Origin of the sequence: Falsiroseomonas algicola, from assembly GCF_011040385.1 — a bacterium.
Lineage (GTDB): Bacteria > Pseudomonadota > Alphaproteobacteria > Acetobacterales > Acetobacteraceae > Falsiroseomonas > Falsiroseomonas algicola.
In genome coordinates this window covers 563,953-621,623 of sequence record NZ_JAAIKB010000002.1, presented here as the reverse complement: position 1 = coordinate 621,623, position 57,671 = coordinate 563,953, and the positions used below count along the sequence as shown (strand labels likewise).

General features: G+C 70.9%; 38 protein-coding genes and 1 tRNA gene (2 of these 39 only partly in view). 12 read left to right on the top strand and 27 right to left on the bottom strand.

Features of this window, described 5'->3' with window-relative positions; all coding sequences use genetic code 11:
• Both G3576_RS07990 and G3576_RS07985 read right to left on the bottom strand, forming a co-directional pair.
• Positions 1 to 255 carry the beginning of an N-acyl homoserine lactonase family protein gene (locus G3576_RS07990; RefSeq protein ID WP_164693824.1) on the bottom strand. The gene continues 534 nt to the left of window position 1, outside the view, so the window shows 255 of its 789 coding nt (coding positions 1-255); the start codon lies at positions 253 to 255; its stop codon lies beyond the left edge, outside the window.
• Between the two features lie 4 nt (positions 256 to 259).
• The gene (locus G3576_RS07985) at positions 260 to 1,204 is read right to left on the bottom strand and encodes an NAD(P)-dependent oxidoreductase (RefSeq protein WP_268888502.1); all 945 of its coding nucleotides are present in this window, start codon (positions 1,202 to 1,204) and stop codon (positions 260 to 262) included.
• A 78-nt stretch (positions 1,205 to 1,282) separates the two neighbouring features.
• Between G3576_RS07985 and G3576_RS07980 the strand changes: the two genes are divergently transcribed.
• On the top strand, positions 1,283 to 2,173 hold the full coding sequence (locus G3576_RS07980; protein WP_164693822.1) for an alpha/beta fold hydrolase: 891 nt from the start codon (positions 1,283 to 1,285) through the stop codon (positions 2,171 to 2,173).
• On the opposite strand, the gene G3576_RS07975 is transcribed toward G3576_RS07980, so the two are convergent.
• The 10 genes from G3576_RS07975 to G3576_RS07930 all read right to left on the bottom strand — a co-directional run bounded on the left by G3576_RS07975 (position 2,154) and on the right by G3576_RS07930 (position 10,985).
• Entirely contained in the window at positions 2,154 to 2,660 is a 507-nt protein-coding gene (locus tag G3576_RS07975; RefSeq protein ID WP_164693821.1) for a DinB family protein, read from the bottom strand. The genes G3576_RS07980 and G3576_RS07975 overlap by 20 nt on opposite strands.
• On the bottom strand, positions 2,657 to 3,655 hold the full coding sequence (locus G3576_RS07970; RefSeq protein WP_164693820.1) for a GNAT family N-acetyltransferase: 999 nt from the start codon (positions 3,653 to 3,655) through the stop codon (positions 2,657 to 2,659). The genes G3576_RS07975 and G3576_RS07970 overlap by 4 nt, the downstream gene beginning before the upstream one ends.
• Entirely contained in the window at positions 3,652 to 4,854 is a 1,203-nt protein-coding gene (locus G3576_RS07965) for a pyridoxal phosphate-dependent aminotransferase (protein WP_164693819.1), read from the bottom strand. Before G3576_RS07965 ends, G3576_RS07970 begins: the two co-directional genes overlap by 4 nt.
• A 54-nt stretch (positions 4,855 to 4,908) precedes the next feature.
• A complete protein-coding gene (locus G3576_RS07960; protein ID WP_164693818.1) occupies positions 4,909 to 5,346 on the bottom strand; it encodes a GNAT family N-acetyltransferase in 438 nt (145 codons plus the stop codon).
• Entirely contained in the window at positions 5,343 to 6,542 is a 1,200-nt protein-coding gene (locus tag G3576_RS07955; RefSeq protein ID WP_164693817.1) for a pyridoxal phosphate-dependent aminotransferase, read from the bottom strand. The genes G3576_RS07960 and G3576_RS07955 overlap by 4 nt, the downstream gene beginning before the upstream one ends.
• Before the next feature lie 85 nt (positions 6,543 to 6,627).
• Complete coding sequence (locus G3576_RS07950) at positions 6,628 to 6,990, bottom strand: hypothetical protein (RefSeq protein ID WP_164693816.1); 363 nt, start codon at positions 6,988 to 6,990, stop codon at positions 6,628 to 6,630.
• A 44-nt stretch (positions 6,991 to 7,034) separates the two neighbouring features.
• A complete protein-coding gene (locus G3576_RS07945) occupies positions 7,035 to 7,832 on the bottom strand; it encodes an ABC transporter permease subunit (protein WP_164693815.1) in 798 nt (265 codons plus the stop codon).
• Between the two features lie 2 nt (positions 7,833 to 7,834).
• A complete protein-coding gene (locus G3576_RS07940) occupies positions 7,835 to 8,716 on the bottom strand; it encodes an ABC transporter permease subunit (RefSeq protein WP_164693814.1) in 882 nt (293 codons plus the stop codon).
• Entirely contained in the window at positions 8,713 to 9,888 is a 1,176-nt protein-coding gene (locus G3576_RS07935; protein ID WP_164693813.1) for an ABC transporter ATP-binding protein, read from the bottom strand. The genes G3576_RS07940 and G3576_RS07935 overlap by 4 nt, the downstream gene beginning before the upstream one ends.
• The gene (locus G3576_RS07930; RefSeq protein WP_164693812.1) at positions 9,885 to 10,985 is read right to left on the bottom strand and encodes an extracellular solute-binding protein; all 1,101 of its coding nucleotides are present in this window, start codon (positions 10,983 to 10,985) and stop codon (positions 9,885 to 9,887) included. Before G3576_RS07930 ends, G3576_RS07935 begins: the two co-directional genes overlap by 4 nt.
• A gap of 353 nt (positions 10,986 to 11,338) precedes the next feature.
• Between G3576_RS07930 and G3576_RS07925 the strand changes: the two genes are divergently transcribed.
• The 6 genes from G3576_RS07925 (at position 11,339) to G3576_RS07900 (ending at position 16,665) form a co-directional block, all read left to right on the top strand.
• Complete coding sequence (locus G3576_RS07925; protein ID WP_164693811.1) at positions 11,339 to 11,992, top strand: hypothetical protein; 654 nt, start codon at positions 11,339 to 11,341, stop codon at positions 11,990 to 11,992.
• A gap of 45 nt (positions 11,993 to 12,037) precedes the next feature.
• Positions 12,038 to 14,395, top strand: coding sequence for a glycosyl hydrolase family 28-related protein (locus G3576_RS31230; RefSeq protein ID WP_207622702.1), 2,358 nt, complete (start codon positions 12,038 to 12,040; stop codon positions 14,393 to 14,395).
• A 22-nt stretch (positions 14,396 to 14,417) separates the two neighbouring features.
• A complete protein-coding gene (locus G3576_RS07915; protein ID WP_164693810.1) occupies positions 14,418 to 14,687 on the top strand; it encodes a hypothetical protein in 270 nt (89 codons plus the stop codon).
• Between the two features lie 27 nt (positions 14,688 to 14,714).
• Positions 14,715 to 15,089 (top strand): phage tail fiber protein, encoded by a 375-nt coding sequence (locus tag G3576_RS07910; protein WP_164693809.1) that lies wholly within the window; start codon positions 14,715 to 14,717, stop codon positions 15,087 to 15,089.
• Between the two features lie 91 nt (positions 15,090 to 15,180).
• Positions 15,181 to 15,924 carry a Crp/Fnr family transcriptional regulator gene (locus tag G3576_RS07905; RefSeq protein ID WP_164693808.1) on the top strand — a complete coding sequence of 248 codons (744 nt, stop codon included), beginning with the start codon at positions 15,181 to 15,183 and terminating at the stop codon, positions 15,922 to 15,924.
• 216 nt (positions 15,925 to 16,140) lie between these two features.
• The gene (locus G3576_RS07900) at positions 16,141 to 16,665 is read left to right on the top strand and encodes a hypothetical protein (protein ID WP_164693807.1); all 525 of its coding nucleotides are present in this window, start codon (positions 16,141 to 16,143) and stop codon (positions 16,663 to 16,665) included.
• A gap of 401 nt (positions 16,666 to 17,066) precedes the next feature.
• Here the strand turns inward: G3576_RS07900 and G3576_RS07895 are convergent, their stop codons facing one another.
• The 15 genes from G3576_RS07895 to G3576_RS07825 all read right to left on the bottom strand — a co-directional run bounded on the left by G3576_RS07895 (position 17,067) and on the right by G3576_RS07825 (position 33,393).
• Complete coding sequence (locus G3576_RS07895) at positions 17,067 to 17,507, bottom strand: histidinol dehydrogenase (protein ID WP_164693806.1); 441 nt, start codon at positions 17,505 to 17,507, stop codon at positions 17,067 to 17,069.
• 479 nt (positions 17,508 to 17,986) lie between these two features.
• The gene (locus G3576_RS07890) at positions 17,987 to 18,706 is read right to left on the bottom strand and encodes a recombinase family protein (RefSeq protein WP_164693805.1); all 720 of its coding nucleotides are present in this window, start codon (positions 18,704 to 18,706) and stop codon (positions 17,987 to 17,989) included.
• A 700-nt stretch (positions 18,707 to 19,406) separates the two neighbouring features.
• Positions 19,407 to 20,111 (bottom strand): ParB/RepB/Spo0J family partition protein, encoded by a 705-nt coding sequence (locus tag G3576_RS07885; RefSeq protein ID WP_164693804.1) that lies wholly within the window; start codon positions 20,109 to 20,111, stop codon positions 19,407 to 19,409.
• A gap of 26 nt (positions 20,112 to 20,137) precedes the next feature.
• Positions 20,138 to 20,536: a hypothetical protein gene (locus G3576_RS07880; protein ID WP_164693803.1), complete on the bottom strand. Its 399-nt coding sequence runs from the start codon at positions 20,534 to 20,536 to the stop codon at positions 20,138 to 20,140.
• A 397-nt stretch (positions 20,537 to 20,933) separates the two neighbouring features.
• On the bottom strand, positions 20,934 to 22,481 hold the full coding sequence (locus tag G3576_RS07875; RefSeq protein ID WP_164693802.1) for a DUF6538 domain-containing protein: 1,548 nt from the start codon (positions 22,479 to 22,481) through the stop codon (positions 20,934 to 20,936).
• A gap of 79 nt (positions 22,482 to 22,560) precedes the next feature.
• Positions 22,561 to 22,635, bottom strand: a tRNA-Thr gene (locus G3576_RS07870).
• Between the two features lie 109 nt (positions 22,636 to 22,744).
• Complete coding sequence (locus tag G3576_RS07865) at positions 22,745 to 23,755, bottom strand: hypothetical protein (RefSeq protein WP_164693801.1); 1,011 nt, start codon at positions 23,753 to 23,755, stop codon at positions 22,745 to 22,747.
• A 53-nt stretch (positions 23,756 to 23,808) separates the two neighbouring features.
• A complete protein-coding gene (locus tag G3576_RS07860; protein WP_164693800.1) occupies positions 23,809 to 24,822 on the bottom strand; it encodes a hypothetical protein in 1,014 nt (337 codons plus the stop codon).
• Positions 24,819 to 25,211 (bottom strand): hypothetical protein, encoded by a 393-nt coding sequence (locus tag G3576_RS07855; protein WP_164693799.1) that lies wholly within the window; start codon positions 25,209 to 25,211, stop codon positions 24,819 to 24,821. Before G3576_RS07855 ends, G3576_RS07860 begins: the two co-directional genes overlap by 4 nt.
• A 49-nt stretch (positions 25,212 to 25,260) precedes the next feature.
• The gene (locus tag G3576_RS07850; protein ID WP_164693798.1) at positions 25,261 to 26,331 is read right to left on the bottom strand and encodes a hypothetical protein; all 1,071 of its coding nucleotides are present in this window, start codon (positions 26,329 to 26,331) and stop codon (positions 25,261 to 25,263) included.
• Between the two features lie 116 nt (positions 26,332 to 26,447).
• Positions 26,448 to 29,519 (bottom strand): efflux RND transporter permease subunit, encoded by a 3,072-nt coding sequence (locus tag G3576_RS07845; protein ID WP_164693797.1) that lies wholly within the window; start codon positions 29,517 to 29,519, stop codon positions 26,448 to 26,450.
• A complete protein-coding gene (locus G3576_RS07840) occupies positions 29,519 to 30,610 on the bottom strand; it encodes an efflux RND transporter periplasmic adaptor subunit (protein ID WP_164693796.1) in 1,092 nt (363 codons plus the stop codon). Before G3576_RS07840 ends, G3576_RS07845 begins: the two co-directional genes overlap by 1 nt.
• 102 nt (positions 30,611 to 30,712) lie before the next feature.
• A complete protein-coding gene (locus G3576_RS07835) occupies positions 30,713 to 32,386 on the bottom strand; it encodes an ABC1 kinase family protein (RefSeq protein WP_164693795.1) in 1,674 nt (557 codons plus the stop codon).
• A 320-nt stretch (positions 32,387 to 32,706) separates the two neighbouring features.
• Positions 32,707 to 32,964 (bottom strand): DUF6200 domain-containing protein, encoded by a 258-nt coding sequence (locus tag G3576_RS07830; RefSeq protein WP_164693794.1) that lies wholly within the window; start codon positions 32,962 to 32,964, stop codon positions 32,707 to 32,709.
• A 66-nt stretch (positions 32,965 to 33,030) separates the two neighbouring features.
• Positions 33,031 to 33,393, bottom strand: a complete 363-nt coding sequence (locus G3576_RS07825; protein ID WP_164693793.1) for a DUF6312 domain-containing protein — start codon at positions 33,391 to 33,393, stop codon at positions 33,031 to 33,033.
• 71 nt (positions 33,394 to 33,464) lie between these two features.
• Here G3576_RS07825 and G3576_RS07820 point away from each other — a divergent pair, with 71 nt between their 5' ends.
• The 5 genes in view from G3576_RS07820 to G3576_RS32235 are tightly spaced (at most 37 nt apart) and all read left to right on the top strand, a layout consistent with a single transcriptional unit that may run on beyond the window.
• Positions 33,465 to 34,415, top strand: coding sequence for a thioesterase II family protein (locus tag G3576_RS07820; RefSeq protein WP_328728653.1), 951 nt, complete (start codon positions 33,465 to 33,467; stop codon positions 34,413 to 34,415).
• A gap of 37 nt (positions 34,416 to 34,452) precedes the next feature.
• A complete protein-coding gene (locus G3576_RS07815) occupies positions 34,453 to 44,448 on the top strand; it encodes a type I polyketide synthase (protein WP_164693791.1) in 9,996 nt (3,331 codons plus the stop codon).
• Entirely contained in the window at positions 44,445 to 49,916 is a 5,472-nt protein-coding gene (locus G3576_RS07810; RefSeq protein WP_164693790.1) for an SDR family NAD(P)-dependent oxidoreductase, read from the top strand. The genes G3576_RS07815 and G3576_RS07810 overlap by 4 nt, the downstream gene beginning before the upstream one ends.
• Complete coding sequence (locus G3576_RS07805; RefSeq protein WP_164693789.1) at positions 49,913 to 55,987, top strand: type I polyketide synthase; 6,075 nt, start codon at positions 49,913 to 49,915, stop codon at positions 55,985 to 55,987. Before G3576_RS07810 ends, G3576_RS07805 begins: the two co-directional genes overlap by 4 nt.
• Positions 55,984 to 57,671, top strand: the 5' portion of a protein-coding gene (locus G3576_RS32235) for an SDR family NAD(P)-dependent oxidoreductase (protein ID WP_164693788.1). 1,828 nt of this gene lie beyond the right edge of the window; 1,688 of the gene's 3,516 nt are visible here — the first part of the coding sequence; it begins with the start codon at positions 55,984 to 55,986; its stop codon lies off the right edge, out of view. Before G3576_RS07805 ends, G3576_RS32235 begins: the two co-directional genes overlap by 4 nt.

Sequence of the window (57,671 nt, the reverse complement as noted above, 5' to 3'; positions counted from 1 at the left end):
CTGGATCGCGGCGGGATCGACGCCGACATCGCGCAGGCAATCGCCGACCGGACGCAGGATGGTGCGGCCGCGCTTCGCCGCCGTCTCCTCGCTGAAGCCGGTATCGACCAGCACGAGGCGACCCTCCGGCCCGCGCAGCAGCCAGACGAAGTAGTCCATCGGCATGGCGTCATGCGCATCCGCCACCGGCATCATGAAGTTGGACTGCGCGGTGCGTTCATGCCGCGCATAGCGCAGCGCCAGGACTTCCCACATGGCGCTACGCCTTCTTCGCGATCTGGGGCGATTCGAGTTCGGCGGCCGCCAGCGCCTCACTGAACCGCGCCGCCGCGGTGTGGTCCTGCCCCGGGCCGAGCAGCGACGCCGCGGCCGCCCACAATTCCCGCGTCTGCGCGGCCAGTGGCGCGGGCGTCCCCGTCTCCCGCCCCACCTGCAATGCGATCGACAGGTCTTTCACCATCAGGTCCAGGCCGAAGCCGGAATTGAATTTCCGGGAGAGCACGAACTGGTTCAGCTTGCGCTGGGTGCTGTTGTTCATGCCGGTGGAGTTGTTCAGCACCTCCACCATCACGGCGGGGTCGAGCCCGAAGCGACTGCCGATCAGCAGCGCCTCCACGCTGATCAGGAAGCCGGCCGCGCTGACGAGGTTGTTCAGAGCCTTCATCGCCTGGCCAGCACCGATATCGCCGCAGCGCGTGATGCTGCCGCCCATGGCGCGCAGAAGCGGATCCACGCGGTCCAGCGGCACCGCATCGCCGCCCGTCATGATGGCGAGGGTGCCCGTTTCCGCCCGTGCGACGCCGCCGGAGACCGGGGCATCGACCATGGCGATGCTTTGCGTCGCCAGGTCATGCGCGATGGCACGGGTGGCGGAGGGTTCGCCGGAGGACATCTCGATGATGATGGCGCCGGGGGCGAGGCGCGGGCGGATGGCGGTGACGACCTCCGCCACCTCGCGGCTCGTCGGCAGCATGGTGATGACGGCGCCGGCCCCCGCGGCGGCCTCCGCCGCGCTGGTCGCGGCAATCCCGCCATGCTTCACGGCGAAGTCGGCGGCACGGCCGGGCACGGCATCATGCACGGCGACGGTGAAGCCGGCCTGCAGCAGCCTGATGGCCATGGGCCAGCCCATGCGGCCGATGCCGATGAAGGCGACCCGGCTGATCCCGCTTTCCATCCCGTCTCTCTCCCGTTCCTGTCGCAAGGCTGGCCGCAGCCGCGGCGGGGGTCAACGCCCCGCGCCGACGGTCTAGGCTGGCGCCACCAGGAAGGAGCGGCCGGCATGTTCGAGGGCTTCATCGAGGAAACGCGGGACGCGGATGGCCAGGCGCTGCGGCTGCGCCGGGGCGGCAAGGGCCCTCCCCTGCTGCTGCTGCACGGCAATCCGCAGACGCATGCCATGTGGCACAAGGTGGCCCCGGTGCTGGCGCGGGACTTCAGCGTGGTCTGCCCGGACCTGCGGGGCTACGGGCTGTCCGGCAAGCATCCCGTCTCCGCGGACCATGCGGCCTATGCGAAGCGGGCCATGGCGGCGGACATGGTGGCCCTGATGCGCGGCCTCGGCTTCGATCGCTTCCAGGTGGTGGCGCATGACCGCGGCGCGCGGGTCGCGCATCGGATGGCGCTGGATTGGCCGGCGGCGGTGGAGCGGCTCTGCACCATGGATATCGTGCCGACGCTGCACCACTTCGAGACCACCGACATGGCCTTCGCCATGGGCTACTATCACTGGTTCTGGCTGGCCCAGCCGCATCCGAAGCCGGAACGGCTGATCCTGCGGGATGTCGAGGAGTGGTTCGACATGCACACCTCCCGCGAGCCCAAGGACAAGGGCTTCTTCCATCCGGAGGCCCGTGCCGACTACCTGGCCGCCTTGCGCACGCCCGGCACGGTGGAGGCGATCTGCGAGGAATATCGCGCCGCCACCACCATCGACCTGGACCATGACCGCGCCAGCCGGGAGGCCGGCCAGAAGGTGCAATGCCCGCTGCTGGCGCTCTGGGGCGCCAAGGGGAAGGTCGGCGTCTGGTACCAGCCGCTGGAGGTCTGGGGGCGCTACGCCAGCGGGCCGGTCAGCGGCGGCCCCGTCAATTCAGGCCACTACCTCGCGGAGGAAGCGCCGGAGGAAGTGCTGGCCGCGCTGGAGGGCTTCCTCAATCGAAGGGGAGGATGAAGGGGATATCGGTATCCCCGGTCTTCTCGCCGAAGCCGGTGATGAGGGCGTGGGCTTGGCCGCGGTGATGGGTCTGGTGGTTGAAGAAATGCGTCACCAGCACCCAGGTCGGGCGAGTCACGTCGCGCTGCATGGCGCCGCTGAACCAGGACAGCGTGCCGGCGAGCCAGGCGGGATCGACCGTCGCGGCCCAGGACTCGATCCGACTGTCCGTCTCGGCGCGGATGGCCTTCAGCGCGGTCCAGTCCTCATGCAGCGCCACGCTGGCGGGGATGCCGCCCTTCGGCGCCTCCCATCCCGCGAAGCGCGACATCCAGGTCGTGTCGCCCCAGACGAGGTGGTTGAGCGTGGCGTGGATGGAGCCGAAAAAGGCGCCACGATCCTCCCTTCGCTGCGCGTCGCTGAGGCGGTCCGCGGCGGCGTAGAGGCGCCGGTTCATCTCGGCATTGTAGGCGGCCATCAGGCGGACATGGTCGGGCGAGATCACGGCACGGCCTTCCAGAAATAGAGGATGTCCCGGGGCTGCATGGCCTCGTCCAGCTCGCCGCCGGGGATGCAGCCGCCCTCGGTCCAGCCGGTGGCACGATACAGCGCCTCCGCCGCCGTGCCACGGCGCGTGTCCAGCACCATCAGGCGCCGCGCGACCCCGCGCGCCGTCTGGTCCACGCGCCGCATCAGCGCCCGGCCCACGCCCTGGCGGCGATGGGCGGGATCGACCATCAGCTTCTCGACATCCACGCGATGCGGCTGGTTCGGCTCCGTGGCCAGGCCGAGTTGCACGGTGCCGACCAGCACGCCGTCCAGCCAGGCCACCAGCAGGATCCGCCGGCCCAGCGCGACCTCCGACGACACGCGCCGCCACGCATCCCGCGCCACGGCGGCCGAGAGCGGACGCAGGTAGGACAGGCTCGCGCCCTCCGCCACGCAGTCGACCAGCAGGGTCGCCAGGCGCCGCTCCGCGCTGGCGGCCGCGGCGGCGTCCAGCGCTTCCACCACCAGGCCGCGGATGGGCTTGGTGTAGCGGAACTCCAGGCTGTTGGAGATGTCGTCCAGGATGCGGATGGAGCCCTGGCGGACGAAGCCGCGCTTCTCATAGAAGCGATGCGCGGCCTCGAACCGTGTATCGGTCCAGAGCACAAGGCGATGCGCGCCGGCCTCCCGCACATGCTGCTCCGCCGCTTCGAGGAGACGGTGCGCGAGGCCGGTGCCACGCGCCTCCGCGCTCACATAGACCTTGCAGATCTCCCAGGCCTGGTCCTGGTTGAGCGGCCGCGTCGCCGCCATGCCGATCAGGCGGCCATCCTGCTCCGCGGCCCAGAGCGCGCCGCCGGCCTCCGCGAAATAGGTCGCCAGCGCCCGAAGCTCCGGAACCTCCGCATCCACGTCCAGGATGCAGTTCGGGTATTCCGACCAGCAGGCATCGATCAGCGCGATGAAGCCCGCTTCGTCGTCATCCCGCCCGGGGCGAAGCGTCGCGGTCACGACAGGCCTTTGCAGAACTCCTGGATGCGGGTGCAGGCCTCCCGCAGGCTTTCCGTATCCGTGGCGTAGGAGATGCGCACATAGGGGCTCATGCCATAGGCGCTGCCATGCACCGTGGCGACATAGGCTTCCTCCAGCACCGCCAGGGCGAAGTCGAGGTCGGTCTCGATCCTGCGCCCACCCTTGCTGGTCTTGCCGAGGCAGCCCGCGACATTCGGGAAGACGTAGAAGGCACCTTCCGGCTTGTGGCACTGGATGCCCGGCGCCTGGTTCAGCATGTCCACCACCATGTTGCGGCGCTGGCGGTAGATCTCGGCGCGTTCCTTCACGCCGTCCTGCGGCCCGTCCAGCGCGGCGATGGCGGCGGCCTGGCCGACGCTGCTGGTGCCGGCGCTGATCTGGCTCTGCATGTTCACCATCGCGGCGATCAGGTTCTTCGGACCGCCGCAGAAGCCGATGCGCCAGCCCGTCATCGCATAGGTCTTGGACACGCCGTTGACCGTCAACACACGGTCCTTCAGCCGCGGCTCCACATCCGCGATGGTGCAGAACTCGAACCCGTCATAGACGAGGTGCTCATACATGTCGTCGGTCAGCACCCAGACATGCGGGTGCTTCAGCAGCACCTCCGCCAGCGCCTTCATCTCCGCGCGAGAACAGGCGGCGCCCGTCGGGTTATTCGGGAAGTTGAGGAACAGCCACTTGGTCTTCGGCGTGATGGCAGCGTCCAGATCCTCCGGCCGCAGCTTGAAGCCGTTGTTCTGCGGGCAGGCGATGGTCACCGGCGTGGCCGTCGCGAGCTTCGCCATCTCCGCGTAGCTGGTCCAGTAGGGGGCGGGGATCAGCACCTCGTCACCCGGATCGCAGGTGCCGAACAGCGCGTTCATGATCACCTGCTTGCCGCCGTTGGAGATCATGATCTCGTTCAGCGCGTAGTCGAGGTTGTTGTCGCGCTTGAACTTGCGCTGCACGGCTTCCTTCAGCGCGCGCGTGCCGTCCTGCGGCGGGTACTTGGTCTCGCCCCGCAGCGCGGCCTGGTAGCCGGCCTCGATGGCGTGGCGGGGGCTGTCGAAATTGGGCTCCCCGATCGCCAGGCTGATGACCTTCTGGCCGGAGGCCGCGATCTCCCGCGCGCGGTTGGTCATGACCGCGGTGGCGGCCAGCTTGATGTCGTTCAACCGTGTGGCGAGAGCGGGCATGGTGAGTGCTTTCCCGTGCGAAGGCCGGTGGTGTAGCCAAGCCAGCGCGGCGGCTCAATCCGCCGGGCGGCGCATGACCCAGTCGAAGGGCTTCTCATCGATGACGGCGAAGCCGAGCCGTTCCCAGAAGCGCCGCGCGGGGCTTTCCTTCAGCACCTCGATCCAGAAGGATCGGCCGGGATGGGCGGCCTGGATGGCGCGGAAAACGGCCTCGCCCAGCCCCTGCCCTTGATAGGCGCGGTCGAGGAAGAGGCTGTGGATCTCCACATCCGGCCCGTCCGGCTCGATGCCGACGCAGCCCAGCGTATCCCCGCCCGCCTCGATCACCCGCAGGATGCCCGCGTCGAACTGCTTGCGCATGCGCGACCGGCGTCGATCCGGGTCGAAGCGGTTCATCCGTTCCAGATGCTCCCGCATCACCCGGATGGACAGCGCCAGCATCGGCTCGAAATCCGCCTCCGCCGCGCGGCGGAGGCGGAAATCGGTCGTCACTTCAGGCCGGCGCAGAAGGCCTGGATGCGGGTGCAGGCATCCGTCAGCGACGCATCGTCGGTCGCGTAGCTGATGCGGAAATGGCCGGGGAACATGAAGGCGGCGCCGTGCACGGTGGCCACACCCTGTTCCTCCAGCAGGCCGAGGCAGAAATCCTCGCAGGTCTCGATCTTCTTGCCCGAGGCGCTGGTCTTGCCGAGGCAGCCGCGGATGTCGGGGAAGACGTAGAAGGCGCCTTCCGGCGTCGGGCAGCGCACGCCCTGCGCCTTGTTCAGCATGCCCACGACCAGGTCGCGGCGGCGCTGATAGACGACGCGCATCGCCTCCACACTCTCCTGCGGCCCGGTCAGGGCCTCGATCGCCGCGGCCTGGCTGATGGAGGAGGTGTTGGAGGTGGACTGGCTCTGCAGCTTGTCCATCGCCTTGATGAGCTGGACGGGCGCGCCGGCGAAGCCGATGCGCCAGCCGGTCATGGCATAGGCCTTGGAGCAGCCATTCATCGTGACCGTGCGGTCCTTGAGGCGCGGCTCCACCTCGACCAGCGTCGCGAACTTGATGCCGTAGGTCAGCTTCTCATAGATGTCGTCGGAGAAGATCCAGACATTCGGGTGGCGCAGCAGCACCTCGGCCAGGCCCTTCAGCTCCTCCGCCGTGTAGCCGGCGCCGGTCGGGTTGGACGGGTTGTTGAGGATCAGCCACTTGGTCTTGGGCGTGATCGCCGCTTCCAGCTGCTCCGGCGTCATTTTGAAGCCCTGGTTCGGGCCGCAGGCGACGATCACGGGCTTGCCCTCGGCCAGCGCCACGATGTCCGGGTAGCTCACCCAGCAGGGCGCCGGGATGATGGCCTCGTCGCCCGGATTGATGGTGGCGACCAGCGCGTCGAAGATCACCTGCTTGCCGCCGGTGGCGACCAGGATCTCCTCCGGCTTGTAGTCGATGTTGTTGTCGCGCTTGAATTTCTCGCAGACCGCCTTGCGCAGCGCCATGGTGCCGGCGACGTCCGTATACTTCGTCTCGCCGCGCTCGATGGCCGCGATCGCCGCGTCCTTCACGTTGCGGGGCGTATCGAAATCGGGCTCCCCGGCGGCGAGGGAAATCACATCCTTCCCCGCGGCCTTCAGCGCGCGCGCCTTCGCCGTCATGGCGATGGTCAGCGAGGGCGAAATGCGGTCGAGGCGATCGGCAATGAGGTTCATGGCTTGTCCGGCGTCCCTGCCCAGCCCATGCCGGGCGGCAGGCTTTTCCTAGACCCGCCTGCACGGATCGTCCACCGGGTTGCCTCTATTCCAGGCGAAGCGGACGATATCCCTGGAAGGTGAAGCCGCGCTCCGTCATGCAGGTCCGGCGCCAGCCCTCCCGTGGCCCGCTGTTCATATCGACCTGGGAGTACTGGGCGGGCCGGTAGCGTTCGGTGACCCGGCAGCGCTCCTGCGACCCCTCCCGCCAGCAATTCCGGTCCCGTTCGATCCGCGCCGGTGAGGTCATCTGCCAGACGTAGTGCGGGGGAACCGCCAGCGCGGCCTCGTTCCGGCAGGCCTCGACCATCGCGTCGGCCTCCGCCTCGCTCGTGCCCGGGCGGGACCAACGCTCCGCGCAGGCGCCGAGGAGCAGACAGGCAGCGAGGATCAGGCCGGCGTTGCGCATGCGGGCAGTGTGGAACAGGCTTGTGGAGAAAGCATGGCGCCTTCTCAGCCGCGGCGGCGAGGCCAGGCGATCCAGGACGCGATGACGAGGCCGACCGCGACAAGCCCGACCAGAAGGGTCGCCAGCGCATAGAGGTCCGGCGTCAGCCCCAGCCGCACGGCGGAGAAGATGACCATCGGCAGGGTGGAGGCACCGGGGCCGGAGACGAAGCTGGCGATGACCAGGTCATCGAGCGAGAGGGTGAAGGCCAGCAGCCATCCCGCGGCGATGGCGGGGGCGGTCAGCGGCAGGGTGATCAGGAAGAAGACCTTCCACGGCCTGGCGCCCAGGTCCATCGCCGCCTCCTCCAGGCTGGTGTCGAAATCGGCCAGCCGGGCCTGCACCACCACCGCCACATAGGCCGCGCCGAAGGTCGCATGGGCGATCGCCACCGTGTCCGCCCCCCGCCCTGCCGGAAAGCCGAAGGCCTGTTCCATGGCGACGAACATCAGCAGCAGCGACAGGCCGGTGATCACCTCCGGCATCACCAGCGGCGCGGCCATGGCGCCGGCGAAGGCGGTGCGGCCGCGGAAACGGCCCATTCGCGCCAGGGCGAAGCCCGCGATCACGCCGAGCACCGTCGCCATGGTGGCCGAGACGGCGGCGATGCGGAGCGACAGGCCCGCCGCCTGCATCAGCGCCTCGTTCTCCCATAGCGCGACATACCAGCGCGTGGAGAAGCCGGTGAAGGTGGTCACCAGCCGGCTGTCGTTGAAGGAGAACAGCACCATCAACAGGATGGGCAGGTAGAGGAAGGCGAAGCCGATGCCGAGCGGCACGGCCAGGCGGGCAGCGCGCCGCATGGTCACGCCGCTTCCCGCGCAGCGCGCGCCTGGAAGATCGCGATGGGGGCCACCAGCAGCAGCAGCAGCACGACCGCCAGGGCGGAGGCCAGCGGCCAGTCCCGGTTCTGGAAGAACTCCATCCAGAGCACGCGGCCGACCAGCTGCGCATCAGGCCCGCCCAGCAGCTCGGGAATCACGAATTCCCCGACGGCCGGAATGAAGACCAGCAGGAACCCCGCGACCACCCCGGGCATGGAGAGCGGCAGCGTCACCTGGAGGAAGGCCCGGGACGGCCTGGCGCCCAGATCCTCCGCCGCCTCCAGCAGCGCCGGGTCCAGCTTGGAGAGCGTGGCGTAGAGCGGCAGCACCATGAAGGGCAGGTAGCAGTAGGTGACGCCGAGATAGAGCGCGATGTCGGTGTAGAGCAGCTGCAGCGGTTCCTGGATGACGCCGAGCGCCAGCAGGGCCCCGTTCAGCCAGCCCTGGTCCTGCAGGATGCCGATCCAGGCGGTGATGCGCAGCAGGAAGGAGGTCCAGAAGGGCAGGATCACCAGCATCAGCAGCAGGGTCCGCCAGCGTTCCGGCGCCCGGGCGATGGCCAGCGCCATGGGGTAGCCGACCAGCAGGCAGAGCGTGGCGGAAACGGCGGCGACGCGAAGGCTCCGCAGGCCCGCCTCCAGGTAGAAGGGATCCTCCAGGAACAGGCGGAAATTCGCCAGGTTCAGCTGGATGATCGGCCCCCCTTCCTCCGTCCAGCGCCACAGCGGCGTGTAGGGCGGCAGGCCCTCGCTGGGTTCGGCGAAGGCGATCGTCAGCACGATCACGAAGGGCACCACGAAGAACAGCGCCATCCAGCTCCAGGGAAGCGCCAGCACCAGGGCGCGGCCGAGCCGCCCCTTCATTCAGGCAGCACCATGCTCGCCTCGGCATCCCAGGTCACCGCGACGCGGTCCTCCCAATCCACCGGCCGCGCCGTCATGCGCCGAAGGTTGGGCTGGCTGACGCGGATCTCCTTCCCGTTGTCGAGGACGACGTAATACATGAAGAAGTCCCCGAAATAGGCGATGTCCCGGACGCGCCCGACCAGGCGGTTGTCGCCGAGCGGCGTCGCTGCGTCGGTCCGCTCGATCCGCATGCGCTCCGGCCGGATGGCGACATAGGCGCGGCTGCCGACGGGCTTCAGCGCCCCGGGCTCCGCCAGGATGTCGAAATCGAGTTCGGAACTGCCGATGCGTGTCGCCTGGTCGTCCGCCGCCTCGACGACGCCTTCCAGGATGTTGGCGGTGCCGAGGAATTCGGCGGTGAAGCGGCTGTTCGGGAATTCATAGACCTCGCCGGGCGTGCCGACCTGCGCCAGCGTGCCCCGGTCCATGACCGCAAGGCGGGTCGCCATCGTCATCGCCTCCTCCTGGTCATGGGTGACGATGACGAAGGTGGTGCCGGTGCGTTCCTGGATGTTCACGAGCTCAAACTGCGTCGCCTCCCGCAGATTCTTGTCGAGCGCAGAGAGCGGTTCATCCAGCAGCAGCAGCTTCGGGCGCTTGGCGAGCGCCCGCGCCAGGGCGACGCGCGCCTTCTGGCCGCCGGACAGCGCCGCGGGCTTGCGGCCGCCGAAGCCTTCCATCCGGACCAGCGCCAGCATCTCCGCCACCCGGTCGGCGATGACGGATTTCGACGCGCCTTCCTGACGCAGCCCGAAGCCGATGTTCTGCGCCACCGTCATGTGCGGGAACAGCGCGTAGGACTGGAACATCATGTTGATCGGGCGCTCATAGGGCGGCACGCCCGCCAGATCCTGGCCGTCCAGTACGATCCGGCCGGCATCCGGTTCGATGAAGCCGGCAAGACAGCGCAGCAGCGTCGACTTCCCCGACCCGGAGGCGCCGAGCAGGGCGAAGAGCTCGCCGCGGTAGATGGGCAGGGTGACAGCATCGAGGGCCACGTAGCCCTCGAATCGCTTCGTCACCCCCTCGATCCGCAGGAACGGATCAGCGGCCGGGTCGCGCCAGGGCTCGGCCGCGCCGGGCCGTGCCGCGACAGGGCTCTTGGGCTGCTCCGCAGCGGTGCTGCTCACCGCCCCGCCTTGAAGCGCGCCCAGACGCGGTTGCGGGCGCGTTCGGCCGCCTGCGGCACCGCCCCGATGGTGAAGAAGCGGGCGCGCATCTCATCGGTCGGGAAGACGGAGGGATCGTTCGCCACTTCCGCCGCCACCAGCGGCCGGCTGGCCGGCACGCCGTTGGGATAGCGGACATGGTTGGTGATGTTGGCCATCACGTCGGGCTGGAGAAGGAAGTTGATGAAGGCGTGCGCCGCTTCCGGGTTGGGCGCATCGGCCGGGATCGCCAGCAGGTCGAACCACAGCTGCGCGCCTTCCTTCGGCGCGACGTACTGGATCGTCACGCCGCGATTCGCTTCCTCCGCCCGCGCCGCCGCCTGGATGACGTCGCCGGAATAGGCGAAGGCCATGCAGAACTGGCCGCCGGCCAGCGCCTCGATCACGCCGCCGGAGGAGAAGGCGCGGATGAAGGGCCGGATCGTCATCAGCGTGCGTTCCACGTCACGCAGGTCCTCGGGCGCCGTGCTGTTCGGATCCTTGCCCAGATAACGCAGCACCATCGGGATCACGTCGGCGGCGCTATCCATCATGACGATGCCGCAGGCGCGGAGCCGCCGCGCATTCGCGGGGTCCAGCAGCAGCCGCAGGCTGTCCATGGGGGCGTCGGGGGCCAGGGCGCGCACCCGGTCCACATTGATGCCAAGGCCGATAGTGCCATAGAGGTAGAGAGCCCCGAAGCGGTTCTCCGGATCGGCGCTTGCGACCTGCTGCTGAAGCGCGGGGTCGATGTTGGCGAGGTTCGGGATCAGGCTGCGGTCGAGCGGCCGGAAAGCGCCGGCGCGGGCGAGGCGGGAGAAGGTCGGCTCGCTAGTCGGCACGACGATGTCGTAGCCCGTGCGGCCGGCGGACATGCGGCCCTCCAGCGTCTCCAGGCTGTCGTAGATGTCGTAGCGGACCCGGATGCCGGTTTCCCGCACGAAGCGCTGCACCATGTAGGGGTCGATGTAGTCGTTCCAGTTGAAGACGTTCACGACCTGCTGCGGCTGGGCCTGCGCATTCGGCGACAGGCAGATCGAGACCAGCAGGGCAGCCATCACGGCCACACGACGCATCATCCGAGGCACTCCCGCGATTGAATGACGGCGGAGCCTAACACGCTGCCGCGATGACGCATCGGGGTAGGTGCGGCGAAGATTTGTAGGTCTTTTTTCCTTGACCATTGCAAAAAGTCGCGGTAGCAATGGCGGCATCAAGGGGCGATCTGCGTCCACGCCGCGAGGCAGCGGTCGTCGCCAGGCCGCCATATGCCCAGGCCCTGCCAGCAGGGCGGCCCCTCCTCCAGTCGCTTGAAGCCGATCCTGTCCGCACCGGGGCTCTGCCTTGGGACAGGATGATTTCCCTTCAACCCCCGCATCGCCTGGGGCGCGCTCCTGCGCGCCTCCTGCGTACGCCTGCCCGAACGGAGACAATGATGGCCTTCGACAATGCCTCGCTCATCCCCCTGCTCACGGGCAGCGGGTTCACGCTCTGGCTGTATCGGACCACCGATACGCGGGCGACGGCGCTGGGCGCCACCTACTTCGCCCCCGCCGCGGCGCGCCTGGATACCGGCGACCTGATCCTGCTCCAGGCCTCCGACGCCGTGGCGCTGCTGCCGGTGCGGACGGGTGATGTCGTGGCCGCCGGCGTGGTGCTGGACACCGCCGCGGCGCCCTTCCGCGTGAACCGCACGGCGGCGCAGCGCTTCTCCGTCCGCCAGGCGGCGACGGCGGTGGCGATGACGGCGGTTCTGGCGCCGCTGGCCGCGGGCATCGTCTCCAACGGGACCGTCAATGCGCAGGCCACGATCGTGGGCCCGGTCCCCGAAGTCGCCTTCAGCATCAGCGACGCCACGGGTGCCACCGTCCGTGGCCCGCAGACCGCGACCGTGTCGGCCGGCACCGCCACTGCGACGCTGCCCGCGCCGCCGGCCGGCACGGGCTATCGCATGCGGGTGCAGGCGACCATCGATCCCGCCGTCGCCGACAGCTCGGCGCCCTTCTCCGTCACGGCTCCCTTCGGGCTGCTGCTGCAGAGCGGCGTCTCCCTGCTGCTGGAGGATGGCGGGCGGATCCTGATCTGACCTCCCCCGCCCCTCCCCCGCCCCAGACCAGGACAGGACCCCCCGATGCCTGATGCCAGGATTTCAGAACTGCCGGTCGCATCCGCGCTGGCGGCCGCGGATATCGCGCCCTTCGTGCAGGGCAGCGGTACCGCGGCGCAGACCCGGCGCGCCACCTTCGCGCAGATCACCGCCGGCGTGCACGCCGAACGCATGTTCCATGTGCGGGACTATGGCGCCGTCGGTAACGGCACGACCGACGATGCCGCCGCGATCCAGGCCGCCATCAATGCGGCCTCGGCCGCGGGGGGCGGTACCGTGCGCCTCGGCCCGCGCCGCTATCGCGTCGTCGCCTCCGACATCACGGTGCTCGAGAAAGTCTGCCTGGAGGGTCCGACGACCTTCCCGGGCGGACAGCGCGCCTCCGCCGATTACCGCGGCATTCCCGGCACGCTGGTGATCGACCCCGCGCGGACCGTGCGTGTCATGCGGGCGGCGACGCTGCGCGCCATGACGCTGTTCCGGGATGGGCTTGGCGCGCCGCCAACCAACATGCGCGCGGGCATCACGCTGCGATCGTCAATGGCGGGAACCGCCATCACGATCGGCGACGGGTCCGGCACCCACCACGACGTCCTGGTTGAAGACCTGCTGATCCTCGGCTTCAACCTGGCTATCCGGTCCGACAACAGCCAACGTCTCAGCGTCCGCCGCGTACGGGGCGACAACCAGAATGGCATATACCTCACGCGGACCTACGACATCACCCGCATCCACGAGGTGCATTTCTGGCCCTTCCTGACGGGCAATGTCTCCAACGTCTCCCTGGCGCAGACGGGTGTCGGCGGCGTCGCCAACAACGGCGCAGGCCTCGTCAGGCTGACCGGGACTGGCGCCCATGGGCTGGTGACCGGCGACCTCGTCAACACCTATGGCATCGGTGGCGTCCCCGGTGCCAACGGCCTCTTCGTCGTCACGGTCGTTGATGCGACGCGCATCGATCTCCAGGGCAGCAGCTTCTCCGGCACCTGGTCCGGCGGCGGCAACATCGCGATCTGGAACAACCGCCGGTCGGGCACCGCCTTCCGTGTGGAGGACAGCGACGTTGCGGAGTTCGTCAGTTGCTTCTCCTACGGCTACCGGACCGGCTTCGACATCGGCAACGGCGCGCAGTCGATCCAGCTGCATAACTGCAGCGTCGATGACCTGCTCTCGCTGCGGGATCCGGCGACGGTCGGTGCGCTGATCCAGGGCACCGCCTTCCGCACCAAGTGGGTCGGCGGCTTCATCAGCAGCATGGCGACAGCCATCCGCATCAATTCCTCCTCACCCAACCAGGGCGACAACCAGTTCGTCGGCGTGATGGTCGGCGGTGGTGGTGCCGGTCGCGCCGTGGGGGTCTTCGATGGCGGCTTGACACTCGTCGCCTGCGACCTGCCGGCCGCCCGCGTCTTCCTGGCCACGGCCGGCGACAGCCTCTCCGTCGTCGCGTCCGACACGCGTTCGGCGACCTTCGAAGGCCAGACCGGTGCCGACCTGTCGCGCATCGTGCTGGTCGGCAACCGGCTGCAGGCGCTCGGCTCCTCCCCCGACCAGGAACGGGCCCTGCTCCGCCGACGGTCGGCGTCGCTCGGCGGCGAGCTCGACGTCGAGAACCAGGATGCCGCCGTCACCTACTCCCTCAGCATCGGCAGCGGCGCGCTGGCGCCTCTCGAGATCGCTGGCGACACCGTCAACAACCCGAATGGCGGCGTCGTCTTCGGCGCCGATTCGGGCATGACCGCGCCCATGACGGTGACGCTGCGCCGCCGGTCGACGGCACCGGCCGCCAATGATGCCGTCGGCCGCGTGGTGTTCAACGGGAACAACACCACCGGCACCGAAACCTCCTTCGCCCGGGCGGGCGGCGTCAGCGACGTCGTCACCGCCGGATCGGAAGCCGGGTCCTTCGTGGTGGAGACCCGCAGCGGCGGCACTCTGGCGGAACGCCTGCGCGTCGGCCCGACGGGGACGGTGACGCTGACCGGCCCGCTGCTCCTTCCGGCCGATCCGACGGCCAACAACCAGGCGGCGAACAAGGGGTATGTGGACGCCCAGTTCACCAGCCGGCGGCTGCCGGTGGTCGCGACCTCCGCCGCCACCGCGCTGACCCTCGCCTCCCACCACGCCCGCATCGTCTCCGCCAATGCGGGCACGACGCTGTCGATCGACTGGGCGGCGACCGGCGATGGCTTCACCTGCCTCGTCATCAATCGCACCAGCGCCGACCTGTCCATCTCGATGACCGGCTTCACCGGCAGCGCGCCGATCAACGCCGATGGGCTGACCAGGATCAGGCCGGACGGGCTGGCGACGCTGCTGGCCTTCAGCCCGGATGGCGGCACCACGCGCCTGCTCATCCTCTCCGGTGCTGCGGCGCCATGACCTGCCGCGAAGGACGCGATCGATGACCGAATGGACCATGATCTACTGGAAGGGTCCCGCCGAGGCAGCGCTGGACGGGCTTCGCCAGTTCGGCTGGCGCGCGCCCGGCGAGGATCCGGCTGACGCATCGGACCCCCGTATCGGCGGCTTCATCCCGCCGGTCGGCCAGCCCCTCGTCACCATGGAGGGGACCGCCTTCGTGGCCGTCGTCGCGAACGGGCCCATCGAGACGCCTGCCGGACTGACAGCCGCCGACCCGGGCGAGGCCCGCGACATCATCGGCAGCTTCTGACAACGACCCCATCGCAAGGAGATCGGCATGACCGACCTGACCGACCACGCGAAGAACCTGCTGGCCCGCGCCCTGTGTGGCCGCCTGCCGACACTGCCGACGGCCGCCTGGGCCGCCATCGGCACGGGTGGCACGGATGCCGCCGGCATTTCCGGCGAACCGGCCGGCACGGGCTATGCACGGCAACGCGTGACCTTCACCGGCACGGGGCAGCAGCGCAACGTGGAAGCGATCCGCTTCACCTTCACGGCCGCCGCCGGGACGATGAGCCATATCGGGCTTTTCGATGCCGCGACTGGCGGAAACCCCCTGACATGGTCCGCCCTGGCGTCGCCCGTGACCGTGGCCGGGCCGGGAACGGTGACGATCGCGGTCGATGCGCTGACCGTCACACCGGAGTAACCCGGGCCTGACAGACGCGACTGTCCAGCCCCCTTGAAGCCGAGCGAAACAGTCGGATAACCTCTCCCCAACAAGCTGGGGGAGGTTGGACGTGAATCCGCTCGACGCTGCCGGGCGCCTTGTTCGTGACGCGCTGGGCGAGGGTGAGATCTGCGGGACCTGCGGGTCCCGCGTCGCCGGCCTCTGCCGACCACTGGACGCCGCCACGCTTGATGACGTTCTGGCGGAGGCGGAGCACGTCACCTTCGCGGCGCGGGACCACCTGTTCCAGGAAGGCGACAAGGCCGGCCATGTCTTCACCCTGGTCACCGGCACGGCGAAGCTCGTTCGCCTCCTCCCCGACGGACGGGAACAGGTGGTCGGCTTCCGGTTCGCTGGCGATGTGGTCGGCTACACGCCGTCCGGCACCTACCCCTTCGCCGCCCAACTCCTGACCGCCGCCACCGTCTGCCGGCTGGACCGCCGGAGGCTCGACTCACTCATGCGAAGCTACCCGGCCCTGGAACGCCGGTTCCTGGACCTCTGCATCCAGGAATTAACGGCGACGCAGGATCAGCTGGTGACGGTGGGACGGCGCACGGCGGAGGCCAGGCTTGCGGCGTTCCTTCTTTCCTTGGCGGAAAGCGGCCGGCAGCGCCACCTCCCGGGTCCTGTGCTCGACATGCCGATGACCCGGGCCGACATCGCCGATTTCCTGGGCCTGACGCTTGAGACCGTGAGCCGGAGTTTCACAGCCTTCCGCCGTCGGGGATGGATCAGGGAACCATCCCATGGCCGCGTGGAACTCCTGCAACGCCAAGCCCTGACCGAACTGATCGACGGCGACGCTGATTAGGCAAGGGAGCGGCGCAGGCCAACGCGAGCGGGAGAATGGTGCTGCTGGAGAGGATTGAACTCGGGCTTTAGCGGGCGAAACCTAGGTTTTTTGCGGGTTTCCGGCGGGTTTCGATGGCCCGTGTGTATCACTTCGGTGGATCACGGGATAGCTCAACATGATGGCTATCGCCCTTAAAGGGATGGCTTCACGCTGGCGGTTTGCTATCTTCGTCGCATGAACGCAACGGAATGGGTTGGCTTGGCGGCGCTGGTCGCAAGCTTCGTCGCGGCGATCTATGCCGGCCTCACCTTCCATCATCCACGGGCGCCAAAGCGGCCATCACCGCCGCGCTTCCACGGCCAACTCCCTGGCGATGGCGCTTCTCTCTCTGAGTTTCTCTGGAAGCATGATGGCCAAGTCGTTGACCTAGACGTGGGATTTACATGGGTCATGGATGGTGAAGCGGACCCTGACGTTGACTTCATACAAGCCACGCGGGGTGAGGCCAACGACTGGTCACACGCGCTCGTCTTGAGCACTGGCCCGCGCGAAGAAGGAGAGGTGACGCAGATATTGCGATACAACATCCTTGAGCTACCAAGGCAGCACATGAGCGCTTTCGCCGCTGATCCGGCTGGTGGCCGCTATGCTTCGCTTCGTGGCGCTTTCATCCCGCGCAGCAAAGGGGCCGCGAAGCTCTACAGCTACGGCCTGTTAGTCCAGGTTGATGAATGGAACCGAGCGCTTTGGGATAGGTAAATGCGGCGGAGGCCTGCCGACAATCTGGGCCTGCATTCCGTGTCGCGTCGTCATACATAGTCACGCCGTTCTGCGCTCATGGGCCTCGCTCAGGGCCCCTTGCGGGACCCGTGAGACCGTTAGCCGGAAGCGCCCGGCTGCCACCTCTACCGCCCCCGGCTCCCGGAAGACCGCCCACGTTGCGGACCCGCTGCGGTCGATCCGCGCATAGGCTTCCCGCTGGCGGGCGCTTCGGCATGGGGCGGGGCTGCTACTTCTGGCGGGCAATGGCGGTAGCGAATGCGAGGTGTCCCCGCTCTCATGCCGCCCCCGGCACGATAGGCGCAGGCCGTCCTTGTCGCAAATGAAAGGGGGCAGTCCCTTGGCGCCGGCCCGCCCCCAGAGGCCCCTCTACAGAGTTCCTAGGGGTTTCCTTTGGCTGTCTTGCGCCGGCCCGCGCCAGCCTTTCGCGGGGTAGTCCGGGGCTTGCTGCGGTCCTTGGCGGTCCCCCGGGCGGCCGGGGCAGGATCAAGGGGGATGGGGTCGGGACGTTCGCTGGCCAAGAACGCTTCCCTCATCAGCTTCGGCATGGCGGCCTCTGCCCGCTCCGCCTCTGTCATCCGGGCCACCCTATGCGCGGCCTCCCGGATCGCAGCATCAACCGCCGGGTCCGCTTCCGCCGCAAGATTAGCGATGGCTTCAAGGTCGCGGATGCGGGCCTTGTCCCGCTGCGACGCCTCAAAAAAGCCTGCCAACGCCGCTTTGATCTGCGCGTCGCCGTCGTCGCGGATCGCGTCGAAGAACTTCGCAGCCTTCGCGGCTGCCCGCTTGGCATCCTTGGCGGTCCGGTCTTCCGGGCTCATGCCGCCGCCCCTTCCCGGTCATCGTGGCGGGCCCCCTGCGGGACCCGAGAGACCGTCGCCCGAAGGCGACCGGCGTCCACCTCCACCGCCCCCGGTTCCCGGAAGATGCCCCAGGACGAGGCCCCAATGCGGTCTATCCGCCCATAGGTCTCCCATGGCCCGACGCGAAGGAATGTGCCGAACCCGTCGATAGTGAGTTGAAGGCTCATGTTCGCTTCCCAGCGAGTGTTACCGGCGGTCCATGCCGGCAACAACGGAAGTAGGATCGCGCGGCCGATCAGTAAAGATATTCTCAAGTCGAAATAAAATCCCTGTGGCGGGACAAAATAGATGTCTGCCTCTTCTGCAATCGGCAAAACAACATGACACAAGAGGGGGTGTTGCATGTTTACAACACAAGGTCCTGGCGCTGTCCCTTGTGGGTATTTCGGGGACCCCTTCCGGTGCAGCGGACTGCACCGCTAGCCCGGCCGCTTCATCTAAGCCGGCGCTGTCACCCGCTCCACCCGGGCCAAGACGCGGCGGACGGCGGTGGCGGTCCATGCACCTTCCCCGGAGGGGGTCGGGACGCCCCGCGCCGTCAATGCGTCCGCGATCTGGCGAAGCGACGCAGCCCCCTCCGCCTTCACCGCCTCGATAGTCGTGGCGACGCGGAACGCCGCATGATCCGCCGAGAGAGACCGGGCAGCGCCAGATGCCGCACCGCCTGCCTTGGCGTCGGGAGGGGATGACGGGCGATAGCCCCGGTCTCCCCCCAGCTTGGTCCCCCGGGCCTTCGCAGCGGCAAGCGCGGCTTTCGTGCGGACCGATATGGCCCGCGCCTCCTCCTCCGCGACCATCGCCATGATACCGACCGTGAGCCTGTTAGCGTTCGGCATGTCGGCCGCGACGAACTCCACCCCCGCCTTCTGCAAACCCAGAAGGAAGTGAGCATCCCGAGAGAGGCGGTCTAGCTTCGCGATCAGCAAGGTCGCTCCGGTGCGGCGGCAGCGATCCATGGCGGCGCGAAGCTGGGGCCGCTCCACGTTCCGGCCGCTCTCCACCTCCACGAAGGGTGGCGCGAGTAGCCGATCACCGGGCCTCAGAAAGGCCGTTATGGCGGCTTGCTGGGCCTCTAGACCAAGCCCGCTCTTGCCTTGCTTGTCCGTGCTGACACGAAGATAGGCGACGAAGGTCCGTGCCTGCGTGGTCGCGTCCATGGTCCCGGCCTCACCCGTTGCGGTCCCGCCAGGATGGGAAGCCCCCGCCACCGTGTCAACAGCCGATCAACGTTCGTTGCACTGTTCCCGTCACGGCAGGCGGCTTGGCAGGATCGGAACGGTCCCGCACTATCCAGCGTCACCATGCCGAGGGAACCGTGAGGATCAGCGCAAAGAGTGTCGGACTTGTCCTGGCAGGCGCCGTTGGCGGGGCACTGCTGTCATCCGCGCCGTGGGCAGATGCACAAAGCCGGTCCGGGCCGCCGGGTCGCTACCAGATGGCCGCTGGTCCTGCCGGGCTTGTGCGCCTCGATACCACGACTGGCGAAGCCATAGGCTGCCTAACCACCTCCGCGTCCTTCCCCCGCATATTCTGCGGCGCGACGCTTGCGGAGGTGCGGGCAGCGGAGGGAACCCGGTAAGTCCGCCCTCCCCGTCACCCCGCCCGCCGGGTGCGCCCGATCTGCCCCGCGACGCGCCCGCCCGCCCGCGACATTGCTCCCGCGCGTGCGACCCCTACCCCACGGGGGGAAGTCGCGACGGCGCGACGTGCGGTAGGCGTCTCAGGTAGCGGCCCAAAACCTCCCGAACAGTAACGGGAGGGGGGCGGGTTCGGCCGAAAGTCCCCGCGATATCAGGCACTTCCGGCCAAGGCTGTTGCCTTGCAACACCCCTTTACAACAAACCCGCCATGGCCCCTTCAAAACTCCTGAGAGGGCAACTCAAAGGGCCCGTCTTGGGCCATGGCGTTCCGGACCTTATCAGCCGCCGCGACGATGACGCCCCGCCGTTCCGGGTCCCGGACGCCCCTGGCAATCGCCCGGGCCTGTTGAAGTTTCTCGATGGCCTCCGCCTCTGCCAGTTTCTCCGGTGACGGCGGCGCCGGGGGCTCATTGCCCGCCGGTCCTTCCTCGCCGCCCATCCGCCGGGCGATATCCGGAAAGTCCACCACCATCCATTTCCGGACGGTGGTATGCGCCACGGACCCGCCGAGGGCCTGCGCGATTTCCCGGTAAGACAGAAGGGCGTGCGCCTCGTCACGCCGCTTCCGGGACTTCAGATGCCGCCGCGCCGCGATGAATGCCCGAAATGCTGTCCGCACCTCGCGGGGCTTCAATCGCTCCCCGTGCCGCAGGTTCGCTTCGGCTGCCAGCCAAAGGACCTCCTCGCGTGTCGCTTCCACGAAGTTCGCGTCAATGCACGGAATGCCAAGCCGCCGATGCGCGTCAACCCGGTAGTGCCCGTCAACAAGAACTGCCGCGCCCTCCACCCGCGCCACCAAAACGGGCGGCATCGCCACGCCGCTCCGGATGGCGTTGGCATACTGCCGCAGGATGTCTTCGGATGAACCCTGGCGGGCCCGGTAGGCCGGGTCCCGAACAAGGTCCGCGATGGCCACCTTCACGGGCCCCTGCCGGGCCTGGACGGGGCTCATGCTTGTGGGTGTCGCGTCACGGCCCGGCGGCGGGCCAAGTAGAGGTTCGCTCGCGTGAGGTTCAGGCGGTTGCCGTCCCGATACCGCACCACGTCGCCGGGCTTCACTTCGTCGCCCAGCACCACGCGGGCCGCCATGCCGAGGTTCCCGCGCTCCGCGTCCCAGTAGCGGACATATCCGAAGCCCTGACCGCTGAGATTAAAGAACAGCTTGGGCGAACGGCCATCGCAAACTGCACGGAGCGCGGCCCACCCGTCGTGGTCCATCGTCACCGTTTCGCCACTGGCGGTGCGCACCTTCACGCCGGTCGCGGTGGTCGTCGGCGGTCGGTCCCCCCAAGCGGTCGCGAAATCCGCGAAGGCGTTGTTGGGGAAAGGGTTGTGCTTGTTTTCCATATTCTCGATTGCTCGCGACGCGGCAACGCACGGGCCCAGGGCAAACGCGTCCACAGGTCCCCTGAAGGGCCCCGGCGCTTCGCCCCGCGCCACCGTGGCGGTGCTGGTCGTGTTGGAGTTTGTGAAAATGCCCATGGACGGGCGGCACGAAGGGGCGCTTGCGGGCCTTCCTCGTGCATAGATGGGCCCTGATGGCCCGCGCCGGGGCCCGTCCGGTGAAGCTGACTGCACCCGGCCGGCCTTCTCGTGCATAGAAAGGGGGTAATGCCCCCCCCGGGCCCGTTCGGTGCACCTGACTGCACCGCATCGGCGATCACCGGGGGACGGCCGCCTTCTATGCTTAGGTGGTCCTCAATCCCACCAAACCGGCTAACCGGATTACCCCGCCTCGCGTGTGCTATCCGCCCGCGCCCAGCGGCGGCACCGGGGACGGCACTCGCCCGAGGTCCTTCAAGACCTCATCGGGCATTCCGCGAAAGCCCTTGCCATATCCCGCGCCCGCGTTGCGTGGGTTGTAGTGTCCCGTGATGGCGTCCTGAACTTCCTGCACGGCCCGCACGGTCCGCAACTGGTCAATCATCCGGTGCCGCCACGAATGCGCCGGGGCCTTCTTCGGGTCGGTGATCTTCACCTTGGCGCGGACCCAGCGGCCCAACGTGGTCTGCGCTGGCGTGTCGCGCTTGCCGTGAGGGTCGGGCTTGATGGACGGAAACAACGGGCCGTTCGGGTCGGCGGGCAGCGTCGCGACATAGGCGAGGAAACCCTCACCGATCAGCGCCGGATGCAACGGGATCATGCGTTGCATCGTCTCATTCTTCCCGGGCCTCAGCGTGTGCGGCACGATATCGAGGATGGGCACGCCGCTGTCCTCGCGAACGTCTCTCCGCCGCAGTTCCGCCAGTTCGCCTATCCGCGCTCCGGTGAAGCAAAGAAGCCAAGGCGCCCACCGCAGCCACCCTGTTTCCGCCCGCGCTGCAACGAGCATTCGCTTCGCGTCATCGTCGTCATAGCCATCACGAGCGTTGAGTTTCCGAGCCGCCTTTGGCGCCAACTTCGCGAACGGGTTTGCCGGCAGCATCCTGTTCGTCGTGGCCCAAGTGCACACTGCACCAGCGTTCCGAATGTCGTCTTCAACGGTGCCTGGGTCGCGTTTCTCTGTTTCCAGCCGATGCCGCTTGAAGCGCACAACGTCATCGGGGGTGATCCGCCGCACGTCATCGAACCCCAGCACTCGGGCGACAGCGCGGAATGTCCCGCCATACTTGGCGAGGGTCGCGGGCGACGGCCTCCGCTCCGCAGCCCAAGCCTTCAAAAGGTCTTCGGCGGGCAATGGCGGTTCCGCTCCGGGCCGTGCCGGTGCCTGCTGCTGCCGCTTCGGGAATGATGCGGCGTGCGGGTCGGGCGAGTAGTCCCCTTCTGCCCGCTGCGCCAGCGTCGCGGCGACCTTCCGCTTCGTGTCGAACAGCGCCGCCGCGAATGTGTGAAGGCTGCCCGCGTCGGCTGCGATGCCGCGCTTCGCCAGAAACAAGCGGGCTTCTTCAAGATCGGCGCTGCTGGGATCGAACCCGACAATATCCCCGCGCTCATCGCGCCGAAGGGAATGAAACAACTGATCTTCATAGGCGGCCCAGCCTGCCGCAGGGCCGGGGTCGTCCTCGAAATCGCGAAGCGTCTCGCAATACCACTCGCCACAAAGCGCCATGACCTCGCGCAGCGACAGCGGGCTGGCAGGACCAGCGGCGGCGCGGGCTGCGGCGAACTCCGCTTCAATGCGTTCGCAGGCTGCGGGGGCAAGCTTCCGCGCCTCCCCCGGGTTCTTGGTCCCCAGGCTTTCAATGCGTTCGCGTTTCCCGATGGCCGCAATCAGGTCCTTCGGGACCCTCATGCGGATACGGTAAACGCCGGTCTTCGGATGCTTGGTCGGTCGGCACATCGGCAGGGCCACGTGTATCACCCCGGTGTATCACCGGAATACCCGCAAAGCCTTGGTTTGCCTGCTTTCCGTTCTAATTCAACGGATGGGGTGGTGCTGCTGGAGAGGATTGAACTCTCGACCTCTCCCTTACCAAGGGAGTGCTCTACCACTGAGCTACAGCAGCGACCGGTCGATCTGGCCTGGGCCAATCGGGCGGGTCGGTTCCTAGCGGTTCGACCGTGCCTGCGCAACCCCCGCCAGAGCGGGGCGTGGAACAGCAATCCCCGCCACGGTCACGCCAGGAGGCATCCGTTTTCAGCCAGCCAACGCCGTTCCTCCGGCCGCAACGGGGGCACCTGGAAGCGCTGGCGGAGTTCCGCAATGGGCTGATCGACGGCTGACCACCAATCCCAGCCCGCCAGCACGTCCACCTGGGTCGCCGCCCCCCGGGCGACGGCGCGGAAGAAGGCATCGGGCTTCAACTCGTCCTTCAGGACGGGCCCGGGCATGACCTGGAAGCCGGCGTGGAACTGCAGCAGCGTCATCAGCAGCAGGTCCATGCACAGGACCTCCGTATTGCCGCCGCTGAACGCGGCGTTCAGCATCTCGCCCTGCAGCGACGTCTCGTACTCGCTGATGATGTGGTAGATCTCGTGCTTGGACCAGCCTTCCGGAAAGCTCTTCGGCTCACCGGGCATCGGGAACCCGCGGTCCCGGTAGAAGCGGAACAGCCCATGGCCCAGCGTGCCGGCCGGCCGCGCCTCCAATGCGCGATAACGTTCGAGCAAGGTCCGGTCGACCAGCATGGCGTAGAGGCCCGGGATCGCCGGCATGGCAATCCGCGCCATGTCGAGCCAGTCGCGCAGCCGCGCCTTGCCAGTCGGCGACCAGTAATGCGCGACCGACCGCATTATCACCTTGAAGGCCAGCTTGCGGAACTGGCGCTGCTGCGCCAGGCGCAGCAGGCCGACGCCGTATTCCTCCACGCCCAGCGTGGCGGCCGCGCCTTCCACCAGGCGGACCTTGGCATCCGTCACCTGCTTGTCGAGCACCGCCACCATGGCCAGGATCCGCACGGCTTCCCGCCGAAGGACGGGCGTGTCGATGACGGCGGCGAGGTCCTGCGGCATGACCAGCGCTGGCGGCTGCACGGGCTCGTCCTGATGCAGCAGGTGCCGCTGGATGGCCGCGATACTCTCGGCCTCGATCGGAAGCATCGCGACGGTGCCTTCCGCCGTCGCGACGGCGTGCATGGCCTGGACGAGCGACAGCGCCTGGGCCGGCGTCGGCGTGATCACCTGCATGCTGGATCTCCGCACAGCGTGGGACGAACCGTCCCGAATCAATGCATGGTCGGTCAGGCGGGAAGCAGTGCCTTGTGGGGTGCCAGCGCCTCGCATTCCGGCGCCGTCAGCGGCGGGATGCCGTAGCGCCGGCGCAGATCCTCCAGCGGCACCTCGACGACGTCCCACATCCGCCAGCCATCCAGCAGGTCCACCTGCATCGCGGCGCCGCGCGCCATGGCGCGGAAGAAGGCGTCAGGCTGCAGCTTTCCCTGCGAGACCGGCCCCGGGACGAACTTCACCCCGACATGCAGCTGGATGAGGGCCGGGAGGACGATGTCGAGGCACAGTTCATCCGTGTTGCCGGCGATGAATCCGGCCAGCAGCAACTCCCCCTGCAGGTTCGTCGCGTAGCCGCTGAGCACGTGGTAGATCTCGTGCCGCGCCCAGCCTTCCGGCAGGCTCTTCGGCTCGCCCGGCATCGGAAAGCCGTGCTTCGCGTAATAGCCGTGCACGGCCCGGCCGAAGCTGCCCGGCGGCAGATCCGCCAGCGCCCGATACCGCGCGAGAAGGGCGCCGCGGCCGAGATACCGACCGAGACCTGGCATCCAAGGCGCCGCCGTCCAGACCATGCCGAGCCAGTCCCGCATCGTGGCTCGCCCGTCGAAGGACCAGTAATGCGCCACCACACGCTTCATGAAGCCGAAGGCGTGGCCGCGACCCTGCCGCTTCGACAATTGCGACAGCACCGTCAGGCCGAACTCCGAAACGCCAAGCCGCCGCGCCGCTTCCTCGACCACGGCCACCTTCTCCCGACGCATGGCGCCATCGACGAGCGACAGGATGGCCAGCTGGCGGACCGTCTGCCGTCGCAGCTCGGGGTCTGGAATGCTCGTCTCCAGCGCCGCCGGCAGGGGACCGCCTGTGCTGCGCCTCGGTTCCGCCTGCCCCAGCATGTGACGCTGGAAGGCGTCGATCGCGTCCCGCTCGATCGGCTCCGGTTCGAGTGCGCCGCCGCCCGATGCCACGGCGTAGGCGGCATCGACGATGACCGACAACTGGCCGGCGGTGGGGTCGAAAAGCCTCACGGCGAGGCCTCCGCCACTTCCCGCAGCTGCGCCGCCAGGCTCCGGCAAGCCCGGTCCGCATCGAGCAGGACGCGACGCCCCAAGGCGGGATCCTCCACCGATCGCGTCAGGATCAGCCCATAGGCAGCCTGCTGCGCGCAAGGCGACCGCGGCGACGGGATGAAGAAATAGGCGTAGCCGCCATCCTGCTCCATCACGACCTGGATGAGCGACGGATCGTCCACATCGCCCGGCGCGCCCTTGCTGCCGACGATCCGCACGGCCGCGCCGTCGGCGAGGGGAATGCCAAGCTCCGCCAGCGTCGGCCGCGGCGCCTCCACCAGGCGCTTGCGGACCACTGCATCGGTCCAGACCCGGCTGATGCCCGGCGCCGTCGCTTCATCCACCATGCCGCTGGCCTTCCTCCCGCCACCCGCACGACGCCATCCGCCTTGCGCCTCAGGCTGCCATCGGCTGCGCGAAGCCCTGGCCGATGCCGGGCCAATCCGCAGGCGTCGAATGCCCCGGCCCGGTCAGCAGGCCGTTGTAGCCGCCCACCACGGCACGCTCATGCTCCGAGATCGGAGGGATCCCGTAGTGGGCGCGCAACTCCTGCAGATCCATATCGGCCACGGCCCAGAGATCCCAGCCCTGGACGACATTCGCCGTCATCGCCGCCCCGCGCGCCATCGCGGCGAAGTAGCTGTCGGGGTCGAGCAGCCCCTCGGCCACGACGCCACCGATCAGCGGGCTGCCGGTCTGGTAGGACAGCAGGCCGAAGAGGATCTGGTCCATGCAGTTCTCGCCGAGCGAGCCACCCACGAAGGCCGTCAGCAGCATCTCCGCTTCCAGCTTCACGCCGTATTCGCTGAGCACGTGATAGACCTCGTGCATGACCCAGGGGACGCTCTTGGGCTGGCCCGGCAGGCTGATGTCGTTGTCGGCGTAGAAGCCATGCAATGCACGCCCGAAGGTCCCCTCCGGCAGAGAGCCCAAGGCGGCATAGCGGGCCGCCAGCTCTGCATGCTGCCGCGCGGTACCGGCGCCATGCAACTGCGGCAGCATCCACCACATGAAGCGCATCCAGTCGCGGATTCCCGCCTTCCCGCTCGGGGACCACCAATCGACGAAGCCCTTCATCAGCGCGAAGGCGATGCGCTTGAACTGGCCCTGGGAGGCACGCTGCAGCAGCAGGACGCCGCGCTCCTCCACCCCGAGCCGCCGCGCGGCCTCGACCACCACCGCCACCTTCTCCGCCGGCACGCGTCGTCCGACCACGGCGAGGATGATGAGCAGCTGAACCGCCAGCCTGCGCAGGTCGGGGCCTGGCAGTGCATCGGTCAGATCGGCCGGCAGAGCGCCGCCCCGCGCCCGCAGCGGCTCGGCCTGTCCCAGCAGGTGGCGCTGCATGGCTGCGATGCTGGCCAGTTCCACCGGCACCGGCGCCATGCGCCCTTCGGCCGACACCACGGCCGCCATCGCCTGGACCATCGTCGCAAGCTGTGCAGGCGTCGGATGGAGGAGCTTCATGCTTCACCCTTCGATGACGGGCCGCGCCGCGAGGTTGCGCCCTCGCAAGGGAAGCTTAGGCGAATCGCCGCGAGCGACGGAAGTCCAGAGTCTTGGACGACGGCAACAGGACCGCCTCAGCCCTTCGCCCCCTCCCCGATCGGCGGCGGAGAGACAAGCGGCTTCCGCTTCTTTCGCGACAGCACGACGTAGCAGGCCGGCACCACGAACAGCGAAACCACGGTCCCGAACAGCATGCCGCCCACGACGACGGCACCGAGATCCTCCCGCGATCGCGCCCCCGGTCCTACGGTCAGCAGCAGGGGCACGGCGCCGAGAATAGTGGCGACCGTCGTCATCAGGATCGGGCGCAGCCGCGTTGCCGCAGCCTCGACCACAGCCTCGCGCAGCTCATGCCCCTCGTCGCGCAGCTGATTGGCGAATTCCGTGATCAGGATGCCGCTTTTCGCGACCAGGCCGATCAGGGTGACAAGGCCAATGAAGCTGTAGGCATTGAGCGATCCCTGGACCGCCAGCAGCCCGATCGCGGCGCCGACCATCGCCAGCGGCACCACCGACAGCACGATGAAGGGATCCCGGAAGCTTTCGAACTGCGCCGCGAGCGTCAGGTAGATGAAAGCGAGCGCCAGCAGGAACACGATACCCACGCTGGCATCAGCCTGCTTCAGCGCGCGCGACGGGCCGTCATAGTCCACCTGGTAGCCTGGCGGCAGGATGCGCGCCGCCTCCTGCTCCAGCGCCGCCAGCGCTTCGGACAGCGACCATCCGGGCGCAACGGTGGAGGTGATGCGCGCCGATCGCAGCTGCTGGAAGCGCGGCAGGCTGGAGGCGCCCACCGTCTCCCGCTGCGACACCACATAGGACAGCGGCACGACATCCCCCGCCGCGCTGCGCAGGTAGATGTTGTTGACGATGTCGGAGTCGCGGCGGTCCTGCTCCTCGATCTGAAGCAAGACCTTGTACTGCTGCCCCTCCCAGCCGAAATTGCCGGCCTGTTGGCCGCCGAGGAAGGTGTTGATCGTCTGGCCGATGCGGACGATGTCGATCCCGACGACGGCGGCCAAGGGCCGATCGATCACCACATCGATGCGACGCGTGTTGAGGTCGAGATCCAGCGCCGGGGAGGCGAAGGCGGGATGCCGCCGGGCGAAGTCCCGCAACTGCTCCATCACCTGCGACAGATTCTCGTAATTGCCCGTGGTGCGGACTACGAACTGCACCGGCGCCACGTTCCCGCCCGCCAGCGGATTGGGATCGAGCAGGGTGAAACGGGCGCCCGCGATGCGGTTGAGCACCGGCATGATGCGCGCCCCGATCTCGACCGCGGTCGCCTCACGCTCCTTCCATGGCTTGAGCAGCAGCAAGCCTAGGCCCGAAGTCGGCGACGACATGCCGTTCATGATCATGGTGCCGCGGCGTTCCGGCACCGTGGCGAAAGCCGCGTCCACCCGCGCGGCCAATTCGTCCATGTAGTAGGTCGTGGCGTCGGATGGCGCCGTGAACTCGACGATGACGTATCCGGGGTCGTCCTGCGGCGCGAATTCGCCTGGCAGCCGCGTCATCAGCATGATGCCGCCGGCGAAGACGCCGATGCTGCCCAGCAGCACGAACCAGCGGAACCGAAGCGTCCCCCGCAGCAGGCGGGCATAGCCGCGCGCCAGCCGCGCAAAGGCACGGTCGATCCTCGCCGCCATCCCGTCGGGCCGCTTCGCGCGCAGCATGCGCGAACACATGGCCGGTGACAGCGTCCGCGACACGAAGCCGGAGATCACCACGCCGGCCGCGAGCGTGAAGGCGAATTCGGCGAAGAGGCTGCCGAGCAGCCCCGGCATCAGCCCGATCGGCAGGTAGACGGCCGCCAGCGTCAGCGTCGTCGCCACGATGGCGAAGCCGATCTCCCGGCTGCCGATGAAGGCCGCCGCCACCGGATCGCTGCCCATGTCGATGTGACGCTGGACATTCTCCACATCGACGATGGCGTCGTCCACGACCAGGCCGATGGCCAGCACCATCGCCAGCAGGGTGAAGGTGTTGATGCTGTAGCCTACCGCATACATGAAGCCGAGCATGCCGAGCAGCGACAGCGGAATGGTCACCAGCGTGATGATGGAGGAGCGGAAGGACCCCAGGAACAGCAGGATGACCACCGTCACCAGCCCGACGGCGACGACGATGGTCTCCGCCACCTCCTTCACCGCGATCTCGATCGCCTCGGACCGGTCGAAGACCACGTCCAGCGTCAGTCCCGCTGGCAGAAGGCCCCGCAGCCCCGGGACCAGCGCGCGCACGGCCTGCGCCACCTCCAGCGGATTGGCGGAGGATTGCGCCAGCACGCCGACGGCGACGCCGCCCCGGCCATCGATGCGGATGGCGTTGGTGATGCTTTCCGGCCCCACCTCCACCCGCGCCACGTCGCCAAGCTTCACCAGCCCGTCGTCGCCGAGGCCACGACGCACGACGACCTCGGCGAACTGCTCCGGCCGCAGCAGCGCCGTGTCGGTATAGACCAGCGCCTTCCGCCCATCCCGTTCCAGCGTGCCGGACGGCACGGACAGGTTCTGGGAGATGATGGCGTCATGCACCTCCGGCGCCGTCACGTTATGCGCAGCCAGCGCCCAGGGATCGAGCCAGACGCGGATGGCGTAGCGGCGCTCGCCGAGGGTCTGCGACGCGGCCACGCCATCGACGGAAGCCAGCGCCGGCCTGACCACGCGGGCCACGATCTCCGTCACCTCCATCGCGCTGCGCGATGCGTCGGTCAGCGAGAGATAGATGACGGGGACGGCATCCAGGCTCAGCTGCGCGACGGTCGGCGCCAGCGCATCGGCCGGCAGCACATTCGCCAGCTGCCCGACCTTGTCACGCACCTGCGTCACCGCGTTGAGCGGGTTGGTGCCAGCGCGGAAGGCGATCTGGATCTGGCTGCTGCCCTCGCTGCTGGTGGAGACGATGGTGTCGATCCCCCCCACGGCAGACACTGCCTGCTCGATCGGCGTGGTCACCGTCCGCTCGATCAGGTCCGGCGTGGCGCCGCTGTAGATCGTGGTGATGGAGACGAAGGGCAGGTCGAATTGCGGCAATTCGCGGATCGCCAGCCGCGACAGCCCGAGCAGCCCGACCAGCGCGACGATCAGGTTGATGACGATCGCGAAGACCGGGCGCCGGATGAAAAGGTCGGAGACCGACATCAGCGCTGGCCCGGCGTCCGGGCCATCATGGTCACCCGCCTTCCGTCGTCGAGGTTGAACTGCCCGGCCGTGACCACCTGGTCATCGGCATCGAGCCCCTGGACGATCTCCACGCGATCCGCGAGCTGCAACCCAACGCGCACCGGCGTCCGTCGGGCGCGGCCATCCTCCACCTTGAACACATAGGCGCCCGTCAGCGTGTAGAGCACGGCGGAAGGTGGCACGACGATCGCGTCCGCCCGGCTCTCGATCACCAGGCGGACGCGTGCGAAAAGCCCGGAGGGCAGCACGGGCGGGTCATTCGGAATCTCCGCCCGGACCTGGATGTCCCGGTCATTGGTCCCCGGCCTCGCATCCAGCAGCGTGACGCGGCCGGTGAAGCGGCGGCCCGGCACCGCATCCAGCGTCAGCTCCACCGACTGGCCGATCGCGAGCCGCGGCAGGAACCGCTCCGGCACCCGGAAGTTGACCCGCAGCACCGACCGGTCCTCGATCATCACCAGACGCTTGCCGGCCTCGATGTATTCGCCGAGGCCGAATTCGCGCTGGCCCAGGATGCCGGCAAAGGGCGCGCGGACGCTCAGCTGCGCCAGCTGGGTCTGGCGCACCGCTACCTCCGCCGCGGCACGGTCGATCGAAGCCCGGTCGTCATCCAGTTGCTGGCGGGACCGGAAGCCCGACCCCGACAATTGCTGGCTGCGTTCGAAGCGAAGCTGCGCCGCGCGCAGCTCCGTCTCCGCCGAGGCCAGGTTGGCGCGCGCGATGCGCTGGTCGAGGTCAACCAGCAGGGCATTGGCCTCGACCCGGCTGCCCTCCTGGAAGTGGATCGCCGTGACGATGCCCGGATTGAGCGACGCGACAGGCACGCTTTCCCGCGCCTGCAACGTGCCGAGCGAGTTCAGCGCCTGCTCCACCCGCCCCCGGGTCGCGCGAGCGACCTCGACCGATGCCGGCGCCGGTTCCGCCGCGGCCACGCGGGACGGTGCGGTCGGCGTCGTGCCCATCGCCGGCCACGCGTAGCGCGCAACGACGGCACCACCCACAAGGCCGGCCAGGGCGGATACGCTTGCGATGACGAGTCGCGACGGCATGCCGATCCATCCTCTGCACGGCCACGGCAACCGTGAAACCTTACGGAAGATAGCACGAATTTGAAGCGGCTTGCAGCCCCGACCGCGGCCGCGCCCGGCGAACTATTGGGTCGCCGACAGGGATTTCCGCGCCGTCCGCAACACGTTGGAGATGAACAGCGCCACGGCCAGGAAGAGCAGCCAGTAGATGCCATCCAGGTCAGGCAGCGGCTCCAGCACGAATTGCAGCAGCCGCTCTGCCGGCGGCCGCCACGCTACCGGCAGATGGTCGATGTACCGGCTGAGCAGCATCATGCCGAGCGTGAACAGGATGAGCGTCCAGATCCCGCGGTTGAAGACCTTCAGCACCGCGAGGCGGAACTGCTGCACGCGGTCCGCCATGCCCTGCAGGCGGAGCCCCTGAAACCGCACGGCGGAGCCCAGGACCACATTGGCATCATTGGCGAGGCCCATGACGTCCTGCAGCGCCGATTTCAGCGGGCGCATCGCGCCTTTCAGCGTCCGCTGCCGCCGCATGCGATCCTTGAAGTAGGCCCGCGTGAACTCCATGAAGTTGCCGTCCGGGACCAGCACCTGCAACGAGGCATCGAGCGTGGACAGCGCGCGCCCGACCCGCATCAGCCCCCAGCCCACCGGGACGTTGTGCCTGGCCATCACGCGGGTGATCTCATCGCCCATGGAAGCCACCGACTTGTCGGCGTAGGAAGTGTTCGGGAACTCGCTGCGCAGTTCCCATCGACGCAGCGCCTCCGCCAGGTCGCTGCGCAGCCTTGCATGATCGACCACGCCAAGGCCCGGCTGCTGCAACAGCGTGTAGTCCGCGGCCCGTTCGAAGTCTCGCGTCGCCAGCGCCCCCATGGTGTAGCGGTAGAGTTGCCAGGTCCGGCGGTCCAGCCGTCCCACGCTGCCAAGATCCAGCAGCGCGATGCGGTTGTCCGCCATGATCATGATGTTGCCGGGGTGCAGGTCGGCGTGGAACTCGTTGTCCTCCAGGATCTGGCGCAGCACGGTCACCATCAGCGCCTTGCCGAGCTTCAGGGGATCGACGTTGTTCTCATGCTCCCATCGGCGGACGGCGGCGATGTTCTCACTGCGCATCTGGATGTAGTGCGACATCAGCACGCCGGGGATCTCGTCCATCACCAGCATCCGCGGACCGCAATAGCGTGACAGCACCCGGGGCACGGACACCTTGTGCCGGCGCAGGTTGCGCCGCATCCGCTTCAGGTTGACGGCCTCGAAGCGGTAGTCGGTCTCCTCGCTCAGCACCGCGCGCAGCTCGCGCAAGCCATCCACCAGGTGGAAGCGGCTGCCGATGCCGAGCACGCTGAACACCGCCACCAGGCCCCGCAGCAGCCCAAGGTCGCGGGCGAAACTCCGCGCCACATCCGGCCGCATGACCTTCACGACGACCGCGCGGTTGTTCTCCAGCAGCGTCGCGCGATGGGCCTGGCAGATGGAGGCCGCCGCGAAGGGCATGGGTTCGAAGGAGGAAAAGACCCGGGAGATGGGTACGCTCAGATCCTCCTCCACCACCTGCATCGCGACCTCGGGCGGGAAGCCTGCGACGCGGTGCTGCAGGCTGGAGAGCGCTTCGCACATCTCATCCGTGAGGAGGTCCGTGCGCAGAGAGAGGAGTTGCCCGGCCTTGATCCACATGCCGCTGAGGCGTTCGAAGAGTTCCCGGGCCAGCGCGGCATCCCGCGTCGCCGTCATTCGCCCCGTCGCGCGCAACCAGAGGCGCAGGCCGACGAAGCGAAGCAGCGCGGCGAACACGGCCAGCCCCCGGAACCGGGAAGCCGGGGGCAGAGGCTCGATGCGAATGGGTTTGGAGGGCCGGCCCGACGCCAACGGGGTCGGGACGATCGAATCCAGATCGGGCGGAAATTCACGCTCGGGCTGGCGGGGCTCCAACGCCACGAGCGTCGTGGCGGCGTTGCGGCGGGACCGGATGACATCCAACCGGAACCCTGCGATCCGCTTGACCAGAATTGACGCTCTCTCCCCGCCCTAGGCGGCCTGCCGCGACGGCAACACCGGCCTGGCAGCGCCCCCGTCAGCCGGGCGCGCCGCAATCGGTCTCGCAGACCTATCGATCAATCGTCGTCATCGTCGTCGTCGTCGCGGAACATGTCGCCCAGGCGCTGCTCCTGCCGCACGACCACCACGACGGTCTGCGCCGCGCCGTCCAGAACGCCTTCCTCGTGCAGGGCCGCGATCGCGTCCTCCACCTTGTCCATCAGCTTGCCCTCGCCACGGCGAAGGCGGCGGACGCGCTTGCGGGAATGCTCCCCGAGATCAAGGACGCAAACGACGCCCTTGGCGTCCTTCACGTCGGCACTGGCCTCACTCATGCTGTGTCCTCGCGGTTGGCGAATGGATGCGGAAGCCGGATCGCGCTGGCGACCGGGCAGGATAGGTCAGCCGCGCCGGATGACGCGCACCAGGTTGCGCCCGATATCCTTGGCCCAGCCGTTGCGGCGCTTGCGGTTTGATTGCTCATGCAGGGCGAGGTAATGACCCAACGCCTTCTGCTCACGCCGCGCCAGCTTCCGAAGCTTCTTGTCGATCACCTTGAGGATGCCGGTCTGCTTCTTGCGGGCGCCCAGGTCGAGGTGGATGTCGTCCCGCGTCACGCGGCTGCCGTCCACCGTCCAGACCTTGAGCCGCTCAGCGCTCCCGGTCTCCTCATCCAGCGAAGGCTTGCTCCGGCGGGTCACGGCGGGCTGGCCTGCCTTCAGCACCGTGATCCGCTTGACGCCCGAGATCATCCGCACGCGCATCGCGAAACTGCTCCCTGTGCCGGGTCCGGTACGATCAAGCCGTTGACCGCGCCTGGTGACCGCGCCTGGCTATGTGGCTGCCTCGGAAGGCGGCGCCAATCCTATACCGAATTATCCGCCGGCGAGGGAAGGGTTGTCTTCGCCTCCGCGATGCCGTGGCGCCGCTTTTCGACAGGCGGTGTCTCACCTGTCTCCGCGCGCGAAGCGCCTCTCGGGTTGACAGGACAGGGGCTTTCTTGCGCCACTGGCGGCATCGCGCATGGGGTGGAATGGTGCGTTCAAGCTGGTTGACCTTTCCGCAGCCGCGACCGCGCGCGGCGCTGCAATTGGTCTGCTTCCCGCATGCGGGCGGCGGAGCTTCCGTGTTCCATCCGCTTGCCGCGCTGCTGCCCCCTTCCATCGCGCTGGCGGCCATCCAGCTGCCGGGCCGGGAGGCGCGGCTGGGCGAGCCCCCCTTCACCCGCATGGCGCCGCTGGTCTCCGCCATGGCCGATGCGCTGGCCCCGGCCTTGCAGCAGCCAACAGCCTTCTTCGGCCATTCGATGGGCGCGCTGCTGGCCTATGAACTCGCCCGCGAACTGGTCCGTCGCGGCGAGGTGCCACCCGTGTCGCTCATCGTCTCCGGCCGCCGCGCGCCGACTTTCGAGGGACATGAGGCGCCGCTCCACCCGCTGCCCGACGATGCCTTCGTCGCCGAACTCGTCCGCCGCTACGATGCCATCCCGCAGGCCATCCTGGCGGAGCGCGAATTGATGGCGCTGTTCCTGCCGATCCTGAAGGCTGATTTCGCGGTCTTCGAGACGCATCGCCACGCGGACGGCGCCCCACTGCCCTGCCCCATCGGCATCTATGGCGGCGACGCCGATCCACAGACGGCGGAGATGGAGGGCTGGGCGAAGCTCTGTGCAGGGCCTGCGAAGCGCCGCGTCTTCCCGGGCGGCCATTTCTACCTCGTGCCGCAGCGTCAGGCCCTGGCCGACGCGCTTGCTGACGATCTCGGGGTGCTGGTTGACGCGGGATGAACAAGGGCACCCGGGCGATGCAGGCACCGGGGACCTGGTGCGGCGGCTCCGCGAACTCGCCGCCGCCAGGCTCGGCATCGATGCCGCCTCCATCGATCCGGCGGAGCGCCTGCAGCGCCACGGCCTGACATCGCTGCTGGCGGCTGGCCTTGTTGCCGATATCGCGGCACTGACGGGCCGCGCCCTGCCGCCCACGCTGGTCTGGGACCACCCGACGCTGCAGCGCCTCGCCGCCTGGCTTGCCGGCGCCGCCACCCAGGAAGGGCCCGCTCCGGTCCGGCCCCTGCCGGCCGACGACCCCATCGCAATCACCGGCCTCGCCTGCCGCCTGCCCGGCGCCGACTCACCCGCCGCTTTCTGGTCGATGCTGCTGTCGGGAATGGATGCGGTCGGCGAGGTGCCGGCCGATCGCTGGGATGCGGCGACGCTGACGGATCCGGACCCCGACGCGCCCGGCCGCATGCGCACCAGCCGCGGCGGCTTCCTCCAGGACGTGGCTGGCTTCGATGCCGGCTTCTTCGGCCTGTCACCGCGTGAGGCAGCGCAGGCCGACCCGCAGCAGCGCCTCGCCCTCGAACTTGCCTGGGAAGCGCTGGAGGATGCGGGCATCCGCGCCTCCCGCCTCAACGGCGCGCGCGCGGGCGTCTTCATGGGCGCGATGTGGAGCGACTATGCGCGGCTGCTTGCCGATCCCGCCGGCATCGCCGCCCATACCGCCACCGGCCAGGACACCAGCATCATCAGCGCCCGGATCGCCCACGCCTTCGGCCTGATGGGGCCGGCGCTGACGGTGAACACGGCCTGCTCCTCCGCCCTGGTCGCGGTGCACCAGGCCTGCCGCAGCATCCGCGCGGGCGAATCGACGCTGGCCCTTGCTGGCGGCGTCCACCTTGTGCTGTCGCCGGAGAGTTCCATCGCCATGACCAAGTTCGGCGCGATGGCGCCGGACGGGCGCTGCAAGGCCTTCGATGCCGGTGCCGATGGCTATGTGCGCGGCGAAGGCGGCGCCATTCTCGTCCTCGAACCGCTCTCCGCCGCGCGCGCAGCCGGCCGGCGCATCTTCGCCGTCATCCGCGGCGGCGCCATCAACAATGACGGGCCGAGCAACGGGCTGACGGCGCCCAACCCTGTCGCTCAGCGCGCCATGCTGCGGGACGCCCTCGCCGATTCGGCGCTGGCGCCGCAGGATGTGGACTATGTCGAGGCCCATGGCACCGGCACGGCGCTTGGCGACCCGATCGAGGCGAATGCCCTCGCCGCCGTGCTGGGGCAGGGTCGTGCTGCCGATCGGCCGCTCCGCATCGGCTCCGTGAAGACGAATATCGGCCATCTCGAAGCGGCCGCGGGGGCGGCGGGGCTGGCAAAGCTGGCGCTGGCGCTGCGCCATCGCCACATCCCGCGCAGCCTGCATTTCCAGCGCGCCAATCCCGCCATCGACATGGCGGGCATCACCATCCAGTCCGAAGCAACGCCCTGGCCGGCCCGCGCCGATGGACGTGCGATCGGCGGCGTCAGTTCCTTCGGCTTCGGCGGCACCAACGCCCACCTGCTGCTGGAAGCCCCGCCGCCCGAGCCCATGGCCGGCGCGCCGCCCGTCTTCGTCTTCGCCGGCAACGGCGCGGCCTGGCCCGGCATGGCCCGGGGCCTGATGGCGGCGCCGGCCTTCGCCGACTCGCTGCGCGCTTCCGATACCGTCCTCCAGGCGCTGGGCTTCACAGCCTCCGTCATCGACATCCTGGGCGACGCGCGCGTCGAGACCGTGGAACTCGGGCAGCCCGCCCATGCCGCCTACCAGATCGCGCTCGCCGACCTGCTCGTCAGCCACGGCATCCGGCCAGCCGCCGTCATCGGCCACAGCCTCGGCGAGGTCGCCGCTGCCTGCGTGGCTGGCGTGCTGACGCGGGAGGATGCGCTGCGCCTCGCCATGACGCGCAGCGCATTGCAGGCGGGATGCGCGGGCCAGGGCGCCATGGCCGTTGCGGCAAGCACCGTCGAGCGCGTGCGCCCCCTTCTCCCCCGGGACGTGGAGATAGCGGGCGAGAACGGCCCCGCCACCACGGTGCTCTCCGGCCCGCCGGCGGCGATCGAGGCGGCGATGGCGGCGCTGGATGCGGCGGGGATTACCGCCATGCCGGTCCGCGTCCCCGTCGCCTACCACAGCGCCCAGATGGACCCGCTGGTCCCGCGCCTCGTGGCATCGATGGCGACGCTCTGCCCGCGCCGCGGCGCGATCCCCTTCGTCTCGACAGTCACAGGCGCCTTGCTGCCGGGTGAGGCATTGGACGCGGCGTATTGGGGCCGGAACCTCCGGCAGCCCGTCCTGTTCCGGCAGGGCATCGCCGCCCTGGCGGCGCAGGGCCATCGGCATTTCGTCGAACTCGGCCCGCATCCGCTGCTCGCGCTGCCGATCCGCCAGGCCGTGCCCGATGCCGCCGTCACCGCCCCGCTCAGGCGCGGCGCGGCCGACGCGGCGGCACTCCTCGCCGCGATCGGCACTACCCGGCAGGGCCAGCGCCCCCGGCACCTGCTGGTGCTCTCCGCACGCAGCGCCGCCGCGCTGGATGCGCTGGCGCGACGCTGGGCGGACCACCTGGCGGCAAGCCCAGCCACCGCCTTCCCCGACCTCTGCCACACCGCGCTGGCCGGCCGCGACCGCTTTGCGCATCGACTGGCGCTCCACGCCGCCGATGCCGATGAAGCCTGCCGCCTGCTGCGGTCCGGCAACCTCCGGCGCGGCGTCGTGCCGCCCGGCACCACCATCGGCTTCGATGGGCGACGCGCCGATGGCGAGGATTGGCCCAGCTTCCTCGACCGCTGCGCCGCCGCCTTCGTCGCGGGCGCGGATATCGATGCTGAAGCGTTCGAGTTTGGCGAACCCTGGCGCATCACCGATGCGCCGACCTATCCCTTCGAACGCGAACGCCATTGGCTGCCGCGTCCTGCCAGCTACCTGTCCTACGCGCTGAAATGGCGCCCGCTGCCACTGCCCTCCTTGGCGCTGCCCGCGCCGAGGCTGGCTGCCCCGCGGCCCGATGAGGGGCTGGAGGCGGAAGCGACCGTCTTCGCGGCGCAGGCCCTGGCGGCCACACCCATCGTCGCTCCCGCCCATCGGGCACTGGCGGCACGCCTCGCCTCCTGGTCGCCCCGGCCGGCACTGCGCGCGGAGGACAGCCCCGCGGCCGCCCTGCTGCGCCGCGTCGGCGGGGCACTGCCGGACATCCTGGCCGGCCGCACCACCGCGCTCGACGCCCTGTTCAGTGGCGGGGACCTGGAAGCCGCGGCCGCCGTCTACGCCGCACCGCCCTTTGCCGCCGCGCAGCAGGCCGTGGCGGAGGCGGTGGCGCAGCACGCGTCAGGCCGCCCGATCCGCTTGCTGGAGATCGGCGCCGGCACCGGCGCCCTGACGGCCGCCCTGCTGCCCCACCTGCCATCGGGCAGCGAGGTGACGCTCACGGATGTGACGCCGGCCTTCCTCGCGGCGCTCCGCCGCCGCTTTGGCCATGGCATCGCCACCGCCCTCTTCGACCTCGACCGGCCGGAGGGCGTCGATGGCCCCTTCGACGTCATCGTCGCCGCCAATGCCGTCCATGCCGCGTCCCGCCTTCGCCCGGCGCTGGCCGCCCTGCAGGCGCGCCTGGCGCCGGGCGGATTGCTGGCGCTGGCGGAACTGTCGCGGGCGCCGCGCTGGGTGGACCTCGTCTTCGGCGTGACCGAAGGATGGTGGCGCTTCACCGGTGACCCGCTGCGTCCCGCGCATGCGCTGCTGGGCGGGGAGGCCTGGCAGGCCGCTCTGGTCGAGGCCGGCTTCGGGCCAGTCGCCGCCCTGCCGGATGGCGACGCGCATCTCCTGGTGCTCGCGCGCCGGCCGCATGCCGTTCCACGCTTCCAGCGTCACGGCGACGCAGCGCTCGCGACCGCGCTCGGCGTCGTCGATGCGCCGGACGCCGATGGCGCGCTCTGGTGCCCCGATCCGGCGGCGATGCCGGCCCGCATCGTCGAGGAAGCGGAAGCGCTGGCCGCACTGGGCAATCCCCTCACGCTGCTTGCGCGGCCCGGCCTCGCCGGCGCTGCGGCCATCGGCGCCGTGCGGGGGATCGCGCTGGACAGGCCCGGAAGCGTCGCCGCGATCATCGAGCTGGCTGATGACCAGCCGGCGACGCTGTCCGGCCTCGGCGCGATGATCGGCACGGCGCGGGGCGAGTTTCGCGCGGCCGAGGGGCAGGTCGCGATGGCGCGCCTGGTTCGGTCGGAGCCCGGCCGGACGGCGTTCCGGCCGGACCCGGAGGCGCTGCACGTCATCGCCGGCGGCACAGGTCGCCTGGGCCTTGCCCTCGCGCATTTCCTTTCCCAGCAGGGCGCGCGGCATCTGCTGCTGGTCGGCCGCCGCGCCGTCGATCCGGCCTCCCTGCCGCCCGGCGCCCGGCATCTCGCACTCGACCTCACCGCCGCCGATGCCCCTGCGCGCCTGGCGGCCGCGCTGGATCGGCGTCCGGGCCTCGTCGTCCACGCCGCCGGCCTGGCGGATGGCCCGGCGGAGGCGGTGATGGCCGCCAAGCTCGCCGTCGCCCGGACGCTCGCCGCTGCGATCCCGCGCCCTGACGGCCTGCTGCTCTTCTCCTCCGCCGCCGGCATCTGGGGCGTGCGCGACCGCGTGGCCTATGCCGCCGCCAACCGCGCGCTGGACGCATGGGCGGCGGAGGCGCGCGCGGGCGGCCTGCCCGCCACCAGCGTCGCCTTCGGCCGCTTCACGGAAAAAGGCCTGCTGACACCGGCGGAGGATGCCGCGCTGGACGCCGCCGGCATGCTCGCCATGGCGCCGCCGGACGCCTTCGCGGCGGCGCTCGAGGCGCTGGGCGCGGGCGAGGCCCTGCGGATCGTGGCACGGATCGACTGGCCGCGCTTCGCGGCCTCCTACGCCACACGGCGCGATGCCGCGCTATTCGCCGAACTCCTGCCCCACATCGTCCCCACCGCCGCGCCAGTCGCCGAGGCACGGCGGCCGCCCGCGCAGCTGGACCGCAATGGCCTGGCGGCGCTGGTCGCGGAGTTGCTCGGCCATGCCGATGCCGGGCGCCTCGATCCGGAAGCCGGCCTGTTCGAACAGGGGCTCGACAGCCTGCTCGCGGTGGCGCTGCGCCGCAGGATCGAGGACGCCGCCGGCATTCCCATCCCCGCCGCGCTGCTCTTCGCCCAGCCCTCCATCGCGAAGCTCGCGGATTGGCTCGCGGGCCAGGCCCGTAGCGTGCCGAGCGCACCGGCCACCGCCGGCACGCAGGGCGACACCATCGCCATCATCGGCCTCGCAGGCCGCTTCCCCGGTGGCGCGGAGGATCCCGATGCGCTGCTGGCGCAGTTGCTGGCGGGGCAGGATTCGGTGCGCGCACTGCCGCCTGGCCGGCCCGGCGCGCCGCACCGGGCGGGCTGGCTGGACGGCATCGATCTCTTCGATGCCGCCTTCTTCGGCATCGCCCCGCGCGATGCAGCGGCGATGGACCCGCAGCAGCGGCTGCTGCTGGAGGCCGCCTGGCATGCGCTGGAATCGGCAGGAATCGCCCCGGACAGCGTGAAGGGCGGCCGCGTCGGCGTCTTCCTCGGCGCCACGGGCAGCGACTACGCCGCCCTGGCCCGGCGTCAGGCGGGCACGCTCGACGCGCTGAGCCTCACAGGCCAGCCGAGCAACACGCTGGCGGGCCGCATCGCCTATCAGCTCGGCCTTCATGGGCCGGCACTGGTGGTGGACACCGCCTGCTCCTCCTCCCTCGTCGCGCTGCACCTGGCCGTGCAGTCGCTCCGCCGGGGCGAGGCCGAATTGGCGCTGGCCGGCGGCGTGAACCTGATCCTGGCGCCGGAAGGCTCCGCCATGCTGACGCGCGCCGGGCTGCTCTCCCCCTCCGGCCGCTGCGCCACCTTCGATGCGGGCGCCGATGGCTATGTGCGCGCCGAGGCCGCCGGGATCGCGGTGCTGAAACCGCTGGCGCGCGCGGAGGCGGATGGCGACCGCGTGCTGGCGGTGATCCGCGGCAGCGCGGTGAACCATGATGGCCGCTCCTCCAGCTTCACCGCGCCGAATGGCGCGGCGCAGGAGGCCGTGATCCGCGCGGCGCTGGCCGATGCAGGGCTCGAGCCCGCCGCGATCGACTATGTGGAGGCGCATGGCACCGGCACGGCCCTCGGCGATCCCGTGGAGATGGATGCGCTGGCCGCAGTCTTCGGCGGCCGCGCCACACCGCTGACCATCGGCGCGCTGAAGGCGAGCATCGGCCATGCCGAGGCCGCGGCGGGCATCGCCGGCCTGGCGAAGGTCACCGCGATGCTCGGCACTGGCCGCATTCCCCCGCAGCTGCATTTCCACCGCGCCAACCCGCACGCCTCCGCCATGGCAGCGCTGCATGTGCCGGTGGTCGCGGAACGCTTCGACAGGCCGCAGGCGCGGGCCGGGCTCAGCGCCTTCGGCGCCAGCGGCACCAACGCGCATCTGGTTCTGGAAGCGCCGCCACCGCCGGCGCCACCACAGGGCGATGGCGCGGCGCGCCTGCTGCTCTCGGCCGCGACGCCGGAAGCGCTGGAGCAACTGCGGGAAGCAGTGCTGGCCCAGTTGCAGGCCGGCGCCATCGCCTTCGAGGATGCCTGCCACACCGCCTGGATGGGCCGTGCCCGGCTGCGCCACTGGCTGGTCGCCGACAGCCCCGCCGCCCTGGCGATGGCGACCGTGCAGCAGGGCAGCCCGCCGGAGTTCCCCCTGCCCCGCGGCCGCCGCGTGGCCCTGCCGAGGACGCCCTTCTCCCCACGCCGCCACTGGCTGGCGGAGGCCGCTGCCGATGCCGCCTGGCAACCACCTGCGCCGCGCCTGTCCGCCCGCAGCGGCGAGGCCGTCTCCGCCTTCCGGCTCGACCGCGCCTCACCCTGGCTGGCGGACCATGCGGTGGAGGGCGCCGTGCTGCTCCCCGCCACGGCCTTCCTCGCCTTCGCCTTCTCCAGCGGCGTGTCGGCGCTGCAGGATGTCACCCTGCTGCGCCCCCTTGCGATCCCTGATGGCGGGATCGAGGTCCAGTTCGTGCAGGCGCCCGACGGAGACGTCTCCCTGCACGCCGACCTGCCCGAGGGCTGGGCGATGACGGCCAGCGCCCGGCAGGGCGGTGCCGGTGGCGCCGTGCCCGCCGCCCCGAGTGACGCTGCCACGGCAGAGGATGGCGCCATCCTCGCTGACGAACTCGACCGCCGCGGCTTCCGCTTCGGCCCGCTCTATCGCCGCATCGCCACGCTCACACGCGAAGACGGCGCCGCGGAGGCCGCGCTGCTGCCCGCGGAGGCGCTGGACCCGATGCTGCTGGACGCCGCCATCCAGACCCTGACGGCCCTGCTGCCGATGGAGGACCAGCCCTGGCTGCCGCAGCGCATCGAGGCCGCCTGGTGCGAGGCGCCGCCCGAGGGCAGGCTGCGCGCCCGCGCCCGCCTGCACAGCCTGGAGGATGGCGCGGCGACGGGCGATGCCGCCATCCTGCGCGCGGACGGGGCGGTGGTGGCCATGCTGCGCGGCATCACGCTGCGCCGGCCTGCCGCGACGCCCGGCGCCTGGCAGCACGACATCGCCTGGCGCCCGGCCGCGGAGCCTGCCCAGCCCCTTCGCGGCCGCTGGCACGCCATCGGGCCGGGGGCGGAAGTGCTGGCGACGTCCAGCGCCGATGAGGTGGGCAACGACCCCCTGCCCGCTTGCGACGGCATCATCGACCTGCGGCCGCTCACCGCGACGGATCCAGCTGCCTGCATCGCGGCGGTCGCGGCACTGGTGCGGGACGCCGCGGCGTTCACACCGCCGCCGCAACTCGTCCTGGTCAGCCGCGGCGCCTCCACCGCGCCGCCTGTCGCGCCCGGCCCGGTGCCCGCCTCCGCCGTGCTGGGCGGGTTGCTCGGCAGCATCGCCGCCGAGCATCCGGCGCTGCGCTGCCGCTGGATCGACCTCGATCCCGCCGAGGCCGCGCTGCCCCCCGACCTCGGCGGCTCACCCGGCCGCTTCGCGCTGCGCCACGGCCTGCTGCTGTCACCCGAACTCCAGCGCGCACCGCCGGCGGCCGAGGCGCCGGAGCGCCTGACCCCCGCGCTCGACCACGCCCTCACCGCCCTCCGCCGCCTGCCGGTCACGCCGCGCGCACCCGGTCCCGGCGAGGTCACCATCGCCATCGACGCCGCCGGCCTTAACTTCAAGGACACGCTGGTCGCTCTGGGCCGCGCGCCTGGCGATGACGCGTCGCTTGGGTTGGAAGCCTCTGGGCGGGTCCTGGCGGTCGGCCCCGGCGTGGCTGGCCTGGCCGTTGGCGATGCCGTCATCGCCTTCGCGCCCGGCCTGCTGGCGGGCGAGGCCCTGGTGCCCGCCCATCGCATCGTCCCGCGCCCCGCCTGGCTCGATGCCGAAGCCGCCGCCACCCTGCCCGTCGCCTACCTCACCGCCTGGCGCGGCCTGCATGACATCGCCGGGATCAGCCCCGGCCAGCGCGTGCTGGTCCATGCCGGCGCTGGTGGCGTCGGCGCGGCGGCCATCGCGCTGGCGCGCCAGGCCGGCGCGCGCGTCTTCGCCACGGCCAGCGCCGGGAAGCGCCAGGCGGCGCTCGCGGCCGGCGCGGAAGCCGTCGCCGACAGCCGCTCCACGGGCTTCGCCGCGGAAGCGCGGCGCTGGGCGGGGGCGGAGGGCTTCGACATCGTCCTGCACGCCCTGTCGCCCGCCATGGCCGCGGCCTCCGCCGCGCTGTTGCGATCCGGCGGCGTCTTCCTCGAGATCGGCAGCGCCGCGCCGCCCGCAGCCCCGCATCCCATCCGCCACGTCAGCTACGACCTCGAAGCGCCCATCGCCGCCGATCGCGGCTGGTTCGCTGACCGCATGGGCCGCGTGCTTGCCCTGCTGAAGGACGGCGCCCTTCCCCTGCCGCGGCGGAGCGTGCTGCCGATGGCGCTCGCCGAGGACGCCTTCCAGGCCCTTGCCCAGGGGCGCGCCATCGGGAAGTTGGTCCTGGCGCCGCCACGGCAGCCCGCCATCTCCGGCACCTGGCTCGTCACCGGCGCCGGCACGGTCGGCACCGCCATCGCGGATTGGCTGGCGGCGCAGGGCGCGACACGGATCGTGCTGGCATCGCGCAGCGCGCCCGCCGGCCGGCATGAGGCCACCTCCATCGACGTCGCCGCCCCCGAGGCGCTGCGGAGGCTGATCGCCGCGCTGCCGGGGCTCCGTGGGATCGTTCACGCCGCCGGCGTGGTGCGCGACGGCATGCTGGCAACGCTGTCGTCCACGGATATCGGCGACACGCTGGCCGCCAAGCTGGACGGCGCGCGCCACCTCGACGCCCTGACGCGCCACCTGCCGCTCGACCACTTCATCCTCGTCTCCTCGACCGCCGCCAGCCTGGAGGCGCCAGGCCAGGCGGCCTATGCCGCCACCAATGCCTGGCTGGACCGGCTGGCCGCGGCGCGGCGGGCCGAGGGAATGCCTGGACTGTCCGTCGCTTTCGGTCCCTGGGCCGGCGGCATGTTCGCGGCCCTGCCCGCGGCGCAGCGCAACCGGCTGGAAGGCCAGGGCCTCCGCCCCATGGCGCCCCGTCGCGCCGCCGCGGCGATGGGCCAGGCGATCGGGTCGGGGGCGGTGCACCGCCTGGTCATGGATCGCGTCGCGCCCCGGCAGCCCGCACCGAGCGCCGACCTGCGCGCCGCGCTGCAGGCAGCGCCTGCCGAGGAGCGGGCGGCGCTGCTCCAGGCCGCGCTCGCGCAGCGTGTCCTGGCGACGCTCGGCCTGCCGCCGGGGACCGACCTGGCGCCCAGCCGAGCCCTGCGCGACCTCGGCCTCGATTCGCTGCTTTCCGTCAGCCTCAGGAACGAACTCGCCGCCTCGCTCTCCCTCGACCTGCCCTCGACGCTGCTCTTCGACCATCCGACGCTGGCCGCGCTGACGGACCATCTGCTCGGCGCGCTGGGCTTCAACGACCTGGAGGCGATGGACGAGGCCGAACTGGCCGCGCTGCTGGCGCAGGAACTGGGCGCACCGGCATGAGCGGCACCGACCCCAAGGAGGTGCTGCGCCGCGCGCTGATCGAGATCCGCGCGCTGAAGGAGAAGCTGGCGGCGGCGGAGCACGGCGGCGGTACCACCGGCGCACCCATCGCCATCACCGGCATGGCGTGCCGCTTCCCCGGCGCGCCTGATCTCCCCGCCTTCGCACGGCTGCTGGCCGAGGGCCGTGACGCCATCGGCCCCCGCCCGCCAGGACGATGGGAGGATGAGGCCGCCTTGCCCGGCGGCTTCCTGCCGGATGTCGAGCATTTCGATCCGCGCTTCTTCGGCCTCTCCCACCGCGAAGCCGCCGCGATGGACCCGCAGCAGCGGCTGCTGCTGGAAGTCACCTGGGAAGCGCTTGCCGACGCCGCGCTGGCGCCGGAAGCACTGGCCGGCAGCCGCGCCGGCGTCTTCATCGGCCTCGCGACGCATGACTGGCTGCGCCGCATGCCGGAGGCGGGGCTCGACCGCTTCTTCGGCAGTGGCAGCAGCCCCGCCGTCGCGGCCGGCCGCATCGCCTACCTGCTGGACCTGCATGGTCCGGCAATGACGATCGATACCGCCTGCTCCTCCTCCCTCGTCGCCATCCACCAGGCGATGCGCGCGCTGCGCGCCGGCGATTGCGACGCGGCGATCGTCGGCGGCACGTCGCTGATGCTGATGCCGTCGCTGACGCGGAGCTTCCAGGAAGCCGGCATGCTGGCCCCCGATGGCCGCTGCAAATCCTTCGATGCCAGCGCCGATGGCTATGGCCGCGGCGAGGGCTGTGGCGTCGTGCTGTTGAAGCGGCTGGACGACGCCATGCGGGACGCGGACCCGGTCGTGGCGGTGCTGCGCGGATCCGCGGTGAACCAGGATGGCCGCAGCGCCGGTCTCACGGCCCCGAACGGGCCGGCGCAGACGGCGCTGATCCGCGATGCGCTGCGCGATGCCGGGCTGGCGGCGGACGACATCGATTATGTCGAGGCCCATGGCACCGGCACCGCGCTTGGCGATCCCATCGAATGGCATGCGCTGGCCACCGCCTTCGCCGGACGCAGCCGTCCACTGGCGCTGGGGTCGGTGAAATCCAACATCGGCCATACGGAAGCCGCCGCTGGCATCGCGGGGCTGATCAAGGCCGCGCTGGCGGTGCGCGATGGCGTCGTTCCGCCAAGCCTGAATCATCACCGGCGGAACCCCTCCATCGCGGCCGGCACCACGCCGATCGTCGTAGCGACCGCGCCGATGCCTGGCATTCGCCGCGCCGGGGTCAGCGCCTTCGGCTTCTCCGGGACCAACGCACATGCCGTGCTGGAGGCCCCGCCACTGCGGGCAGCACCGGCGCGCGCGCCGCTGCCGCCGCCCGTCTTCCAGCGCGAAAGCCTGCCGCTCCCGCCCATCGCCACCGCGCCGAACCCGGAACGCCTGCTGGCGCCCGACGACGCGCTGCTGGCCGGCACCGGCGGCTTCGCGCATGTCGGCGTGCTGCTGGCGCTGCTGGGCTCCCGTGAGCCCTTGGCGGATATCGCCTTCCCCGCCGGCCTCGTCGTCGCCACGCCACGCCGCATCCGCGTGCTGAGGGACGGTGATCGACTGGCGCTGGAGAGCAGCGCGCCTGCCGAGGATGCATGGATCACCCATCTGTCGGGACGACGCGAAGACGTGGCCGCGACCTGGCCTGCCCTGCCCGACCTCCCCGCGGCTACGAAGGAAGCCGCCGACCTCTACCGCCGAATCGCCGCCGCCGGCTTCGACTATGGCGAGCAGGCGCGCTGCCTGCATCGCATTGGCATCGCCGGCGACATCGCCAGCGGCACGCTGGCCGGCAGCGGCCCCGGGCTCTGGGAGGCGGCGGCGCAACTGGCTTACGCGCTGCTGCCGCCGGCGGCGCCGCCGGTGATGCTGGCTTCAATCGCGCGCCTGACACCGGGGCCAGGCCAGTCGCCAGCGCAGGCCTGGCTCCGCATCGAGACCCGCCATCCCGATGGCACGCTGACCGCTGATCTGGGGCTGGTCGATGCGGCCGGCCTGCCCGTGCTGCTGGCGCAGGGCGCGCGCTTCGCCCCGCTGCCCGATCGCAGCCTGGACTGGTCTCGCTGCATCGCCTGGCGCCCGGTGCCACCACCGTCCGTCTCCATCACCGACACGGATTGCTGGCTTGCACCCGCCGGCCCGGCCGCCGCCCTGTGCGGCGCGCTGCTGGAGCATCTTCGCCGCGCGGACCGCCGGCCGCTCCGCATCGTCACGCGCGGCGCCCAGGCGACCGGCCGGGAAGTCACGCCCCCCGATCCCGACCAGGCCGCGCTCTGGGGCCTCGCCATGGCCGTCATGGCCGAGCAGCCCGGCCGCGCCTGCCGGCTGATCGACCTCGACCCCGACCAGCCCGCGGCAGCACAGCAGGCCGCCCTGGAGGCGGAACGGGGCGCCGATGACGAACCCGCCGTGGCGCTGCGCGGCGGTCAGCGCCTCGCCCGGCGCCTGGAACCGCCGGCCCGGCACACGGGCGCCGACACCGCCGCGGCATGGCGCGATGGCCGCCTCGGCTGGATTTCGGCCAGTGCCCCGCCGCCAGGCCCCGGCCAACTCCGCATCGCCATGGTGGCTGCCGGCCTCACCTTCCGCGACCGGCTGCTGGCCGGCGGCCTTGCCCCGATTGGCAGCACACTCGGCGCCGATGGCGCGGGGATCGTCGAGGCGGTCGGCGAGGGCGTCCACGGCTTCGCGCCAGGCGACGCCGTCATCCTGCTGGCGCCGGGCGCGATCGCCGACCGCGTGACCGTGCCGGCGGCACGCGTCGCACATGCACCCTGCGCCGACCTCCTCGATGCCGCGACCATGCCGGTTCCCTACCTGACGGCCCTGGCCTCCCTGCCGCCCGTAGCGCCTGGCACCAGGGTGCTGGTCCACCAGGCCAGCAGCGCGACCGGCCTCGCCGCCATCGAGGTGCTGCGCCGCGCCGGCGCCACCATCGTCGCGACAGCCAGCAGGCCCCGCCACGCCTGGCTTGCGCGCCGCGGCATCACCGCCGTGCTCGACAGCCGCGCGCCGGAAGGCTGGGACCTGCGGGGCATTGACCTCGCCTTCGGCGCCTTCCCGCCGGAGGTCGCGGCCAGGCTGGCGCCGATCCCGGTCGTGAACCTGGACAAGCGGGCTGCCGGGCATTTCGACCTGGATGCGGTGCCCGAGGATCGGCTGGCCGCGCTCTTCGCGCGACTCCGCGACCTGCCGCCGCTGCCGCGCCACCCCATCCAACGCGACGCGCTCGGCGATGCGCTTGCCGCCTCGTCGCTGCCGGGCCGGACAGTGGTGATGCTGGGCACGCCGCCCCGCTTCACCGTTGAACCCGGCACACGGTGGATCGTCACCGGCGCGGCGAGCGGCCTCGGCCGCATGGTCGCCGACTGGCTGGAGGCGCAGGGCGCCATCGCCTGCCGCGTGGACGTGAGCCCGACGGCGGGCGCCTGCACCGCGCAGGGCGACGTCGCCGATGCCGGCTTTATCGATCCGCTGGTGGGGCGCCTCGCCGATGATGCCACGCCGCTCCGCGGCATCATCCACGCCGCCGCCATCACCGATGACGATGCACTGGAAGCGCTGACGGAGGCGCGCATCGCCGCCGTGCTGCGCGCCAAGCTCGGCGGCGCCCGGACGCTGGACGAGGCGACGCGCCGCCACGGCGTGCGGCTCTCCGCCTTCGTCGTCTTCTCCTCCGTCGTGGGTGTCCTGCCCTCCGCGCGCCAAGGAGCCTATGCCGCCGCGAATGCCGCCATCGACCAGTTGGCGGAGGCGCGTCGGCGCGATGGCCTGCCCGCCCTGGCCCTGGCCTGGGGCCCCTGGGCGGCTGGCATCGGTGCCCGCATGGGCCAGCGCGCCGCCGCGACCTGGAAGGCCTTCGGCGTCACCCCCATCCTGCCCGCGATGGGCCTGCGCGCCCTGCCGGCGCTGCTGGCGTCACCGGAAGCGCGGCGCGTCGTCATCGACATGGCAGCGCCGGCCTCCGCCCCAGCCATCGAACCCGCAGCGCCGGCCATCATCGATGTCGCGCTGCTGCAGGGCATCCTGGCGCCGCTGCTCGGCACGCCGGATCCGACGATGCTGGACCCACAGGCACCGCTCACCGCGCTCGGCATGGACTCGCTCACCGCCGTCGACTTCGCGCGGGCGCTGTCGCAGCGCCTCGGACGCCCGATCCGGCCCGACTTCGCCTACAGCCATCCCAATCTCGTCCAGGCTGCTGCCAGCCTGGCGCGTGCCCAGGTCCCGACAGCGCCGAAGGCAGGTCGCTTTGCCCTGCTGGCGCCCGTCTGGGAACCGATCGCCGCGCCAGCCAGTCTGGCGCGCGGCTGGACCATTGCCGGCGAGGGCCCCATCGCCGAGGCCCTGCGGACCGCCATGGGTGAGGGAGAGACGACCTCGCTGCTCGACGTCTCCGCACTGGGCAGCAACGCAGGGGATCCGGCGGCGCTGCGGGAGGCGGTGATGCCGGCCCTGCTGGCGCGTCTCCAGGCACTGTCCGGCAGAGCGGCGCGCATCGCGATCGCCGTGCCCTCGGCGTCTCCGCTCGCGCCGCTTCTCGAAGCCTTCGCAAGCGCAGTGGCCGCGGAAGAGCCCCTATGGGCGCTGCGCACCATACGGCTCGACCCCGCCCTCCCCGATCCCGCGGAGGCGCTGCGGCGCGAGTTGGCGACGACCGATGGAGAGCCGCGCACCCGCCTGCTGCCGCGGCGGAGGGAGGCGCTGCGCCTGCGTCCGGCAGGCGGTGTTCCGGCGCAGCAACCCTCGCCCGGCGGAACCTGGCTCATCACAGGCGGCAGCGGTGGCATCGGACGCCACACCGCCGCCCATCTCGCGGCGCGCGGCGCTTCGCGCATCGTCGTCGCCAGTCGTCGCCCCACGCCCTTCGACCTGCCGGGCACCGTTGTCGAGACCAGGAGTGTCGACCTGACGGACCGAGCCGCCACCTTCGCCCTCATCGACGATGTCCAGCGCGACGGTCCGCTTCGCGGCGTCATTCATGCGGCAGGCATCACCGCCGATGGCCGCGTCGCGACCGCCACCTGGTCGCGCTTTGCGCCGGCCTTCCCGGCGAAGGCGGATGCCGCGCGGTGGCTGGATGAGGCGACAAGGCCGATGGGCGAGGTCGAACTCGTCCTGTTCTCATCCACCTCGGCGTGGTTCGGGCTGCCGGGGACCGCGGGCTACGCTGCCGCCAATGGCGCGCTGGAGGCCGTGGCCACCGCGCGACGGCAGGCGGGCTTTCCGGCGCGCTGCATCGCCTGGTGCGCCTGGCAGGGCGTCGGCATGGCCGCTGATGCGACGCTATGGGACCATGGCCGCGCGCCATCCCTGCCGCCCGCCATCGCGCTCCAGGCCTTCGATGCCGCCATGGCGACCGAGGCAGGCAACCTGGTGATCATGGGTTCGGACTGGCAGCCGCCGTCCGGCTCCCGCATGATGGCGCCGTGGGGAGGGCAGAAGTCTTGACCGCTGGGCGTGAGCCGATCGCCATCATCGGCATGGGATGCCGCTACGCCGGCGGCGCCGCGGGCCCAGCGGCGCTGTGGTCGTTCCTGTCGCGCGGCGGCAATGCCGTGCAGCCGATCCGGCGCTGGGACCACGCGGCGTGGCAGGCGGCCGATCCCGAAGCCTCGGGCCGGACGACCCAGGCGGAGGCTGCGCTTCTCGACCGCATCGAGGATTTCGACGCCGCCTTCTTCGGCATCGCGCCGCGGGAGGCGGAGGCGATGGACCCGCAGCAGCGACTCGTCATGGAAGTCGCGTGGGAGGCGCTGGAGGATGCAGCGATCGCGCCCGACCGGCTCGATGGCGTCGCGGGCGGCGTCTATCTCGGGCTCTACAACAGCAATTACGGGCTGATCGGGCGCGGGTCGCCCGATGCGTCGCTGATCAACGCCTGGTCGGCCTCCGGCACGCATACCTCCATCGCGCCGGGGCGCATCGCCTTCCGGCTGGGGCTCACGGGGCCGGCGGTGGCGCTGGACACGGCGTGCTCCTCCTCGCTGGTGGCCGTGCATCTCGCCGTGCAGTCGCTGCGTGCAGGAGAATGCGCGCTGGCGCTGGCGGGTGGCGTGCACCTGATCCTCTCACCGCTGCCGCTGGTGGCCAGCGCCAAGCTCGGCGCCGCGTCGCCAACCAGCCGATGCCGCGCCTTCGATGCGAACGCCGACGGCTTCGCCCATGGCGAGGGCTGCGGCGTTGTCGTGTTGAAGCGCCTGTCGGATGCGGTCGCAGCGGGCGATCGCGTGCTCGCCATCATCCATGGCAGCGCCGTCAACCAGGATGGCCGCAGCGCCGGCCTCACCGCGCCCTCCGGCCCCGCCCAGGAAGCCGTCCTGCGCGCGGCGCTCGCCGATGCATCGCTGTCGCCCGCCGACATCGACGCGATCGAGGCCCATGGCACCGGCACCGCGCTCGGCGATCCCATCGAGATGCATGCACTGCGCAGCGTCTTCGCCGGTGATCGTGCGCGCCCGCTGGCCGTCGGCTCCGCCAAGACGAATATCGGCCATACAGAGGCCGCCGCCGGCATCGCCGGCCTCATCAAGGCCATGCTCATGCTCCGCCACCAGCAGGTGGCGCCGAGCCTCCACTTCACGCGCCTCAACCCGCATATCGACCTGACCGGTGCGGCCATCGCCGTGCCGACGCGGCTGGAAGCGGCGCCGTTGCGGAACATCGGCGTCAGCTCCTTCGGCTTCTCCGGCACCAACGCCCATGTCGTGCTCGGTGCCGCCCCTGCCACCGAGCCCGCCGTCGATCCGAGGCCCGCGCAGGTGCTGCCCCTCAGCGCCCGCGATCCCGCCGCGCTGAGCGCGCTGGTGGCGCGCTGGCAGGAGGCGCTGGCGACGCCGGGCGCCGACCTCCCCGCACTCGCCCGCACCGCCGCCACCGGCCGCGCAAGCCTCCCCCGCCGCATCGCCATCGTCGCGTCCGATGCCGCCTCCGCCGCCCAGGCGCTGGCCACCGCGCAGGCCACCACCGCCGCCCGCCCGCGCATCGCCTTCCTCGTCACCGGCCAGGGCAGCGCCTTCCCCGGCATGGCCCGCGGCCTGGCCGAGACCGCCCCCGTCTTCCGCCGCGTGCTCGACCGCTGCGACGCCGTGATGGGCCTGCCCGCGCCGCTCGCCCGCCTTTGCGAGGATGGCGCCGCCCTCGCCCGCGCCGACATCGCCCAGCCCGCCCTCTTCGCCCTCTCCGCCGGCCTCGGCGCGCTGTGGCGAAGCTGGGGCGTGGAGCCCGTGGCGCTGCTCGGCCACAGCCTCGGCGAATATGCCGCCGCCCACCTCGCCGGCGTGCTGGCGCTGGAGGATGCCGCGCGCCTCGTCGCCACCCGCGGGCGGCTCACCCAGGCGCTGCCGGCCGGCGGCGCCATGGCCGCGGTGCTCGGGCCGAACGGCCAGGCCATCCTCGCACGCCACCCCGCGCTGGAACTCTCCGGCGAGAACGGGCCGGAGGCCATCACCGTCGCCGGCCCGCAGGCCGCCATCGCCGCGCTGCTCGACGATCCCGCGCTGGCGAAAACGGGGCTGGAGGCGCGGCCCCTCGCCGTCTCCCACGCCTTCCACTCGCGCCTGCTCGACCCGATGCTGGACGCGCTGGAAGCGGAGGCGCGCGCCATCCCGCACAACCCGCCCGCCATCCCCGTCATCGGCAACCTCGCGGGCAGCGTCGTCGCGCGGCACGACGCGGCCTATTGGCGCGCCCATGCGCGGCAGCCCGTCCGCTTCGCGCAGGGCCTCGCGACCTTGGCCGCGATGGGCGTGACGCATGCCGTCGAACTCGGCGCCATGCCGGTGCTGTCCGGCTTCGCCCGCGCGGCCATGCCCGCGCTGGTCACGCTGCCCTCCCTGGCGCGGGCACGGCCCGGGCAGGATGGCGCGACGCTCGGCTGGACCACGGCGATGCAGGGCGTGGCCCGCCTCTGGCAGGACGGCGCGGAGATCGACTGGCCCGCCTTCCACCAGCCCTACCCCACGCGCGCCACCTCCGCGCCGACCTATCCGTTCCAGCGCGAACGGTTCTGGCTCACGGACCCGACGCTCGACCGTCCCGTCGCCAACACCGCCGATCGCGCGGCGCCGGAAGTCGGCGATGCTCGCGTCACCGGCTTCTATGACGAGCTCACCACCATCGCGAGCCACTACGCCGATCCCGGCGATGGCAGCGAAGGGCATCTCACCTTCGGCCTCATGCCCGCGCCGCGCGCCGGCTTCTCCTGGCTCCGCGCACTCTTCGCCGGCCCGTCGGAGCCCGACGGCTACGCGCTGCTCCGCCGCGCGCAGCACGCGCTGAAGCAGGCGATCTTCGCACCCATCGACTTCAACCGCGCGCGCCGCGTGCTCGACTTCGGCTGTGGCCACGCCGCCGATCTCTGCGACATCGCGCTGCGCCACCCGCATCTCCGCCTCGATGGCTGCACCATCTCCGCCGAGCAGGTGCAGGTCGGCCGTGCCCGCACCGCCCGCGCCGGCCTCTCCGATCGCGTCCGCATCCATCACCGCGACAGCGCGCGCGACCCCTTCCCGGGCCGCTATGACGTGATCTTCGGCGTCGAGGTCTCGGGCCTCATCGAGGACAAGGCCGGCCTCTTCGATAATATCCGGGACCATCTGGAGCCCGGCGGGGCCCTCGTCATCGCCGATTTCGTCGCCGCCGGCGATGGCATCGCCGCGCCCGACACGGCCTCCTTCACCTCCACCGCGGAGGAATGGGCGCGCCTGCTTGCGGAACGCGGCCTGCGCCTGACCGATTGCGTGGACACCAGCGCCGAGGTCGCGCACTTCCTCGACGATCCCGGCTTCGAGGCCGAGGTTGATCGCCTGGTCGCGCAGCATGGCCTCTCGGACCTCACGCGCCGCCACCTGCTCTCCAACGACAATATCGGCCGCGCGCTGCGACGGGGCGTGATGCGCTACGTGCTGCTGGTCGCACGGCAGGATGCGACGGCGCCGCTCACGCGCCTGCTCGCCGCCAACCGCGCGCGCCTGGCCGCGCCGGATCGATGGGAACAGGCGGAGCCCTGGCGCGGCTGGTTCCACCACCTGACCTGGCAGCCCGATCCCGTCGCGAAGGCCGTGGCGGAAGGCGCAGCCCTGCTTGCGGAGGCTGAAGACGCCGCGGCCGCCACGGACCGCCTGGCCCGCGCCTGGATCGGCGCCGCGCGCCTTGCGGATTGCACGCCCGCGCCGCGCTTCGCGCGCCTGCACGCGCATCTCTTGCGCATCGCCGCCAACACGGAAGACCCCGCGACGCTGCCGGTGCCGGACCTGCCGGAGGCGCGGCTGCTCGCCCGCAGCGGCCCGCATCTCCGCGCCGTGCTGGAAGGCCGCGCCGATCCGCTCGACCTGCTCTTCGGCGATGGCGGCGCGGCGGCGGAAGCGCTCTACGCCGCCTCCCCCGCCGCGCGCGCCGTCAACGGCATCGCCGCCGCCGCCTTCGCCCAGCTGCTCGAAGGCCGTGGCGCCGCGCGCGTGCTGGAGATCGGCTGCGGCACCGGCGGCACCACGCAGGCCCTGCTGCCGCGGCTGCGCGCGGGGGACAGCTACCGCGTCACCGATGTCTCTCCCGCCTTCGTGCAAGCCGCGCGCCGCCGCTTCGGGCTCGAAGGCGAGGTGCTGGACATCAGCGCGCCACCCACCGCGACAGGCGTCGTGGACATCGTCGTCGCCGCCAATGTCCTGCACGCCACGCCTGACCTGCGGCGCACGCTGCGCCACGCGGCCTCTCTGCTTGCGGAGGAGGGCGCGCTGCTGCTGGTGGAGAATGCCGGCGAGCTGGCCTGGGGCGACCTCACCTTCGGCCTGACCGACGGCATGTGGGCCTTCGCCGACACCGATCTCCGCCCCGGCCATGCGCTGCTGCCGCCGCCGACCTGGGTCGCGCTGCTGGCGGAGCTGGGCTTCGTCGCGCAGGCCCATCAGCCCGGCGATGCCCGTACCGCGGCACTCAGCGGTCAGTTCGTGCTGGTCGCGCGCCGCGCCCGCGCTACCACTGACATCGTCTGGCGCGCCCCCCGCGGCGCCAATGCAGAGGCCGTGCTGGCCGGGGCGCTGCCCATCCTGCAACAGGCCGCATCGCGCCCCAGCCCGCCGCGCATCTGGATCGGCACGGACCGCGCGCGCGCCATCACCGCCGGCGACGCCCCCGATCCCGCCCAGGCCGCGCTCTGGGGCCTCGCCAACGCCCTGGCCATCGAGGCGCCGGAGCTTCGCCTCACGCTCGTCGATTCCGATGATCCCGCGGCGCTCGACCGCGAAGTCGCCGCCGGCACGGCGGAGACGCGGATTGCCTGGCGCCAGGGCCACCGCCACCTGGCGCGCCTCGATCGCCTGCATGCCCCCGAAGCCGCGCCCAGCCTGCGGGTGGAGGGCACCTGGCTCGTCACCGGCGGCCTTGCTGGCGTCGGCCTCGCCGTCGCGCGCTGGCTGGCGGATCAGGGCGCCTCGCATCTCGTGCTGCTCGGCCGTACGCCGCACGACATCGGCGCCTTCCCGCCCGATGTGCGCGTCACGACCGTGATCGGCGACGTGGCGGATGAAGCGGTGCTCGCCGCTCTCCTCGCACGGATCGAGCACGAAGGCCCGCCGCTGATCGGCATCATGCACGCCGCCGGGATCCTGGATGACGGACTCCTGGCCCAGCAGACCCCCGCTAAGATGGCGGCCGTGCTGCGCCCGAAGCTGGAAGGCGCGCGGCTGCTGGACCGGCTGACGCGTCGCCTCCCACCGCGCCACTTCGTCCTCTTCTCCTCCTCCGCCGCGCTGCTCGGCTCCGCCGCCCAGGCCAACCACGCCGCCGCCAATGCGGCGATGGACGCGATCGCGGAAGCACGGCGCGCGGAGGGCCTGCCCGCGCTCAGCATCGCCTGGGGCGCCTGGGACGAAATCGGTGCGGCCGCGCGGGCCGGCGCCGGCGTGGCCCGGCGCGGCCTGCTGCCGATGGCGCCGGACCAGGCGCTGGCCGCGCTCGGCCTGGCGCTCTCGGCGGAGCAGGCCACGCTCGGCATCCTCGACGTGGATTGGGGCCGCTTCCTCGCCCGCTTCGCGCCGCACCCGGTGCCGCCCGTCTTCCCGCGCTTCCGCACGACCACCGCGGCGGCCGCAACATCCGACGCCGCGCCCAGCCAGCCCACCGCCACGACGCTGCGGGACCGACTGCAGGACGCGCCCCAGGGCGAGCGCGCCGCGCTTTTGCTCGCCGCGGTGCGCGACACCGTCGCACGCATCCTCGGCCTCGCCGCCGGCACGCTGCCGCCGGCCGAGGCGCCGCTCCGCGAACTCGGCCTCGATTCGCTGATGACGGTGGAGCTTCGCAACGCGCTCGCTGCGGCCTGCGAGGTGAAGCTGCCCGCCACCCTCGTCTTCGAGCATCCAAGTTGCGACGCGCTGGCGCGGCATCTCGGCGCCACCGTCTTCGCCGATCTCCTGCCCGCCGCCACTGGCGATGCGCTGGATGCGATGGAGGAGGATGAGCTGGCGGCGCTGCTGGAAGCGGAACTCGGCGCCGCCGGCGCGAGCCTGGGCGCCAGCGCATGAGCCTCGCCCCCGAGGACCGGATGCGGGAGGCGGTGCGCACGATCCAGGCGCTGCGCAGGCGCGTGGACGAACTCTCCGCCGCGCGCAACACGCCGATCGCCGTCATCGGCATGGCCTGCCGCTTCCCAGGCGCCGACTCGCCCGCCGCGCTGTGGGACCTGCTGGCGCAGGGCCGCGACGCCGTCGGGCCCATTCCCGCCGATCGCTGGGACGCCGAGGCCTGGCATTCGGCCGATCCCGACGCGCCCGGCCGCATCACCTTCCGCGAGGGAGGCTTCATCACCGATGTCGATGCCTTCGACGCAGCCCGCTTCGGGATTGCGGCAAGGGAAGCCGCGGGCATGGACCCGCAGCACCGGCTGCTGCTGGAACTCGCCTGGCAAGCGCTGGAAGCCGCGGCGCTGAAACCCGATGCGCTGAGTGGCAGCGCGACCGGCGTCTTCCTCGGCCTCAATGCCGGCGATCACCTCCAGGCCGTGATGACGGACCCGGCGCGGCTCGGCACGCATGCGCTGGCGGGCGCGGTCGCGTCGCTGGCCGCGGGGCGCATCGCCTATGCGCTGGGCCTGAACGGCCCCGCCCTGGTGGTGGATACCGCCTGCTCCTCCTCCCTCGTCGCCACGCATCTCGCCGTGCAGGCGCTGCGGGCAAGGGAATGCGACATGGCGCTGGCAGGCGGCGCGCATCTGATGCTGGCGCCGCAGGTCTCCATCGCGCTCAGCCGCGCACGCATGATGGCGCCGGATGGCCGCTGCAAGGCCTTCGATGCCAGCGCCGATGGCTTCGGCCAGGGCGAGGGCGGCGGCATGGTGGTGCTGAAGCGCCTGGCCGATGCGGAAGCCGCGGGCGATCCGGTGCTGGCCGTCATCCGCGGCGCCGCGCTGAACCAGGATGGCCGCAGCGCCGGCATCACCGCGCCGAGCCTTGGCGCGCAGCAGGCGGTGATCCGCGCGGCGCTGACCGATGCCGGCCTGGCGCCCGCCGATATCGACGCGATCGAGGCGCATGGCACCGGCACGGCGCTGGGCGATCCCGTGGAGTTGCACGCGCTGGCCGCCGTTTTCGGCCAGGGCCGCACGCAGCCGCTGCGCGTCGGTTCGCTCAAGACGAATATCGGGCATACCGCCGCCGCGGCGGGTATCGCGGGACTCATCAAGGCGGTGCTGATGCTGGATCGCGGCGCGGTGCCGGCGAGCCTGCATTTCAGGCGCCTCAACCCGCATGTCGATCTCGGCGCCGCGCCGATAGAGGTGCCGACGGCGCTGCTGGCCGAGGCGCCGAAGCGCGTCGGCGTCAGCGGCTTCGGCTTCTCCGGCACCAATGCGCATCTGGTGCTGGAAGCGCCGCCCGCGCTGCCCGCCCGCCGCGCGCCCCTGCTGCCGGTGCCGCTGAGCCGCCAGGTCTTTCCGCGCCTCCGCGCCGCGGCGCCGGAGACGGCACTCTTCCCCGGCCGCGTGATCGACAGCCCCGCGGCGGCGCGGCAGGTGGAGGCGGTGCTTGACCTGGCGCTGCTGCCCTGGCTGGCAGACCACCGCGTGCAGGGCCGCATCGTCGTGCCGGGTGCGGTCATGATCGCGCTGCTGCTGGCCGCCGCGCCGCCCGGCACGACGGCGCTGGCGGACATCGCCTTCGCGGAGCCGGTGGTGCTGGAAGCGGCGTCGGTGCGCCTGGTGGCGCTGGGCGA

What these genes read in the sequence shown, in the direction of transcription:
- G3576_RS07980 (WP_164693822.1), top strand. Translation starts at nt 1,283, where the DNA reads ATGTTCGAGGGCTTCATCGAGGAAACGCGGGACGCGGATGGCCAGGCG.
- G3576_RS07965 (WP_164693819.1), bottom strand. Translation starts at nt 4,854, where the DNA reads ATGCCCGCTCTCGCCACACGGTTGAACGACATCAAGCTGGCCGCCACC.
- G3576_RS07955 (WP_164693817.1), bottom strand. Translation starts at nt 6,542, where the DNA reads ATGAACCTCATTGCCGATCGCCTCGACCGCATTTCGCCCTCGCTGACC.
- G3576_RS07950 (WP_164693816.1), bottom strand. Translation starts at nt 6,990, where the DNA reads ATGCGCAACGCCGGCCTGATCCTCGCTGCCTGTCTGCTCCTCGGCGCC.
- G3576_RS07945 (WP_164693815.1), bottom strand. Translation starts at nt 7,832, where the DNA reads ATGCGGCGCGCTGCCCGCCTGGCCGTGCCGCTCGGCATCGGCTTCGCC.
- G3576_RS07940 (WP_164693814.1), bottom strand. Translation starts at nt 8,716, where the DNA reads ATGAAGGGGCGGCTCGGCCGCGCCCTGGTGCTGGCGCTTCCCTGGAGC.
- G3576_RS07930 (WP_164693812.1), bottom strand. Translation starts at nt 10,985, where the DNA reads ATGATGCGTCGTGTGGCCGTGATGGCTGCCCTGCTGGTCTCGATCTGC.
- G3576_RS07925 (WP_164693811.1), top strand. Translation starts at nt 11,339, where the DNA reads ATGATGGCCTTCGACAATGCCTCGCTCATCCCCCTGCTCACGGGCAGC.
- G3576_RS31230 (WP_207622702.1), top strand. Translation starts at nt 12,038, where the DNA reads ATGCCTGATGCCAGGATTTCAGAACTGCCGGTCGCATCCGCGCTGGCG.
- G3576_RS07915 (WP_164693810.1), top strand. Translation starts at nt 14,418, where the DNA reads ATGACCGAATGGACCATGATCTACTGGAAGGGTCCCGCCGAGGCAGCG.
- G3576_RS07910 (WP_164693809.1), top strand. Translation starts at nt 14,715, where the DNA reads ATGACCGACCTGACCGACCACGCGAAGAACCTGCTGGCCCGCGCCCTG.
- G3576_RS07900 (WP_164693807.1), top strand. Translation starts at nt 16,141, where the DNA reads ATGAACGCAACGGAATGGGTTGGCTTGGCGGCGCTGGTCGCAAGCTTC.
- G3576_RS07895 (WP_164693806.1), bottom strand. Translation starts at nt 17,507, where the DNA reads ATGAGCCCGGAAGACCGGACCGCCAAGGATGCCAAGCGGGCAGCCGCG.
- G3576_RS07890 (WP_164693805.1), bottom strand. Translation starts at nt 18,706, where the DNA reads ATGGACGCGACCACGCAGGCACGGACCTTCGTCGCCTATCTTCGTGTC.
- G3576_RS07880 (WP_164693803.1), bottom strand. Translation starts at nt 20,536, where the DNA reads ATGGAAAACAAGCACAACCCTTTCCCCAACAACGCCTTCGCGGATTTC.
- G3576_RS07865 (WP_164693801.1), bottom strand. Translation starts at nt 23,755, where the DNA reads ATGCAGGTGATCACGCCGACGCCGGCCCAGGCGCTGTCGCTCGTCCAG.
- G3576_RS07855 (WP_164693799.1), bottom strand. Translation starts at nt 25,211, where the DNA reads ATGGTGGATGAAGCGACGGCGCCGGGCATCAGCCGGGTCTGGACCGAT.
- G3576_RS07850 (WP_164693798.1), bottom strand. Translation starts at nt 26,331, where the DNA reads ATGAAGCTCCTCCATCCGACGCCTGCACAGCTTGCGACGATGGTCCAG.
- G3576_RS07845 (WP_164693797.1), bottom strand. Translation starts at nt 29,519, where the DNA reads ATGTCGGTCTCCGACCTTTTCATCCGGCGCCCGGTCTTCGCGATCGTC.
- G3576_RS07840 (WP_164693796.1), bottom strand. Translation starts at nt 30,610, where the DNA reads ATGCCGTCGCGACTCGTCATCGCAAGCGTATCCGCCCTGGCCGGCCTT.
- G3576_RS07830 (WP_164693794.1), bottom strand. Translation starts at nt 32,964, where the DNA reads ATGAGTGAGGCCAGTGCCGACGTGAAGGACGCCAAGGGCGTCGTTTGC.
- G3576_RS07825 (WP_164693793.1), bottom strand. Translation starts at nt 33,393, where the DNA reads ATGCGCGTGCGGATGATCTCGGGCGTCAAGCGGATCACGGTGCTGAAG.
- G3576_RS07820 (WP_328728653.1), top strand. Translation starts at nt 33,465, where the DNA reads ATGTGGCTGCCTCGGAAGGCGGCGCCAATCCTATACCGAATTATCCGC.
- G3576_RS07810 (WP_164693790.1), top strand. Translation starts at nt 44,445, where the DNA reads ATGAGCGGCACCGACCCCAAGGAGGTGCTGCGCCGCGCGCTGATCGAG.